This is a genomic window from Plantibacter sp. H53, from assembly GCF_001650455.1.
In the GTDB taxonomy this organism is placed as follows: domain Bacteria; phylum Actinomycetota; class Actinomycetes; order Actinomycetales; family Microbacteriaceae; genus Plantibacter; species Plantibacter flavus_A.
This window is the reverse complement of the sequence record NZ_LWCT01000024.1, coordinates 54,218-108,179: the sequence shown is the minus strand read 5'-3', so window position 1 is coordinate 108,179 and position 53,962 is coordinate 54,218. Positions and strand designations below refer to the sequence as shown.

Annotated in this window: 61 protein-coding genes (2 of these 61 cut by a window edge); 37 read left to right on the top strand and 24 right to left on the bottom strand. The window is 70.1% G+C overall.

What is annotated here, in order from left to right:
- On the bottom strand, nucleotides 1–101 hold the start of the coding sequence (locus A4X17_RS11930; protein ID WP_064295889.1) for a hypothetical protein. 226 nt of this gene lie to the left of the window's left edge; the window shows 101 of its 327 coding nt (coding positions 1–101); the start codon lies at nucleotides 99–101; the stop codon falls past the left edge of the window.
- A gap of 97 nt (nucleotides 102–198) precedes the next feature.
- Nucleotides 199–624, bottom strand: coding sequence for an Hsp20/alpha crystallin family protein (locus A4X17_RS11925; RefSeq protein ID WP_064295888.1), 426 nt, complete (start codon nucleotides 622–624; stop codon nucleotides 199–201).
- 160 nt (nucleotides 625–784) lie between these two features.
- Here A4X17_RS11925 and A4X17_RS11920 point away from each other — a divergent pair, with 160 nt between their 5' ends.
- The 3 genes from A4X17_RS11920 (at nucleotide 785) to A4X17_RS11910 (ending at nucleotide 3,651) form a co-directional block, all read left to right on the top strand.
- Complete coding sequence (locus A4X17_RS11920) at nucleotides 785–1,069, top strand: MerR family transcriptional regulator (protein WP_064295887.1); 285 nt, start codon at nucleotides 785–787, stop codon at nucleotides 1,067–1,069.
- A gap of 43 nt (nucleotides 1,070–1,112) precedes the next feature.
- On the top strand, nucleotides 1,113–2,585 hold the full coding sequence (locus A4X17_RS11915) for a serine hydrolase (protein ID WP_064295886.1): 1,473 nt from the start codon (nucleotides 1,113–1,115) through the stop codon (nucleotides 2,583–2,585).
- A gap of 61 nt (nucleotides 2,586–2,646) precedes the next feature.
- Nucleotides 2,647–3,651 (top strand): zinc-binding dehydrogenase, encoded by a 1,005-nt coding sequence (locus tag A4X17_RS11910; RefSeq protein ID WP_064295885.1) that lies wholly within the window; start codon nucleotides 2,647–2,649, stop codon nucleotides 3,649–3,651.
- Between the two features lie 6 nt (nucleotides 3,652–3,657).
- Here A4X17_RS11910 and A4X17_RS11905 read toward each other — a convergent pair whose 3' ends face one another.
- The gene (locus tag A4X17_RS11905) at nucleotides 3,658–3,900 is read right to left on the bottom strand and encodes a hypothetical protein (protein WP_064295884.1); all 243 of its coding nucleotides are present in this window, start codon (nucleotides 3,898–3,900) and stop codon (nucleotides 3,658–3,660) included.
- A gap of 123 nt (nucleotides 3,901–4,023) precedes the next feature.
- Between A4X17_RS11905 and A4X17_RS11900 the strand changes: the two genes are divergently transcribed.
- A complete protein-coding gene (locus tag A4X17_RS11900) occupies nucleotides 4,024–4,872 on the top strand; it encodes a DNA/RNA non-specific endonuclease (RefSeq protein ID WP_064295993.1) in 849 nt (282 codons plus the stop codon).
- A gap of 96 nt (nucleotides 4,873–4,968) precedes the next feature.
- Here the strand turns inward: A4X17_RS11900 and A4X17_RS11895 are convergent, their stop codons facing one another.
- Both A4X17_RS11895 and A4X17_RS11890 read right to left on the bottom strand, forming a co-directional pair.
- Nucleotides 4,969–5,469, bottom strand: coding sequence for a MarR family winged helix-turn-helix transcriptional regulator (locus A4X17_RS11895; protein WP_064295883.1), 501 nt, complete (start codon nucleotides 5,467–5,469; stop codon nucleotides 4,969–4,971).
- 107 nt (nucleotides 5,470–5,576) lie between these two features.
- Entirely contained in the window at nucleotides 5,577–6,188 is a 612-nt protein-coding gene (locus A4X17_RS11890; protein WP_064295992.1) for a TetR/AcrR family transcriptional regulator C-terminal domain-containing protein, read from the bottom strand.
- Nucleotides 6,189–6,282: 94 nt separating this feature from the next.
- Between A4X17_RS11890 and A4X17_RS11885 the strand changes: the two genes are divergently transcribed.
- From A4X17_RS11885 to A4X17_RS11860, 6 genes are read left to right on the top strand one after another with little or no spacing between them, the layout of a single operon-like run.
- A complete protein-coding gene (locus A4X17_RS11885) occupies nucleotides 6,283–6,888 on the top strand; it encodes a biotin transporter BioY (protein ID WP_064295882.1) in 606 nt (201 codons plus the stop codon).
- A complete protein-coding gene (locus A4X17_RS11880; RefSeq protein ID WP_064295881.1) occupies nucleotides 6,885–8,042 on the top strand; it encodes a class I adenylate-forming enzyme family protein in 1,158 nt (385 codons plus the stop codon). The genes A4X17_RS11885 and A4X17_RS11880 overlap by 4 nt, the downstream gene beginning before the upstream one ends.
- Nucleotides 8,035–9,201, top strand: a complete 1,167-nt coding sequence (locus tag A4X17_RS11875) for a thiolase family protein (RefSeq protein ID WP_064295880.1) — start codon at nucleotides 8,035–8,037, stop codon at nucleotides 9,199–9,201. Before A4X17_RS11880 ends, A4X17_RS11875 begins: the two co-directional genes overlap by 8 nt.
- A complete protein-coding gene (locus A4X17_RS11870; protein WP_064295879.1) occupies nucleotides 9,198–9,908 on the top strand; it encodes an energy-coupling factor ABC transporter ATP-binding protein in 711 nt (236 codons plus the stop codon). Before A4X17_RS11875 ends, A4X17_RS11870 begins: the two co-directional genes overlap by 4 nt.
- A 4-nt stretch (nucleotides 9,909–9,912) precedes the next feature.
- Nucleotides 9,913–10,509 carry an energy-coupling factor transporter transmembrane protein EcfT gene (locus tag A4X17_RS11865; protein WP_064295878.1) on the top strand — a complete coding sequence of 199 codons (597 nt, stop codon included), beginning with the start codon at nucleotides 9,913–9,915 and terminating at the stop codon, nucleotides 10,507–10,509.
- The gene (locus A4X17_RS11860; protein ID WP_064295877.1) at nucleotides 10,506–10,838 is read left to right on the top strand and encodes a CHY zinc finger protein; all 333 of its coding nucleotides are present in this window, start codon (nucleotides 10,506–10,508) and stop codon (nucleotides 10,836–10,838) included. Before A4X17_RS11865 ends, A4X17_RS11860 begins: the two co-directional genes overlap by 4 nt.
- Here A4X17_RS11860 and nhaA read toward each other — a convergent pair.
- Nucleotides 10,792–12,108, bottom strand: a complete 1,317-nt coding sequence (gene nhaA, locus A4X17_RS11855) for a Na+/H+ antiporter NhaA (RefSeq protein WP_064295876.1) — start codon at nucleotides 12,106–12,108, stop codon at nucleotides 10,792–10,794. The genes A4X17_RS11860 and nhaA overlap by 47 nt on opposite strands.
- 160 nt (nucleotides 12,109–12,268) lie before the next feature.
- On the opposite strand from nhaA, the gene A4X17_RS11850 reads away from it, so the two are divergent.
- The 3 genes from A4X17_RS11850 (at nucleotide 12,269) to A4X17_RS11840 (ending at nucleotide 14,821) form a co-directional block, all read left to right on the top strand.
- Complete coding sequence (locus A4X17_RS11850; protein WP_064295875.1) at nucleotides 12,269–12,997, top strand: VIT family protein; 729 nt, start codon at nucleotides 12,269–12,271, stop codon at nucleotides 12,995–12,997.
- A gap of 201 nt (nucleotides 12,998–13,198) precedes the next feature.
- Nucleotides 13,199–13,372: a CsbD family protein gene (locus tag A4X17_RS11845; RefSeq protein WP_064295874.1), complete on the top strand. Its 174-nt coding sequence runs from the start codon at nucleotides 13,199–13,201 to the stop codon at nucleotides 13,370–13,372.
- Between the two features lie 177 nt (nucleotides 13,373–13,549).
- Complete coding sequence (locus A4X17_RS11840) at nucleotides 13,550–14,821, top strand: HNH endonuclease signature motif containing protein (protein WP_064295873.1); 1,272 nt, start codon at nucleotides 13,550–13,552, stop codon at nucleotides 14,819–14,821.
- Between the two features lie 115 nt (nucleotides 14,822–14,936).
- Here A4X17_RS11840 and A4X17_RS11835 read toward each other — a convergent pair whose 3' ends face one another.
- Complete coding sequence (locus A4X17_RS11835) at nucleotides 14,937–15,590, bottom strand: hypothetical protein (RefSeq protein WP_064295872.1); 654 nt, start codon at nucleotides 15,588–15,590, stop codon at nucleotides 14,937–14,939.
- 207 nt (nucleotides 15,591–15,797) lie between these two features.
- On the opposite strand from A4X17_RS11835, the gene A4X17_RS11830 reads away from it, so the two are divergent.
- Together A4X17_RS11830 and A4X17_RS11825 are read left to right on the top strand one after the other, a co-directional pair.
- Complete coding sequence (locus A4X17_RS11830) at nucleotides 15,798–17,318, top strand: glycosyltransferase family 39 protein (RefSeq protein WP_064295871.1); 1,521 nt, start codon at nucleotides 15,798–15,800, stop codon at nucleotides 17,316–17,318.
- A 10-nt stretch (nucleotides 17,319–17,328) separates the two neighbouring features.
- Nucleotides 17,329–17,820 (top strand): GtrA family protein, encoded by a 492-nt coding sequence (locus tag A4X17_RS11825; RefSeq protein WP_064295870.1) that lies wholly within the window; start codon nucleotides 17,329–17,331, stop codon nucleotides 17,818–17,820.
- Nucleotides 17,821–17,830: 10 nt separating this feature from the next.
- Here A4X17_RS11825 and A4X17_RS19770 read toward each other — a convergent pair whose 3' ends face one another.
- Nucleotides 17,831–18,322, bottom strand: a complete 492-nt coding sequence (locus A4X17_RS19770; protein ID WP_064295869.1) for a MarR family winged helix-turn-helix transcriptional regulator — start codon at nucleotides 18,320–18,322, stop codon at nucleotides 17,831–17,833.
- Between the two features lie 122 nt (nucleotides 18,323–18,444).
- On the opposite strand from A4X17_RS19770, the gene A4X17_RS11815 reads away from it, so the two are divergent.
- From A4X17_RS11815 to A4X17_RS11765, 11 genes are all read left to right on the top strand, one after another.
- On the top strand, nucleotides 18,445–19,671 hold the full coding sequence (locus A4X17_RS11815; RefSeq protein ID WP_064295868.1) for a TerC family protein: 1,227 nt from the start codon (nucleotides 18,445–18,447) through the stop codon (nucleotides 19,669–19,671).
- 128 nt (nucleotides 19,672–19,799) lie between these two features.
- Nucleotides 19,800–20,393, top strand: coding sequence for a TerD family protein (locus A4X17_RS11810; RefSeq protein WP_064295867.1), 594 nt, complete (start codon nucleotides 19,800–19,802; stop codon nucleotides 20,391–20,393).
- Between the two features lie 58 nt (nucleotides 20,394–20,451).
- The gene (locus A4X17_RS11805; protein WP_064295866.1) at nucleotides 20,452–21,030 is read left to right on the top strand and encodes a TerD family protein; all 579 of its coding nucleotides are present in this window, start codon (nucleotides 20,452–20,454) and stop codon (nucleotides 21,028–21,030) included.
- A 52-nt stretch (nucleotides 21,031–21,082) separates the two neighbouring features.
- The gene (locus A4X17_RS11800; RefSeq protein ID WP_064295865.1) at nucleotides 21,083–22,294 is read left to right on the top strand and encodes a toxic anion resistance protein; all 1,212 of its coding nucleotides are present in this window, start codon (nucleotides 21,083–21,085) and stop codon (nucleotides 22,292–22,294) included.
- Between the two features lie 54 nt (nucleotides 22,295–22,348).
- Nucleotides 22,349–22,864, top strand: a complete 516-nt coding sequence (locus A4X17_RS11795; protein WP_064295864.1) for a hypothetical protein — start codon at nucleotides 22,349–22,351, stop codon at nucleotides 22,862–22,864.
- Entirely contained in the window at nucleotides 22,864–23,415 is a 552-nt protein-coding gene (locus A4X17_RS11790) for a TerD family protein (protein WP_064295863.1), read from the top strand. The genes A4X17_RS11795 and A4X17_RS11790 overlap by 1 nt, the downstream gene beginning before the upstream one ends.
- 3 nt (nucleotides 23,416–23,418) lie before the next feature.
- Nucleotides 23,419–24,255, top strand: a complete 837-nt coding sequence (locus A4X17_RS11785) for a hypothetical protein (RefSeq protein WP_064295862.1) — start codon at nucleotides 23,419–23,421, stop codon at nucleotides 24,253–24,255.
- 2 nt (nucleotides 24,256–24,257) lie between these two features.
- On the top strand, nucleotides 24,258–25,451 hold the full coding sequence (locus A4X17_RS11780) for an HpcH/HpaI aldolase/citrate lyase family protein (RefSeq protein ID WP_064295861.1): 1,194 nt from the start codon (nucleotides 24,258–24,260) through the stop codon (nucleotides 25,449–25,451).
- An 85-nt stretch (nucleotides 25,452–25,536) separates the two neighbouring features.
- Nucleotides 25,537–26,931 (top strand): phosphoribosyltransferase domain-containing protein, encoded by a 1,395-nt coding sequence (locus tag A4X17_RS19280; RefSeq protein WP_064295860.1) that lies wholly within the window; start codon nucleotides 25,537–25,539, stop codon nucleotides 26,929–26,931.
- Nucleotides 26,928–28,082 carry a cysteine protease StiP family protein gene (locus A4X17_RS19275; protein ID WP_231884371.1) on the top strand — a complete coding sequence of 385 codons (1,155 nt, stop codon included), beginning with the start codon at nucleotides 26,928–26,930 and terminating at the stop codon, nucleotides 28,080–28,082. The genes A4X17_RS19280 and A4X17_RS19275 overlap by 4 nt, the downstream gene beginning before the upstream one ends.
- Nucleotides 28,079–28,891 carry an HAD family hydrolase gene (locus A4X17_RS11765; protein ID WP_064295858.1) on the top strand — a complete coding sequence of 271 codons (813 nt, stop codon included), beginning with the start codon at nucleotides 28,079–28,081 and terminating at the stop codon, nucleotides 28,889–28,891. Before A4X17_RS19275 ends, A4X17_RS11765 begins: the two co-directional genes overlap by 4 nt.
- 12 nt (nucleotides 28,892–28,903) lie before the next feature.
- On the opposite strand, the gene A4X17_RS11760 is transcribed toward A4X17_RS11765, so the two are convergent.
- From A4X17_RS11760 to A4X17_RS11750, 3 genes are read right to left on the bottom strand one after another with little or no spacing between them, the layout of a single operon-like run.
- Nucleotides 28,904–30,142, bottom strand: a complete 1,239-nt coding sequence (locus tag A4X17_RS11760; RefSeq protein ID WP_064295857.1) for a molybdopterin molybdotransferase MoeA — start codon at nucleotides 30,140–30,142, stop codon at nucleotides 28,904–28,906.
- Complete coding sequence (locus tag A4X17_RS11755) at nucleotides 30,139–30,411, bottom strand: DUF6457 domain-containing protein (protein WP_064295856.1); 273 nt, start codon at nucleotides 30,409–30,411, stop codon at nucleotides 30,139–30,141. Before A4X17_RS11755 ends, A4X17_RS11760 begins: the two co-directional genes overlap by 4 nt.
- Complete coding sequence (locus A4X17_RS11750; protein ID WP_064295855.1) at nucleotides 30,408–31,088, bottom strand: molybdenum cofactor guanylyltransferase; 681 nt, start codon at nucleotides 31,086–31,088, stop codon at nucleotides 30,408–30,410. Before A4X17_RS11750 ends, A4X17_RS11755 begins: the two co-directional genes overlap by 4 nt.
- 93 nt (nucleotides 31,089–31,181) lie before the next feature.
- Between A4X17_RS11750 and fdhD the strand changes: the two genes are divergently transcribed.
- Both fdhD and A4X17_RS11740 read left to right on the top strand, forming a co-directional pair.
- Nucleotides 31,182–32,060, top strand: a complete 879-nt coding sequence (fdhD, locus tag A4X17_RS11745) for a formate dehydrogenase accessory sulfurtransferase FdhD (protein WP_064295854.1) — start codon at nucleotides 31,182–31,184, stop codon at nucleotides 32,058–32,060.
- The gene (locus tag A4X17_RS11740; RefSeq protein WP_064295853.1) at nucleotides 32,057–34,348 is read left to right on the top strand and encodes an FdhF/YdeP family oxidoreductase; all 2,292 of its coding nucleotides are present in this window, start codon (nucleotides 32,057–32,059) and stop codon (nucleotides 34,346–34,348) included. The genes fdhD and A4X17_RS11740 overlap by 4 nt, the downstream gene beginning before the upstream one ends.
- Nucleotides 34,349–34,388: 40 nt before the next feature.
- Here A4X17_RS11740 and A4X17_RS11735 read toward each other — a convergent pair whose 3' ends face one another.
- The 3 genes from A4X17_RS11735 to A4X17_RS11725 form a co-directional block, all read right to left on the bottom strand.
- Nucleotides 34,389–34,649, bottom strand: coding sequence for a hypothetical protein (locus A4X17_RS11735; protein WP_064295852.1), 261 nt, complete (start codon nucleotides 34,647–34,649; stop codon nucleotides 34,389–34,391).
- A 90-nt stretch (nucleotides 34,650–34,739) separates the two neighbouring features.
- Nucleotides 34,740–35,684 carry an alpha/beta fold hydrolase gene (locus tag A4X17_RS11730; protein ID WP_064295851.1) on the bottom strand — a complete coding sequence of 315 codons (945 nt, stop codon included), beginning with the start codon at nucleotides 35,682–35,684 and terminating at the stop codon, nucleotides 34,740–34,742.
- Between the two features lie 209 nt (nucleotides 35,685–35,893).
- A complete protein-coding gene (locus A4X17_RS11725; protein ID WP_064295850.1) occupies nucleotides 35,894–37,066 on the bottom strand; it encodes a hypothetical protein in 1,173 nt (390 codons plus the stop codon).
- Between the two features lie 219 nt (nucleotides 37,067–37,285).
- Between A4X17_RS11725 and A4X17_RS11720 the strand changes: the two genes are divergently transcribed.
- Complete coding sequence (locus A4X17_RS11720) at nucleotides 37,286–38,179, top strand: DUF808 domain-containing protein (protein ID WP_064295849.1); 894 nt, start codon at nucleotides 37,286–37,288, stop codon at nucleotides 38,177–38,179.
- 24 nt (nucleotides 38,180–38,203) lie between these two features.
- Here A4X17_RS11720 and A4X17_RS11715 read toward each other — a convergent pair whose 3' ends face one another.
- Nucleotides 38,204–38,698, bottom strand: a complete 495-nt coding sequence (locus tag A4X17_RS11715; protein ID WP_064295848.1) for a GNAT family N-acetyltransferase — start codon at nucleotides 38,696–38,698, stop codon at nucleotides 38,204–38,206.
- 160 nt (nucleotides 38,699–38,858) lie between these two features.
- Between A4X17_RS11715 and A4X17_RS11710 the strand changes: the two genes are divergently transcribed.
- Nucleotides 38,859–39,794: an alpha/beta hydrolase fold domain-containing protein gene (locus tag A4X17_RS11710; RefSeq protein ID WP_231884370.1), complete on the top strand. Its 936-nt coding sequence runs from the start codon at nucleotides 38,859–38,861 to the stop codon at nucleotides 39,792–39,794.
- Between the two features lie 73 nt (nucleotides 39,795–39,867).
- Here A4X17_RS11710 and A4X17_RS11705 read toward each other — a convergent pair whose 3' ends face one another.
- Nucleotides 39,868–40,179, bottom strand: coding sequence for a metalloregulator ArsR/SmtB family transcription factor (locus A4X17_RS11705; protein WP_064295846.1), 312 nt, complete (start codon nucleotides 40,177–40,179; stop codon nucleotides 39,868–39,870).
- A 65-nt stretch (nucleotides 40,180–40,244) separates the two neighbouring features.
- Here A4X17_RS11705 and A4X17_RS11700 point away from each other — a divergent pair, with 65 nt between their 5' ends.
- Complete coding sequence (locus tag A4X17_RS11700) at nucleotides 40,245–41,135, top strand: NAD-dependent epimerase/dehydratase family protein (protein ID WP_064295845.1); 891 nt, start codon at nucleotides 40,245–40,247, stop codon at nucleotides 41,133–41,135.
- On the opposite strand, the gene A4X17_RS11695 is transcribed toward A4X17_RS11700, so the two are convergent.
- The gene (locus A4X17_RS11695; RefSeq protein WP_197479069.1) at nucleotides 41,136–42,194 is read right to left on the bottom strand and encodes a LacI family DNA-binding transcriptional regulator; all 1,059 of its coding nucleotides are present in this window, start codon (nucleotides 42,192–42,194) and stop codon (nucleotides 41,136–41,138) included.
- A 167-nt stretch (nucleotides 42,195–42,361) separates the two neighbouring features.
- Here A4X17_RS11695 and A4X17_RS11690 point away from each other — a divergent pair, with 167 nt between their 5' ends.
- A complete protein-coding gene (locus A4X17_RS11690) occupies nucleotides 42,362–44,800 on the top strand; it encodes a glycoside hydrolase family 2 TIM barrel-domain containing protein (RefSeq protein WP_064295843.1) in 2,439 nt (812 codons plus the stop codon).
- A gap of 51 nt (nucleotides 44,801–44,851) precedes the next feature.
- Here the strand turns inward: A4X17_RS11690 and A4X17_RS11685 are convergent, their stop codons facing one another.
- The 3 genes from A4X17_RS11685 to A4X17_RS11675 form a co-directional block, all read right to left on the bottom strand.
- Nucleotides 44,852–45,838: a helix-turn-helix domain-containing protein gene (locus tag A4X17_RS11685; RefSeq protein ID WP_064295842.1), complete on the bottom strand. Its 987-nt coding sequence runs from the start codon at nucleotides 45,836–45,838 to the stop codon at nucleotides 44,852–44,854.
- Between the two features lie 64 nt (nucleotides 45,839–45,902).
- On the bottom strand, nucleotides 45,903–46,871 hold the full coding sequence (locus A4X17_RS11680) for an alpha/beta hydrolase (RefSeq protein WP_064295841.1): 969 nt from the start codon (nucleotides 46,869–46,871) through the stop codon (nucleotides 45,903–45,905).
- 189 nt (nucleotides 46,872–47,060) lie between these two features.
- Nucleotides 47,061–47,816, bottom strand: a complete 756-nt coding sequence (locus tag A4X17_RS11675) for an SDR family oxidoreductase (RefSeq protein WP_064295840.1) — start codon at nucleotides 47,814–47,816, stop codon at nucleotides 47,061–47,063.
- A 100-nt stretch (nucleotides 47,817–47,916) separates the two neighbouring features.
- Between A4X17_RS11675 and A4X17_RS11670 the strand changes: the two genes are divergently transcribed.
- The gene (locus A4X17_RS11670) at nucleotides 47,917–48,762 is read left to right on the top strand and encodes a helix-turn-helix transcriptional regulator (RefSeq protein ID WP_064295839.1); all 846 of its coding nucleotides are present in this window, start codon (nucleotides 47,917–47,919) and stop codon (nucleotides 48,760–48,762) included.
- A 21-nt stretch (nucleotides 48,763–48,783) separates the two neighbouring features.
- Here A4X17_RS11670 and A4X17_RS11665 read toward each other — a convergent pair whose 3' ends face one another.
- Nucleotides 48,784–49,200 carry a hypothetical protein gene (locus A4X17_RS11665; protein ID WP_064295838.1) on the bottom strand — a complete coding sequence of 139 codons (417 nt, stop codon included), beginning with the start codon at nucleotides 49,198–49,200 and terminating at the stop codon, nucleotides 48,784–48,786.
- A 105-nt stretch (nucleotides 49,201–49,305) separates the two neighbouring features.
- Between A4X17_RS11665 and A4X17_RS11660 the strand changes: the two genes are divergently transcribed.
- Nucleotides 49,306–49,875, top strand: a complete 570-nt coding sequence (locus A4X17_RS11660; RefSeq protein WP_064295837.1) for a hypothetical protein — start codon at nucleotides 49,306–49,308, stop codon at nucleotides 49,873–49,875.
- Nucleotides 49,876–49,937: 62 nt separating this feature from the next.
- Entirely contained in the window at nucleotides 49,938–50,750 is an 813-nt protein-coding gene (locus tag A4X17_RS11655; RefSeq protein ID WP_064295836.1) for an isocitrate lyase/phosphoenolpyruvate mutase family protein, read from the top strand.
- A gap of 13 nt (nucleotides 50,751–50,763) precedes the next feature.
- On the opposite strand, the gene A4X17_RS11650 is transcribed toward A4X17_RS11655, so the two are convergent.
- The 3 genes from A4X17_RS11650 to A4X17_RS11640 form a co-directional block, all read right to left on the bottom strand.
- The gene (locus tag A4X17_RS11650) at nucleotides 50,764–51,270 is read right to left on the bottom strand and encodes a hypothetical protein (protein WP_157583470.1); all 507 of its coding nucleotides are present in this window, start codon (nucleotides 51,268–51,270) and stop codon (nucleotides 50,764–50,766) included.
- A 32-nt stretch (nucleotides 51,271–51,302) separates the two neighbouring features.
- On the bottom strand, nucleotides 51,303–51,620 hold the full coding sequence (locus tag A4X17_RS11645) for an XRE family transcriptional regulator (protein ID WP_064295991.1): 318 nt from the start codon (nucleotides 51,618–51,620) through the stop codon (nucleotides 51,303–51,305).
- Between the two features lie 351 nt (nucleotides 51,621–51,971).
- Nucleotides 51,972–52,604 carry a Type 1 glutamine amidotransferase-like domain-containing protein gene (locus A4X17_RS11640; protein ID WP_157583468.1) on the bottom strand — a complete coding sequence of 211 codons (633 nt, stop codon included), beginning with the start codon at nucleotides 52,602–52,604 and terminating at the stop codon, nucleotides 51,972–51,974.
- A 108-nt stretch (nucleotides 52,605–52,712) separates the two neighbouring features.
- Between A4X17_RS11640 and A4X17_RS11635 the strand changes: the two genes are divergently transcribed.
- Together A4X17_RS11635 and A4X17_RS11630 are read left to right on the top strand one after the other, a co-directional pair.
- Complete coding sequence (locus A4X17_RS11635) at nucleotides 52,713–53,597, top strand: hypothetical protein (RefSeq protein WP_064295834.1); 885 nt, start codon at nucleotides 52,713–52,715, stop codon at nucleotides 53,595–53,597.
- Between the two features lie 172 nt (nucleotides 53,598–53,769).
- A protein-coding gene (locus A4X17_RS11630; RefSeq protein WP_064295833.1) for a pentapeptide repeat-containing protein crosses the window boundary here: on the top strand, nucleotides 53,770–53,962 show its 5' end (the start). The gene runs 731 nt beyond the window's last position; 193 of the gene's 924 nt are visible here — the first part of the coding sequence; the start codon lies at nucleotides 53,770–53,772; its stop codon lies beyond the right edge, outside the window.

Sequence of the window (53,962 nt, the reverse complement as noted above, 5' to 3'; positions counted from 1 at the left end):
TGGTACCAGGTCATCGTGGTCTGCGTCGCGACGACCACCAGGCTGAGCGCGGCGATCACGAGCAGGGCTGACGCTCCGAGGATGCGTTGGACGCGGGACATGCCCTCAGTATGCCGACCGCCGGTCGCACACGGGCGAACGCCCCGCCCACGGATCGTGGGCGGGGCGTTCGTGCTCCGGTCAGGCCTCGAGCTCCGGTCAGGCGTTGATCGACTGCGGGTGGTCGGTCGTGGAGTCGACGGTGATCTTCCGCGGCTTCGCGCGCTCGCTCACCGGGATGATCACGGAGAGCACACCGCTCTCGTAGGACGCGGTGATGCCGTCGAGGTCGACGCCCTCGCCGAGGGTGAACTGCCGCAGGAAGTGGCCGCCACCGCGCTCGCGTGCGAGCCAGCGGACACCCTCGCGGCTGTCGGCCGTGCGCTGCGCACGGATGGTGAGCTGACCACCGTCGACGTCGACGTCGATGGATCCGGGGTCGATGCCGGGGAGGTCGGCGACCATCATGTACCGGTCGCCGTCGCGGAAGAGGTCCACCGGCATGGGCCGGGGTGCGCGCACGGAGTCCAGGACGGAGGCCGCGAAGCGGTCGAGCTGGCTGATGGGATCGAGGGTCATTGCCATGGGTGTTCTCCTTCCCTGTCGCCCGATGACGGATCGGGCTCTTCGATTGTCAGTGCCCGGAAGTCTCAGATCCGGGGGTTCGGATCTGCACTTCTTGGTGTAGATTTTTTATACATCCGAGACCCGATCCGTTGCAACCCATTCAAAGGAAACCTCAAGCATGGCCGATCGTGACGGCACGACACCCGTGTACGGCATCGCCGTCGCGGCCCAGCTCGCCGGTGTCCCGGAGGCGTCGCTGCGGCTCTTCGAGAGCAAAGGCCTCCTCACCCCGTCCCGGACCGAGGGCGGCACCCGGCGCTACAGCGAGGACGACATCGAGCGACTCAAGCGCGTCACGGATCTCCGTGACGACGGCGTCAACCTCGCCGGCATCGCTCGCGTGCTCGACCTCGAGGACATCAACCAGGGCCTCCGCGACCAGCTCGACGCCGACCAGGACTGAGCGTCGGGTCGATCCCGCCGCCGGCAGATGGCAGCATGGAGGGATGAGCCTGCAGCGAAGCACTCCGTCCGCCCAGCACGTCGACGCCGCCGGGGTCGAGGCGTTCATCACCGCCCTCGAGCACACGCCGAACGTCGAACCACACAGCCTGATGCTCCTGCGCGGCGGGAACGTCGTCGCCGAGGGCTGGTGGGCGCCGTACTCGGCTGATCGGGTGCACCTGCTGTACTCGCTGAGCAAGAGCTTCACCTCGACCGCCGTCGGCCTCGCTGTCGAGGAGGGTCTGCTCGGACTCGACGACACGATCATCAGTCACTTTCCGGAGCTCGACGCCGAGATCACCGACCCCCGCAGCCGCGCCATGCGCGTGCGCCACGTGCTCGCGATGGCGAGCGGTCACCGCGAGGAGACGATCATGCGGGCCGCTGCGATCGACCCGACGAACCTCGTCCGCGGCTTCCTGCTCCTCCCTCCCGATGAGGACCCGGGAACCGTCTTCGCGTACAACCAACCCTGCACGTACACGGCCGCGGCGATCGTCCAGCGCGTCACGGGCGGGACGCTCACCGACTACCTGCGACCGCGGCTGCTCGAGCCGTTGGGTATCGGCGACTTCGACTGGCAGCGGGACGACGAGGGCTTCGAGCTCGGGTACAGCGGTCTGCACGCGACGACGGAGGCGATCGCCGCGCTCGGTCAGCTCTACCTGCAGGGCGGCGAGTGGGAGGGGCGGCAGCTCCTGCCGGCCGCCTGGGTCGCCGAGGCGACGCGATCGCACATCGCGAACGGCGACGACCCGGAGTCGGACTGGGCGCAGGGGTACGGGTTCCAGTTCTGGATGGCCCGGCACGGGTTCCGGGGCGACGGCGCCTACGGTCAGTACTGCGTCGTCCTGCCGGAGCACGACGTCGTCCTGGCGATCACGGGGCAGAGTCTCGACATGCAGGCCGTGCTGAACGCGGCGTGGGAGCACCTGCTGCCGGCGTTCGGGGCAGGCGAGGCCTCCGATGCGGAGCGCGGTGCGAGCGCAACCGCCGACCAGGCGTTGCTCGAGCGCCTGGCAGGGCTCGCCCTGCCGCCGCTCGACGCCTCGGACGAGACCGGCTCGGCTTCGTCACTGCGCGAGCTCGCCGGACGGACGTTCGCGGCGGCCTCCGATACCGGCCTGGCGCAGCTGACGGCGCTCGAGGTGACGGCGGGCGAGGGCGACGACATCGTGCTGGTCGTGCACGAGGGCGACGACCGGGTGGAGCTCGTCCCCGGCGTCGGCGCATGGCGGACGCACGGTCCGATCGTCGCCAGCGCCGCCTGGGGCACCAGTGGCGAGATCGGAGCGCGGGTCCTCCGCGTCGACGCGATCTTCATCGAGACCCCCCACCGCATGCACGTCGAGATCGACCCGGCTGCCGGCACCTTCGACGCCTGGTGGGAGACGACGCCGCTCCGCACCTCCCGCCTCACCGAAGTGCAGCGGCCGAGCGCGGTCGTCGCAGGCGGGGGCAAGTCGTCCTGGTGAGCTGAGACGGCGGCATACCCCCACGACGCTCTGACCAGCGCCGTCACGACGAGGAGACCGCATGAGAGCCGTACGCATCACCGCGCCGAACGAGGCCACTGTCCTCGACCGACCCGATCCACAGGCCGGGCCGGGTGAGGTCCTCATCCGCATCGAACGCGCCGGGCTCTGCGGCACCGATGTCGCGCTGCTGCGCGGCACCATGCCGTACCTCGCCGACGGCCGCACCACCCTGCCCCTCCAACCAGGCCACGAGTGGGCCGGCCGGGTGGCCTCCGTGGGCGAGGGTGTCACCGCGATCGCACCGGGCGACCTCGTCACCGGTGACACCTTCATCGGCTGCGGCGTCTGCACGCTCTGCGCCACGGGGCGACACCACCTCTGCCCCGACCACCTCGAACTCGGCGTCCTCGGACAACTGGAGGGCGCCCTCGCAGAACTCCTCGTCGTCCCCGAGCGCGCGGTCCATCGCCTCCCGTCCGGCGTCGACGCGGACCTCGGCGCGATGGTCGAGCCCGCCTCCTGCTCACTCCGTGGCGTCCGACTCACGGCGGTGGGGCCGGGCGACCGCGTGCTCGTCTGGGGCGCCGGCACCCTGGGCATGTTCGCCGCGCTCTTCGCCGCGGATTCCGGGGCATCCGTCACCGTCGTGGCGCGCCGCGAGTCCGATCGGCGGTTCGCCGCGGACTTCGGCCTGGCCACGCGCGATCCGGCCGACCTCGGAGACGAGCGCTTCGACGTGATCATCGAGGCGACGGGTTCGGCCGAGGTCACCCGTCGCCTGCTCGACAACGCGACCGCCGGCGTCCGCATCGCACTCCTCGGCGTGCCCGGCGGCGACGTGGGGCTGCCCTCAGGCAGACTCATCGCCCTCGACGCCACACTGCACGCCGTGCTCGGCGGATCCGACTGCATCGATGAGGCGGCGCGACGGTTCGCCTCCATGGGTGACACGGTCCGGCGATTGATCGGCACGGTCATCGGACTGGACGACGTGCCACGGGTGTTGACCGACGGCCTCCCCCGCGCGGCCGGCGCCGGACCGAAGACGCAGATCCGCTTCTGAGTCGGCTCAGGCGATCGACGCTCGGGCGAGGCGAGCGAGGACGACGACGACCACGAACTGCACCGCGAAGAGGACCGCGGTCAGGATCGTCGCCGTCGCCACGGTGACGCCGCCGTCCATCCCTGAGACGCCGGGGAGGAATCCGATTCCGAACACGATCAGGGCGTCGACGAGGAAGGTCGCCGACACGAGCGCCGCGAGGATGCGGGCGTCGCTGGCTCGGTGCGGGTTCTGATAGATCGTGGTCATGAGTAAAATATATCAAACTTCATACTGAAACAAAAGTATGAGCATTGCAGCGCTCGCGCCGGTGACAACAGCGCCACCGCTCCGCGCTTCCTTTCCACCCGAAATCATGATCGACTCATGTTCATGACTGGCTTCGATTCAGGCTTCCTCGACCTCTCCGAACCACTCACCATCCCCGCTCCAGCCGACCCCACGGCCAAGGCGCGACTCCGGACCCTCGACTACACGCACTTCTCCGTGCTGCTCGACCCCGACCGCCGCCTGGCAGCCGCGACCGGGGTCGACATCGACGGCGCCGCCCTCCTCGACCTCGGGCGCGGGGACGACTGGCACCTCGACGACCGCGTGCCGGTCGAGGAACAGGCCGGCCCGGAGCTGTACGCCCGCAACGACCTCGACCGCGGCCACCTCGTGCGCCGGAGGGACCCGGTCTGGGGGTCCGTCGAGATCGCCCGGCAGGCCAACGTCGACACCTTCTGCTACACGAACGCCGCACCGCAGGCTGCGGACTTCAACCAGTCTCTCGAGCTGTGGAACGGCCTGGAGGACCTCGTCCTCGAGTACGCCTCGGCCGGGCGCCGGCGGCTGTCGGTCTTCACCGGGCCGGTGTTCGCCGACACGGACCCGCTCTACCGAGGCGTACAGATCCCACGCCGATTCTGGAAGGTGGCGGCGTGGTCGAACGGCGGAGCGCTCGCGACGAGCGGCTACCTCCTCGACCAGTCGGCGCAGCTCGACGACATCGACCTCGGCCGGTCCAGCGCGATCGACGACACGCAGGACGCCACCGCCGTGCCCCCACTCGGCCCGTTCCGGACCTTCCAGCTGCCGATCCTCGACCTCGCGAGCCTCACCGGTCTCGATTTCGGGGCCCTCGCCTCCGCCGATGTCCTCGAGCCGGCTCCCGCGACGGTACGTCCCGACACCGACACCTGGATCGAGCTGAGCGACCCGTCCGACCTGCGGTTCTGAGGCGGGTCCGGTCCCTGAGCTTGTCGAAGGGCAACCCGACCACCTCACCGAACCATCTCCGGTCCCTGAGCTTGTCGAAGGGCGTCGAGCAGACCCCTACCGACGCTCGAGCGCCGCGCCGATGACCCGCAGGCTCTCGATGAGCACGGCCACCTGCTCATGGCTGAGCCCGGCGAGCATCGCGTTCTCGTCGTCCACCAGCCGACGCATCGCCTCGTCGACCCGCTGCTGACCGAGGGTCGTCAGCACGACGATCTTGCTCCGGCCGTCGGCCTCGTTCTTCTGACGGGCGACGAGTGAGCGTGCTGCCAGGCGGTCGAGCTGACTCGCGAGGTTGCCGCTCGTGATGCCCAACCGCGTTGCGAGCATGGACGGCGTCAGCCCGTCCGCTCCGTGCTGGCGGAGGATGGAGAGGAACTCGAACTCCCACGGCCGCAGGTTGCTCGCGGCGAACGACAGGCGTCGGACCTCCTGCAGGTGCGGCACGAGCCGGCGGAGGCGGGACACCACGTCGAGCGGTGCGAAGTCCACATCGGGCAGCGCGTTCGCCCAGGCGTCGATGACGATGTCGACGTCGTCGTCATCACCCTTCGCCATCACCGGCCTCCCTCACGTCCTGCCTGCTCCAACGCTACCGTGGGCCGCCGCCGATCCAGACGGTGGGCGGTTCCATCCACGCTGTGCTATCGGCGTACCGAGAGCCGTCAGCGGACGGAGAGCGCCGCCAGGCCGTCGACCAGCAGACCGACCCCGAAGGCGAACGCCTGGGCCTGGTCCTCCTGGCCGAGCGGATCCGTCGCACCGTCGGCCAGCACACCGACGCTGTCGTACTGCATCCGTTGCTGCTCGTGCGACACGTGCCCGAGGATGAAGTGGAGCAGCACCGTGCCCGCACGTCGACTCGTGGCCTCGTCGAAGCCGGCCACCGACACCGCATCCGTCAGCCGGGTGAGCGCCCGTCGGGAACCGAGCCCGAGCGCGTAGGTGCTCGACACCACCTCGGCGCCGTCGCGATAGGCGAGGAGGGCGTCACGCAGCGCCTCCGCCTCCACGCGCGTCCGCTCGCGCCAGTCGGAGCCGGCCTCGGACACGGCGTCGACCGGTGCCGGGTGGGCGTCGACGATCCGGTCGGCGAGCTCGGCGATGAGGGTCTGCTTGTTCTCGAAGTGCCAGTACAGCGCGCTCGGCTGGACGTCGAGCGACGCGGCGAGGCGGCGCATCGTGAGGTCGGCCAGGCCGTGATCGTCGAGGATCCGCAGCGCCACCTGAGCCACGTCGTCGCGCCGATGGCGACGCACTGTTTCGGGACCGGACATGAGCACCACTATAGTGAACGCTGTTCAGGTGAACACCGTTCAGGTGCGATCCACCCGCCCCAGGCGAACCGACCATCCCGACGAAGGACCCAGCATGAGCAGACTCCGGATCGACGCGACCGACATCGCACGCATCGCCGTGTTCGCCGCCATCGTGGCCGCTCTCGGCCTGCCCGGCGCGTTCTCGGTGCTCGGCGCGGTGCCCATCACGGCGCAGACCCTCGGCGTCATGCTCGCCGGCGCGATCCTCGGCCCGTGGCGAGGCATGCTCTCCATGCTCGTGCTGCTGGCGCTCGTCGCCATCGGCCTCCCGCTCCTGTCCGGCGGTCGCGGCGGGGTCGGCGTCTTCGTCGGACCGAGCGCCGGATACCTCCTCGGCTGGATCGTCGGCGTCTTCGTGATCGGGCTCATCGTGCACGCCGGTGGGCGTCGGCTGCGCTGGTGGCGCACCGCGCTCGGGGCGTTCGTCGGCGGCATCGGCGTCATCTACGCGTTCGGCGTCCCGGTGCAGTCGCTCGTCACCCGCCTGCCACTCGGCGAGACCGCCCTGCAGAGCCTCGTCTTCGTGCCCGGCGACCTCGTCAAGGTGGTGCTCGCGACGGTGATCACGATGACGCTCGCCCGCGCCTACCCACGCGCGTTCCGCAACGCGGCCGGCGCCGGCTCCACGCGTCCCGGCGAGCCCGCCCGGATCGGATGACCGTGCGTCCAGGGCACCTCGTCCCGCTGCGCGGCGGGGCGCCGACCGACCTCGTCCGTCGGGCGCTCGAGGTGCGCGCGTCCGGCGGCGTGCCGTTGCTCGGCGACGATCGATGGAGCGAGTCGTACTGGCGTTCCGTCCGCGACCGCAGCACCGCGGCCGGTCCACAACCGGACCAGGGCTGGGCGACGCTGACCTCCGGCACGACGGGCGAGCCGCGCATCGTGCTCCGGACCGCCGCGTCGTGGGCGGACTCCTTCCCGGCCGTCGGCGCGCTGCTCGACCTCGGGCCGGACGACGTCCTGGCACTGTCGTCGCCGCCCGCGTCGTCGCTGTCGCTGTTCTCGGTCGCCCACGCGGCCGCCGTCGGTTGCTCGCTCGCCCTCCCGACGTCTCACGCGCTCACCCCCGACGACGCCCGTGACGCGACCCGGTTCCACGGGACCCCGAACGGCCTCCGGGCGCTCCTCGACGGCGAGGTGCCGCCCCGCCTGCGGGTGGCGTTGATCGGAGGCGCCTCACTCGACCCCGGACTCCGCGCCACCGCGGAGGGCCTCGGCATCCGCGTCGTGTCCTACTACGGTGCCGCCGAGCTCTCCTTCGTGGCCGTCGACGACGGTGTCGATCCGGATCGACCCGGCCTCCGCGCGTTCCCCGGTGCCGAGCTCGAGGTCCGGGACGACGACGTCCTGTGGGTCCGATCGCCGTTCGTCGCGACCGGGTACCTCGAGGGCGATGGCCCGCTCCGACGCGACGGCGACTGGTCCACCGTCGGCGACCAGGCGCGGATCGACGACGGAATCGTCACGCTCCTCGGCCGAGCCGACGACGCGATCCTCACGGCCGCGGCGACCGTCATCCCCGCCGATGTCGAGGAGGCCCTGCGCCGACTCGACGAGGTGGACGACGCCGTCGTGCTCGGTCTGCCGAACGCCGGGGTCGGATCGCTCGTGACGGCCGTGTTGGAACTGCGCCCGGGCTCGCGGCCGAGCCGTGCGATGCTCCGCGACGCCCTCGAACCGCTGTTGCCGCCGACCCACCGGCCCCGACGCTGGTTCGTCGTCGACGAGCTCCCGCGGACCGTCACCGGCAAGGCCGCCCGCGCGGAGCTCGCCGACCGACTCGCGGCCGGGACGGTGGCGTCCCTTGACTGAGTCGCACACCCTCCCGCGCATCGTCGCTGCCCGACGGACGCCGATCGCGACGCGCGGGCGCGCCCTCGCCGCGCTCACGGTCGAGCAGCTGGCGGTCCCCGTCGTCCGGGCCGTGCACGACGACGCGACGCACATGCTGGGCCTGCCGCCGGTGGTGGCGGACGTCGTCCTCGGCAACTGCATGGGGCCTGGTGGCAACCCTGCCCGCGTCGCCGCACTCGGAGCGGGCCTCGGCTTCGCCGTGCCAGGGCTCACCGTCGACCGGCAGTGCGGCAGCGGCCTCGCGGCGATCATCGAGGCGTCCACGGCGATCAGCGCCGGCGACCATCGGCCACGGATCGCCGGCGGTGTCGAGAGCGCGTCGACAGCGCCGACCCGCTCCGTCGACGGCGTCGCCTACGCACGCGCACCGTTCGCGCCGGCGGGCTGGCACGACCCCGACATGACCAGGGCCGCCGAAGACCTCGCCGAGCACGACGGGATCTCCCGCGAACGCCAGGACGCCTACGCGGCGCGCAGCACGCACCGTGCGGCGAGCGCCGTCGCCGCCGGGCGGTTCACCGGCGAGCTCGTCCCGCTGGTCGGGGCGACCGAGCACGATGAGGCGCCGCGCAGCGGGATCGAGCGGCTCCTCCCCCGGTTCACCCCACTCTTCAGCGACGGCTCCCTCACCGCAGGCAATACCTGCCGGGTGAGCGACGGTGCCGCCGCGGTGCTCGTCGTGCCCGGCGGACCCGGCGGGCACGGCGGGCCCGCCCACGGGAGCGCGACGCCCGGTCTCGCCGTCCGGGCGCACGCCGTCGTCGGCTGCGACCCGGCACTCCCAGGGATCGGGGCCGCGCCGGCGATCCTCGACGCCCTCGAACGGGCCGACGTGGACCTCGCGCAGGTCGCCGCGTTCGAGATCGTGGAGGCGTTCGCGGCCCAGACGCTCGCCGTGCTCGACCGGCTCGGTGTCGCCGAGGACGACGAGCGACTCTGCGCCGACGGTGGAGCCCTCGCGCTCGGTCACCCGTGGGGCGCGAGCGGTGCGGTCGCCGTGGTCCGCCTGTTCTCGCGGCTCGTCCGCGGCGGGGCTCCAGCGGGCACGATCGGGGTGGCGGCAGCGTCGGTCGGCGGCGGTCTCGGCGTCGCCGCGGTGTTCGAGGTCGTGCGATGATCGGGGACATCGACCAGTCATCCGCCATCCGTCTCGACCGCGTCACCGCGCGTCTCGGCGACACCGTCGCACTCGACGACGTGACGCTCCACCTCGACGACGCGCGCATCGCGGTCATCGGCGCGAACGGCTCGGGCAAGTCCACCTTCGCCCGGCTCGTCGGCGGCCTCACCCGCGCGACCGCCGGCAGCGTGCAGGTCCACGGGGTCGACGCCGCGAAGGACACGGCGACCCTTCGACGACTCGTCAGCATCGTGTTCAGCAACCCGGACGCGCAGATCGTCATGCCGACGGTGGCGGAGGACGTCGCGTTCTCCCTCCGCGGCACGAAGGCGTCGAAGGCCGACATCGCCACGCAGGTCGCCGATGCGCTCGACGAGTTCGGCCTGACGGCGCTCGCCGACCGGTCCGCCTACGAACTCTCCGGTGGCCAGAAGCAGCTGTTGGCGCTCTGCGGGGCCGTGATCCGCCGGCCAGCGCTGCTCATCGCCGACGAACCCACCGCCTACCTCGACGCCCGCAACAGCGCCGCCGTCGCCGACCACCTCCTGCGTCCCGAGGCGGGCCATCAGCTCCTCCTCGTCACCCACGACCTGGAACTCGCCGCCCGCTGCGACACCGCGCTGCTCTTCGGCGGCGGGCGGGTCGTCGCGCACGGCGCACCGGACGACGTGATCGCGGCCTACCGCGCGAGTCTGCGGTCGTGACGGCGTGATCACCCTCTACCGCCCCGGCTCCGGCTGGCTCCATCGCGCGCCGGCCGGCCCGAAGGCGCTCGGCATCCTCGTCGTGGTGCTCGCGATCTCGCTCCTACCGACGAGCTGGTGGACCGCGGGCATCGCCACCACCGTGACCGTCATCGCCTACCTCGTCTCGGGTCTCGGCCTCGGCGAGCTCGGACGGCAGCTCCTGCTCATCCGCTGGATCATCACGATCACGGTGGCCGGCCAACTGCTGTTCCTCGACGTCGAGTCCGCCGTGTCGAACACGTCCCGCATCGTCGCCGCCATCCTGCTCGCGGCGCTCCTCGTGCTGAGCACGCGCGTCGCCGACCTGCTCGACGCCTTCGACCGCGTCCTCCAGCCCCTGGGTCGCTTCGGTGTCGACCCCTCGCGCATCGCCCTGATGCTCGCCGTCGCGATCAACACGGTGCCGGTCCTCGCCCGCCTGGCCACGAGCGTCCGGGAGGCGCAGCGTGCGCGCGGGGCGGGGTCGAACCTGGTGACCTTCGTCGTGCCGTTCCTCGTGGTGTCGCTGAAGCACGCCGACGAACTCGGTGAGGCCCTCACCGCCCGGGGCGTCCGATGAGCGGCGGCGGCGACACCGTGCACGTCCTCGGGAAGACGGTCGACGACGAGACGCGCTGCGTCCACTACGCGACCACGCTCGACGTCATCGCGATCCGCTTCGCCTGCTGCGGCGAGTACTACCCGTGCCACCTGTGCCACGCGGAGTGCGCCGACCACCCGGCCGAGCAGTGGCCGCGCGAGCAGCGCGACCGCGAGGCGATCCTGTGCGGCGTGTGCTCGGCGGAGTTGACGATCGAGCGCTACCTGGAGGTCGACGCCTGCCCGAACTGCGACGCCCGGTTCAATCCGGGCTGCCGCCTGCACTCGGCGTACTATTTCCAGCCGTGACCGCACGCCGGTAGACGCGGTTGCGGGCGGCGAGGATCGCGGCACCGATGGCGGCGGCGATGAGCGAGCCGGCGAGCACACCGACCTTGACGTGGTCGTCGGACTCGCTGCCGACACCGAAGGACAGTTCACCGACGAGCAGCGACACCGTGAATCCGATGCCCGCGACGAACGCCATGCCGACGAGGTCGACCCAACGGATCGACGGGTCGAGGCCGAGGCCGGGCAGTCGGGTGACGAAGAACGTCGTCACCAGGATGCCGATCGGCTTGCCGAGGACGAGTCCGGCGATGATCCCGAGTGCGATGGTGTCCTGGAAGGACTCGACGAGCCCGGAGATCCCGCCGATGACCACGCCCGCGGAGAAGAAGGCGAAGATCGGGACGGCGACCGCCGTGGACACGACGCTCCAACGATCGGCGAAGTGCGCGGCGAGCCCGTCGTAGACCGGGCGCCCCTCGGCGGTGGTCCCCACCTGGACGCGGGCGCGCTTCGTCGCGAAGACGGGCACCATGAAGCCGAGCAGCACGCCAGCGACGGTCGCGTGGATACCGGAGGCGTGGATGAGCGCCCAGGTGCACAGGCCGAGCGGGATGAGGACCCACCAGGCGCGGACGCCGCGCTGGACGAGTACGGCGAAGATGGCGAGCGGCACCGCGGCGAGCGCCAGCGGCAGGAACTCGATGTGGTCGGTGTAGAAGATCGCGATGATGCTGATGGCGATGAGGTCGTCCACCACGGCGAGCGTGAGCAGGAAGGTCCGCAGTGCCGGCGGTAGGAACTTGCCGACCACCGCGATCACGGCGACGGCGAACGCGATGTCCGTGGCGGCCGGGATCGCCCAGCCCTGCAGCGCGTCGGGCCCTGCGCTCAGGTTCACGAGGACGTAGATGACGGCGGGCACGACCACACCGCCGACGGCTGCGGCGATGGGGAGCGCCGCGGTCTTGGGGTTCCGGAGCTTTCCGGCGACGAACTCCTCCTTGAGTTCCAGGCCCACGACGAAGAAGAAGATCGCGAGGAGGCCGTCAGCCGCCCAGGCGCCGACGGAGAGGTTCAGATGGAGCGCCTCCGGACCGAAGGTGAAGTCGCGGACGCTCAGGTAGAAGTCGGAGGCACCGGTGTTGGCGAGCACGAGCGCGAGCGCGGTTGCGACGACGAGGAGGGCACCACCGACGGTGTCCTGTTGGAGCGTCTGGTGGATGCCACGCCAGATCGAGTGCGGGGCCTGGTCGGCCGGCAGGTCGTGTGAGCGGTGAGCGTCGGGCATACGGATCCTTCGGGGGAGGGTTCGGTCGAGCAGCAGAGCGATCCCGATCGATCGCCCGCCGACCAGACTTCCCGGCGCACCAGCCTCCAGTCTAGGCGACCGGGCACGCGATCGGGCGGGAACCGTGCGCGGGCGGCCCGCGGAGTGCTTGGATGCATCCATGAGCTCCTCACCACCGACCGGCGGCCACCCGGACGAACCGCACCGCGGTGACCTCGCTGGCCGCTTGAACTGGCTGCGTGCGGGTGTGCTCGGCGCGAACGACGGCATCGTCTCCGTCGCGTCCCTCGTCGTCGGTGTCGCCGGTGCCACGACCGACAGCGCCCCGCTCCTCGCCGCGGGTGTCGCCGGGCTCGTCGGTGGTGCGATCTCCATGGCGCTCGGCGAGTACGTGTCGGTGAGCAGCCAGCGGGACAGTCAGCGCGCCCTCATCGCGAAGGAGCGGCGGGAGCTCTCCGACGACCCCGAGGCGGAGCTCGCGGAACTCGCCGGGATCTACGAGGCGAAGGGGCTCCAGCCGACGACCGCGAGGCGGGTCGCCGAGGAGCTGACCGCACACGACCCGCTCACGGCGCACCTCGAGGCCGAACTCGGCATCACCGAGGACGCCGTCGTGAGCCCGTGGGCGGCCGCCGGCGCATCGGCGCTCGCCTTCACGATCGGGGCACTGCTCCCCCTGCTCGCGATCCTGCTGCCGCCGCCCGAAGTGCGCGTCCCGATCACCTTCATCGTCGTGCTCATCGCGCTGGCGCTCACCGGGTTCACGAGCGCGAGGATCGGCGGCAACCCCGCGCTCCGCCCGACCATCCGGGTCGTGATCGGTGGAGCGCTCGCCCTCGCCGTCACCTTCGCGATCGGCACCCTGCTCGGCACGAGCGGCGTGGTCTGATGGCCAGGGTCCTGGTCGTCGACGACGATCCGACGACGGGCGCACTGGCACAGCGCGGTCCGGGGAGTTCTCTGGGAGTCTGCTGGAGCCCCGCCCGAGCCTGGGGCTCCCGGGTGTAGAAGTGAAGGGCGTCCACCCGGTCGCCCTGTCGGATTCGATCAGTGCGGATCGACAGCCCGAAGAACATGTGAGGAGCACCATATGAGCGCAGGAGACAAGATCAAGAACGCCGCCGAAGACCTCGCGGGCAAGGCCAAAGAGGCCGTCGGCAAGGCGACAGACAACGACAAGCTCATCGCGGAGGGCAAGGCCGACCAGGCCAAGTCCGACGTGAAGCAGGCCGGTGAGAACGTGAAGGACGCGTTCAAGAACTGACCTCCCGATCACACGGACGCCGGTGACCCGCTCGGGTCACCGGCGTTCGTCTGTCCTCCCCCGGTCCCTGACTCCCCTCCCCGGTCCCTGAGCCCGTCGAAGGGCACACGAGGAGACTTCGCACAACCGGGACGACTCACCATCTGGAATTTCAATGGTCCGTGGTGGACTTGTTCCGTGACCGAGACCACCGCCTCCGCAGTTCGAGCTGGCGACGAGTACGCCGCGCAGCTCGCGGAGTTCTCGGATGAATACGCAGAGATCCAGCGACTGCGGGCGGCTCTCGATGCACGCGAGGCCCGCCTCCTAGCCCGCTCCGCCGCCTACGCCGACGCCTTCGCCGACTCGGTCGTTCCGGCCGTCTTCCCGGCGGCCGAGCGTCAGGCGCTCTCGCGCCGATCGACCTGCGCGGCCCTCGCCATGGCGACGCGCCGGCCGGAGCAGACGGTGCAGCGGGCGACGAACGACGCGGAGCGCCTCGTCAACGATGCGCCGTCCGTGCTTGCTTCCCTCGAGGCCGGTCGCATCTCGGCCAGGCACGCGCAGACGATCATCGACCAGCTCAGCGACGTCCCGACCACCGGGCGGACGGTGTTCCTCGCGGAGGTCCTGCCGGTCGCGGAAGAGTCCACCAACGCGAACCTCCGCAGGCGCGCCCGCGTGCTCCGCGAGCGCCTCCACCCAGAGTCCATCACCGCCCGAGCCCGGCGGTCCGAGGCCGACCGCCGCGTGGAGTTCGAGCCCGCCGCCGACGGGATGGCGTGGGTGCACCTCTTCACGACGGCGCCGATCGCGCAGGGCATCGTCGAGCGCGTCGAGGCGGCCGCGGCGGCGTCGCGCGCTGCGGGCGACACCCGCACCTGCGCACAACTGCAAGCGGACGCCCTCGCGGCGCTCGCGCTCACCGGCGTCACACCGGACGACGTCATGTCGAGCCCGGTGCTCCCGCACCCGATCGAAGTGCAGGAGCACATCACGCCCACGGTGCAGATCACGGTCCCGGCGCTCAGCATGGCCGGCGTTTCCGATGCCCCGGCTACCCTCGACGGCTACGGTCCCATCGACCCCGAGACCGCGGCGCGTATCGCGGTGAACGCGCCGAGCTTCACCCGGATCCTCGTCCAGCCCGAGACCGGCGCGGTCTTGTCGGTCGGGCGGAATCAGTACCGCGTTCCGGCCGACCTGCAACGCGCGGTGCGGCTTCGGGACGGCACCTGTCGGGCACCGGGCTGTGGGAGGCGCGCCAGAGCGTGCGATCTCGATCATTCGGTCGCGTGGGAAGACGGCGGCACCACAGACGTCGGGAATCTCGCCTGCCTGTGTCGACATCACCACCGCATGAAGCACCTGCCCGGGTGGAACCTCGACCACGGGCCAGGTGGTGTGCTCGACTGGACGACACCCGACGGGAAACACCACCGAACGGAACCGGACCCCGCGCCGTTCTGACCCCGCCGACGAAGGGGTTCTCGTGGGCACTTCGACAGGCTCAGTGACCGGGAGACGTGACCCCAGAACGACGCGGTCCCTGAGCCTGTCGCAGGCACTCAGGCCCGCAGGACAGCTAGTCCTTGATGAGCAGGATCGGGTCGCCGTCGAAGGAGTCGTAGGGGTTCGGGTCGGTGAAACCGCCGTCGTACATGAGGCCGGCCGGAGCCTTGCCACCGGCGGGAGCCGCCGCGACGTAGCACTGCGTGATCGGCTCGCCGCCATCGAACTCCTCGGTGAACGACTCGGATCCGCACTCGTCCCACCCGATGAGCGTGGCCTCCTGGACCTTCTCACCATCGGCGTCGACGGGTGCGAAGGAGGTCGCGTCGCTGTTGAACGCCACCGGGTCGCCCGACACCTTGGTCATCTCGAGGCGGATAAGTGTGATGTCGTAGCCGTCGAGTTCTCCGCCGTCGAACTGCGTCTTGAGGAACGCGACCTGGTCGGCGGTCGCGGGGGTGACCTCGGTCAGCTTCGCGCTGATGAGCGCGGTGACGCCGTCGGTGCCCTGCGACTCGTAGACGATCGGCTCATCGATCCCGACCTGCGCTCCAGGCTCGGTGACCTCACCATCGGCCGATCCGGTCGAGGTCGGCTTCGACGTCGCGGACGACGAAGCCTTCTCCGTCGGCTTCGCGTCGGGGGCCGACGGCGTGGAGCATCCCGCCAGCACGAGCATGGCTGCGACAGGGAGCGTGATCAGGGCGGTGACTCGGGAGAGCTGCATCGGGGTTCCTTTCGGCGGCGGACCCCTGCAGTCTGTCCCGCGCGCCGACGCCGCGCGATGGGGACAACTCCCCACCGGGACGGCCCGCCCCCGGCCGTCAATTTCCGGCAGGATCCCCCGCGCCCTCTCAGGAACCTCTCTGCTCGCGTTCATCCGAGCGGCGGACGATGAGACGACGCGCCAGGTTGTCGCGTCCGAGGGGAACCCATGACTGCGACGATCACCGTCCCGACCGCGCCCTCGCGCCGTCGGTGGGACGCCCTCCACACCCTCCTCGGCGGCCGCGCCATGCCCTGGGTCGTCGGCCTGTTCGCCACCCTCGTCTCGCTCATCGGCATCGGGACGCCGTCGTACTGGGGTGACGAGGCGGCGAGCGTCCTCGCCGCCGAACGTCCGCTCCCCGTCATGTTCGGGATGATCGGCCACATCGACGCCGTCCACGGCCTGTACTACGCGTTCCTGCACGTCTGGACCGGAGCCTTCGGTACCGCCGAGGCCGTCACGCGGTTCCCGAGTGCTGTCGGGGTCGGTCTGGCCGCGGCCGGCACGGTCGTGCTCGCGAGGACGCTCTTCACCCCGGCGATCGGCATCACGGCTGGCCTCGTGTTCGCCGTGATCCCCCAGGTCACGAGGATGGGCGCCGAAACACGTTCCTACGCGCTGGGCATGGCTGCGGTCGTGTGGCTGACGGTGTGGTTCGTGTCGCTCGTGCGTCGCCGGTCCACATCACGCCGCAGCTGGGCCCTCTTCGCCGTCGCGAGCGCCGCCTCGATGTACCTGTTCCTGTACCTCGCGATGCTCCTCCTCGTGCACGCCACCTGGATGGTGCTCCAGCGCCCCGGGCGGCGGGTGATGCGAGCCTGGGGCTGGTCCCTCGTCGGTGCACTGGTCCTCGGCGCTCCGATCGTGATCGCGGGCATCGCGCAGCGCGAGCAGATCGCGTTCCTGGGCAGACGGGACTACGCGACGCCGGAATCGGTGCTCGTCGGCCAGTGGTTCCAAACGCCGGCCTTCGCCGTGCTCGCGTGGCTGCTGATCGTGCTCGCTCCTATCGGAGTCCTCGTGGTCCGCCGATCCTCCCGACAGCGTCGCGCACTGGCGATGATCGCCGTCTGGGCCCTCGCACCGACGGCGCTGCTCATCATCGGCAACACCCTCGTGACGCCGATGTACAACCTGCGCTACGTCACCTTCTGCGTCCCGGCCGTCGCGATCATGATGGCGCTCGGACTCCGGACGATCGTCGACGTCCTGCCGAAGCGGGTCGACCGCACGGTGGCGACCGCGGCCGGTGTTGCGATCGTGCTGGCGCTCGCGACCCCGGTCCTCGTGGAACAGCGTGGCCCGTTCGCGAAGGACGACGGCAGCGACCTCCGGCAGACCGCGGAGGTCGTCCAGGCCCACGCCTCGCCGGGCGACGCGGTCGTCTTCGACCAGTCCGTGAAGCCCTCGCGCAAGTCGCGGCTCGCGATCGACCTCTACCCGCAGGCCTTCGCCGGCCTCGACGATGTGGCGCTCGAGACGAGCTACCGCGACCGCCCCGAGCTCTGGGACCTTGCCGCGCCGCTGGCAGACATCCACGACCGGCTCATCGGCCACGACACCGTCTGGGTCGTCGAAGGGTCGAGCACCTCCCCGGACGTAGCGGATCTGGAGGCCCTCGGCTACCGCGTCGAGCAGCGCATCCCCGTCAACCGCAGCATCGTCTTCGAGCTGGTCAGGTCGTGATGCAGTGGTGATGCGGCCCCTCCCGAACCCGCGCGCGCTGCTCCGGCGCCCGATCGTCCGCGAGGTCGCCGCCTTCGGCCTCGTCGGCGGCGTCGGCTTCCTCGTCGACGTCGGGGTCTTCAACCTCCTCGCGTACACCGTGTTCCTCCACACCGGCACCTCCGGGCTGCTCGTGGCGAAGGGTGTCTCCACGACGCTCGCCATCGTGGCCAACTGGGTGGGCAACCGGCTCCTCACCTTCCGCGCCCATCGGCGCTCGGACGTCGCCCGCGAAGCGCTCGAGTTCGGCATCGTGAGCCTCGCGGGAGGCGCGATCGCCCTGGGCTGCCTCTGGGTCTCCCACGACGCACTGCACCTGACGACACCGTTGGCGGACAACGTGTCGGCGAACATCGTCGGCCTGGCCCTCGGCTCCGCGTTCCGCTTCGTGCTGTATCGCTTCTGGGTGTACGGGCCACGGGCGGAGCGGACCGGGTCGATCCCGGTGCGCGTGGACCCGTGAGGTCGTCCGGTCAGCGACTCGCGTTGTGCCGGGAGACCGCGTCGCTGACCCAGGAGAACTCGTCGACGAACCGCGAGAGGAGTCGGGCGAGCTCCACGCGATCGTGTTCGCTCCACTTGCCGACGAGCGTGTTGTAGACCTGCTGGGCCGCCTGCCGGTGCCGCTCGAGAGCCGTGCGTCCCTCCTCCGTGGCGCTGACGAGCACCGCTCGGCGGTCGCTCGGATCCGTCTCCCGGACGACGAGACCACCCTCCTCGAGGCGACGGACCTCGGCCGTCGCGGTCGACTTGTCCACGTCCATCCAGCCCGCGACCGTCGACATGCGGATCGGGCCGGCGGTGATCACGTACTCGAGGAGCCACGCGTCCGTGCCGGTCAGGGCTGCGCCTTCGGCGTCGTGCAGGGAACGGCGGTTGTCGGCCCGGGTGGACCATCGGAGCACGGACGCGAGCGACGCCTGGATGACGGCGCCGGCGTCGGCTGGGTCGACCTCATCGCTCATAGCTGAATTCTTCCTGAATACCGGCGTTCGGGTGTTGGTTCGACCATACCAACTATATAGTGGGACGGCACCAACTAAACGTCACCCGTCCCCCACCTCGAGCGCTGCGGAGAATACAGCCCATGGAAATCCCCGGATACGTCTGGCTGCTGACGATCGTCGGCATCCTGGCCCTCCTCGCCTTCGACTTCATCTTCCACGTACGCAAGGCCCACGAGCCGACGCTGCCGGAAGCCGCGAAGTGGTCGGCCCTCTACGTCGGTTTCGCCCTCATCTTCGGTGTCGGCGTCCTCATCTTCGGCGGCGGGACGCTCGGGTCCGAGTACTTCGCCGGCTACATCACGGAGAAGGCCCTGTCGGTCGACAACCTCTTCGTCTTCCTCATCATCATGTCGAGCTTCCGCGTGCCGCGTGCCGACCAGCAGAAGGTGCTGCTCTTCGGCATCGTCTTCGCGCTCATCGCCCGCACCGGGTTCATCTTCCTCGGCGCCGCCGCGGTCAACGCGTGGTCCTGGCTGTTCTACATCTTCGGCGCGTTCCTCATCTTCACCGCCGTCAAGCTGCTCCGTCCGGAGGAGGAGAACGAGGACGAGGCGAACAACTTCGTCATCCGACTCGCCAAGCGCCTCTTCAAGACGACCGACCGCTACGACGGCGACAAGCTCGTCACCATCGAGAACGGCAAGAAGGTCCTCACCCCGATGCTGCTCGTCATGGTCGCCATCGGCGGCACCGACCTGCTCTTCGCGCTCGACTCGATCCCCGCGATCTTCGGCCTCACGCAGAACGCGTACATCGTCTTCACGGCGACCGCGTTCTCGCTCCTCGGCCTCCGTCAGCTCTACTTCCTCATCGACGGCCTGCTCGACCGCCTCATCTTCCTCAGCTACGGCCTGGCGGCGATCCTCGGTTTCATCGGTGTGAAGCTCGTCCTGCACGCGCTGCACGAGAACACCCTGCCGTTCATCAACGGCGGTGAGCACGTCCCGGTCTTCGAGATCGAGACGGGCCTCTCGCTCGCGGTCATCGTCGGCATCCTCCTCGTGACGGTCCTGCTGTCGCTCCTCAGCCCGGCGGGCCGTGCCCACACGATCATCAGCGACGCCCGCAGCCAGGCCAAGAAGATCGTGCTCCACGCGGACTCCCCCGAGGACATCCCGGTCGGCCACCACGTGGACGAGGTCGAGCTCGAGACGAGCTACACCCGCATGGTCGAGCGCCAGAAGTCCTTCGCCAACCTGAAGCCCAAGCACCAGGCGAAGGCGGCCGACGACGAGGAGCTCCAGCGGCTGCTCGCCCGAGCCCACGAGCTGCAGGCCAAGGGCTCCGACTCACGCGGCCTGCTCTGAACGGACCGGGAATCCGGGCGCTCGCCCGGCTGAACCGATAACGTGGACGTGCGCTCCCGGCTTCGGCCGGGGCGCACGTCCCACACCTCACCACCAGCTACACGATGAAGCATCAAGGAGACGGAACCATGGGTCTGAGTCTGGAAAAGGGCCAGTCGCTCTCACTGACGAAGCAGGACGGTGGCTCGCTCACGCGGATCCGTCTCGGCCTCGGCTGGGACGGCGTCGCACCGGTGAAGCGCGGCTTCTTCGGTCGTGCAGCCTCCGCGCCCGACATCGACCTGGACGCCTCGGCGATCTTCTTCGATGCCACCGGCAAGGTCCTCGACACCATCTGGTTCCAGCAGCTCGCGAGCAAGGACGGCTCGGCCACCCACACCGGCGACAACCTCACCGGTGCGGGCGACGGTGACGACGAGACCATCCTGGTCGACCTCTCGAAGGTGGCGCCGTCGGTCCAGCAGATCGTGTTCGTGATCAGCAGCTACAGCCGGCAGACCTTCGACACGGTGCAGAACGCCTTCAGTCGCATCATCGACGACTCGACCCCCGGCTCGCCCGAGGTCGCCCGCTACCAGCTCACCGACTCTGGCCCGCACACGGCGATGATCATGTCGAAGGTCTCGCGCGAGGGCAACGGTTGGACCTTCAAGGCGATCGGCGAGCGCGCCAACGGGCGCTCCGTCATGGATCTGCTCGGTCCGGCCGCCCAGGCTCTCTGAGCACCACCCGCAGTAGTCCCCCGCGCGTCAGCGCAGTTCCGAAGGAGAAGCGATCACCATGGCAGGACTCACCCTCGAAAAGGGCAACAACCTCTCGCTCACCAAGACCAGCCCCGGCCTGACGGTCGCGACGGTCGGCCTCGGGTGGGACCCGCGCACCACGAGCGGTGAGGCCTTCGACCTCGACGCCTCGGCGCTGCTGATCGGCGCGAACGGCAAGGTGCGCTCCTCCGCCGACTTCATCTTCTACAACCAGCCCGCCTCGGCGGACGGTTCGGTCAAGCACCTCGGTGACAACCGCACCGGCGACGGCGAGGGCGACGACGAGCAGATCTCGGTCGACCTGAACGCGGTCGGCGCCGACGTCGAGCGCGTGGTCATCGCCGTGTCGATCGACAAGGCCGACGAGCGTCGCCAGAACTTCGGCCAGGTCCGCGGCGCGTACTGCCGCATCGTCGACCAGGACGGCACCGAGATCGTCCGCTTCGACCTCAGCGAGGACGCCGCTCCCGAGACCGCCATGCTGTTCTCGGAGCTCTACCGCAACGGATCCGAGTGGAAGTTCAAGGCCGTCGGCCAGGGCTACACCACCGGTCTCGCCGGCATCGCCGGCGACTTCGGCGTCCCGCTCGGCTGAGCACCGACGCCTCCACCACGAGCAAGCCACACACGAGAGCAAGGTCGACCGCATGAGCACGCCACTCACTCCGCCAGACGCCAACGAACAGGCCGCAGCCTCCCTCGTGCTGCACGCTCCGGACGCACCGGACGTCGTGCAGGCCGAAGAGGCGCCGGGCATGGTCCCGGTCCCGGCGGAGCGCCAGACGGAGATCCAGCAGCAGGCACGCTCGTTCGTGTCCGAGGTCGCGACGCTCGACCCGCGCTCCCCCGAGTTCACGCAGAAGATCGAGGGCATCTCCCAGATCGGCGGCAAGGAGATGGTGCAGTCGAGCGGATACTCCTCGCGCATGCTCGACCGCTCGTCGACCTCGGTCGCCGGGGCGAAGCGTTCGGGTGACAGCGCGCAGATCAAGGTCGCGACCACACTCGGCGACCTCCGCAGCACCGTCGAGGACCTCACGCCCAACCAGGCGGACCTCGGCGTCGGCCGCAAGATCCTCGGGTTCATCCCAGGCGGCAACAAGCTCGCCAAGTACTTCCAGAAGTACGAGTCCGCGCAGACCCAGCTCGACAAGATCATCAAGTCGCTCATGGCCGGACAGGACGAACTCCTGAAGGACAACGCCTCGCTCGCGGGAGAGAAGGTCCAGCTCTGGGAGACCATGCAGGCGCTCAGTGAGTACGCCGTCTTCGCCAAGGCGCTCGACGCCGCGTGCGTCGCCAAGATCGACGAAGCCCGGTCCGCCGGACGCATCGAAGAGGCGCAGAAGCTCGAGGCCGACGTCCTCTTCCCCGTACGTCAGCGCCACCAGGACATCCTCACGCAGCTCGCCGTCTCGGTGCAGGGCTACCTGGCGATGGACCTCATCCGCAAGAACAACCTCGAGCTCATCAAGGGCGTCGACCGCGCTCGCACCACGACGATCGCCGCTCTTCGGACCGCCGTCGTCGTCGCGCAGGCCCTCGCGAACCAGAAGATGGTGCTCGACCAGATCGACGCGATCAACACCACGACGAACAACATGATCCTGCAGACCAGCGAGATGCTGAAGGACCAGACGACGCGCATCCACCAGCAGGCGTCCACCTCGGGCGTCAGCGTCGAGACCCTGCAGCGCGCGTTCGACAACGTCTTCCAGACCATGGACGCGATCGACACCTTCCGTGCCGAAGCCGCCAAGAACATGGAGGGCACCGTCAACGCGCTCGAGACGGGCCTCGAGAAGGCGAAGCCGTACCTCGAGCGCAGCCGTCAGGCCGAGCAGCGCGAACTGCGGTAGCCTCACGCTCGGGTGACCGGGCGCACGGGTCGCTGAGGACGAAGGGGACGAGGGATGGCATTCGGACGACTGCTGAACGCACTGCGGACCGGCGGGGCCGAGCCGCTCGGCGTCGTCGACGCCACGCCGGCGCCCGTCGGTGAGACGGAGGACGAGCAGACCGCTCGCCACCTCGACGAACTCCGCGACTCGGTGCGCTCCGTGGGGCGCGACCTCCCCACGCTGATCACCTCGCAGCTCCGACAGATCGACGACCAGTTGCGCCTCGTCGTCGCGACGATCGCCGACCAGGGTGCGTCGACTGAGCAGCGCGTGCTCCTCGCCGCGATGGTGACGGACTACCTCCCGAGCCCGCTGCGTTCCTTCCTCGCGCTGCCGGCCGCGGACCGCACCGACGACTCCCGCAGCACGATCGTCTTCGCCCGTCAGCTGGAGCTCATCGAGGAGACCATCCGCGACCTCCTCAACCAGATCCGCATCGGCGCGATCGCCGAACTCTCGACGCACGGCCGGTTCCTCTCCGACAAGTTCCAGGAGCCCGACGCCGGTCTCGTGCTGGGTGCGCACTGATGGCGTCACTGATCGCGGGCGCGAACGCCGCGCTCACCGCAGAGAACCCCGGTCTCGACGCGGTGCTCATCGGGTTCGGCTGGGACGTCATCGCGAGCCGTGGGCCGCAGAGCGAACCCGTGCCGCTGGCGATCATGTGCGGCGACGACGGCAAGGCGCTGTCCGACGACCACCTCGTGTTCTTCAACCAGGTCGAGAGCCAGGACGGCGCGGTCACCTTCTCGTCCGAGGCCGACGATGAGGAGATCGACGTCGAGCTGTCGCGCGTGCCGGACGCCGTGTCGAAGATCGCCTTCCTGCTCTACATCGACCCCGACGTCCGCGGCCCCGGCGACTTCTCGCCCGTGCGCTCGGCGTTCGTCCGCGTCGCCACACCCGACGGTCGGGAGCTCGTGCGCTTCGACGTGCCGATCGCCGAGGTCCGCAGCAGCCAGGCGCTGCTCCTGGCGGAGCTGTACCGGCACCGCTCGGACTGGAAGTTCCGCGCCCTCGGACAGGGGTACGCCGGCGGTCTCGCGGGCGTGGCACGCGACTTCAGAATCGACCTCTGAGCCGTGCCGCTCAACACCTCCCCGGTGCGACGGGACATCGACTACCTCCGTCGTCGGGTGAAGCCGAGGCCCGCGCCGGTCACGCAGGCGGAGCCCGTGGCGAGCACCACGGCGGCGCCTCCTCCTGCAGCGCCGGCCGCATCGGCAGCACCGTCGACCGGACTCACGCTCGGTGGGCCGTCGACGCCCGCCGCCGCGACTCCTGCAGCGACGGCATCGGCAGCGTCTGCACCGTCGACGGGACTCTCGCTCGGCGGATCCTCGTCGACCGCTCCCGCTGCGCCGTCGGCACGCCCGGCCACCACGCCCGCCGCAGCTCCGATGACCCCACAGCCCTTCTCCGCCCCGACGGCCGAGGAGGTCCGCGTCCTCGGTGACGAGACCCCGCTGGTCCGGCTCGACCCGCGTCAGTCCGCGATCGGCAGCCTCATCGTCGGCGGAGCGACGGCGATCGTGTGGGAGACCGTCGAGCTCGTCACGGGTGTCGCGACGGCCGACGGTGTCGACGGCACGCCCGTGACGACGCCCGGCAACCGGCCGCTGCTCGGCTTCGACGGCGGCGACGCGATCCTCGCGCTCAGGCACGTGCACCTCATCCGGCGTGCGTTGTTCGTCGGCACAGCCGGTCACCCACTGACGGTGCAGCTCTTCGACGGCGAAAGCTTCGCCGCCGCTGACGACACCGGCGCACCGCCGGTCGTCTCGCTGCTGCGCATCGGGTCGAGACTCGAACTCCGCCTCGAACCCCTTCCCGCCGAGATCCCCCTCCAGACGCTCTTGCAGCAGTTCGGCTTCGAGCCGACGCCGTACGTCGTCGCCCGCGAACCCCGGAGACGATGACCATGCGGCACTTCAGTTACGTCGACGACAAGCGCGCGTCGCGGTTGTTCCACAAGCTCCCGAGCCCCATCAGCATCGACTCCCCACCGGAACACGTGGCGGCGGCACTCGGCGCCACCCTCTACAGCCCGGGCACGCGCCCGACGCTCGCGAAGGACGTCGTGAAGCAGGCGAAGCACGGCTGCCTGAGCATGGTGCTGTGCCTCGAGGACTCGGTCCCCGACGACGCGGTCGAGTTCGCCGAGACGAACGTCGCGGAGGCCATGCAGCAGCTCGCCGCCAAGAGCTCAGGGTCCAAGCGCCCGGTGCTGCCGCTGCTCTTCATCCGCGTCCGCACGCCCGAGCAGCTCGAGCGGGTCGCCGGGCTCCTCGGTCCGGGACTCGACCTCCTGAGCGGCTTCGTCATCCCCAAGTACGAGAACAGCGACGGGGTGGCGGACCGCTTCTTCGAAGCACTCGGTCGCGTGCAGCGCAACTACGGGCAGGACGGGTCGAACGGCGCGCGTCGGCTCCGGGTCATGCCGATCCTCGAGTCGCCGCGGATGATCCACCGCGAGACCCGCGACGACACCCTCTCCGGGATCGTCGACGTCACCAAAGCACACCGCGAGGACGTCCTGGCGGTCCGGATCGGCGCCACCGACCTCTCGAGCGCCTTCTCGCTCCGGCGCTCCCGCGACCTCACCGTGTACGACGTGAAACTCGTCTCCTCGGTCATCGCCGACGTCGTCAACGTCTTCGGTCGACCGGGCGACGACTTCGTCATCACCGGCACGGTCTGGGAGCACTTCCACAACGCGGAGCGGCTCATGCGCCCGCAGCTGCGCATGACGCCGTTCCAGGACGCGAACGAGGCGCAGCTGCGTCAGAAGCTCCTCCTCAAAGGACTCGACGGCCTCATCCGCGAGATCGCGCTCGACCAGGCGAACGGTTTGCTCGGCAAGACGGTCATCCACCCGAGCCATGTGCCGGTCGTCCACGCGATGTCGGTCGTGAGTCACGAGGAGTACGTCGACGCCCTCTCGGTCGTCGGCGACGTGGGCGGCGGCGCCAACGCCTCCCCGTACCGGAACAAGATGAACGAGATGAAGCCGCATCAGGCGTGGGCGCGCAAGACCCTGCTCCGCGCGGAGGCCTTCGGGGTGGCCGCGGAGGAGACGACCTTCGTCGACCTCCTCGAGACGAGCATGCGGTGACGGTTCGGACGGGCCGCTACTGGGCCACGGCAGAGAACACGACCTTCGTCGACCTCCTCGAGACGAGCATGCGGTGACAGTATCGATGGGCGCATGGACAGGCGGTTTCGTGCGCGACGCCGTCGGCATCGGCCTGCGCTCGGACGCGTCCCGGAGCCTGATCCCGGTGGAGGACCTCGTCGGTCTGGCACTCCGCGACAACCCCAAACGCGCGCAGCTGCTCGTGTCGACGGTCCTCGCCAAACACGTGCCGACCGTGCCCGGCCTAGCGCTCGCCGCCGGCGAACTGCTCGGACTGCTGGTGCGCAGCGCGCTCGACGGCAGCGAACCCGAGACCGCTCCGTTCGACACGGTGGCGCACCTCCTGGCCCGTCGGGAACGGCCGGATGCCGACGGTCTCTCCGCCCTCACCGCCGTCTGTGAGCACCTCGCCCAGCTCCGCGATGCAGCCCCAGCGGCCGGCCCGGAGCTCGTCACCGTCGGCTACGCCGAGACGGCGACCGGGCTCGGCCACATCGTCGCCGACGCGCTCGGCTCGCCCTACCTCCACTCCACGAGGCACGAGGCGGACGTGCCCTTCACGCCGTTCGAGGAAGAACACTCGCACGCGAGCGACCATCGCCTGTATCCGAGCGACCCCGCGTGGGCCACGGCCGGCGGGACCACGGTGCTCGTCGACGACGAGTTGAGCACCGGCCGCACCGTCCGCAACACGATCACCGCGCTGCACGCCACCACGCCGCAGGCGCACTGGGTGGTCGCGGGACTCATCGACCTCCGTTCGGATGCGGACCGACAGCGCTTCGAGGAACTCGCCGACCGCCTGGGGACACGGATCACCGTCGTGGCGCTCGGCGTGGGTGCCGTCGACCTTCCGGAGGACGTCCTCGCCCGCGCGCGAGCGGTCATCGACGCCGCACCCGCCACGTCGGCCGCCGGATCGGCCGCAGCCGGCGACGTCGTCGTCGTGGACGCCTCCGACCTGCCGCCCGTGCGGAGCGCGCGCTTCGGTGCGCCTGGACGCCTGGACGACGCGGTGACCGCCGCGATCACCGACCGGGTCCTTCCGGAGCTGCCGGACGGCGAGGTCGTGGTGCTCGGCTCCGAGGAGTTCATCGCGGTACCGCTGGCCGTCGCCGCCCACCTCGACCGCACGCGCGGAGCGACGCGCTTCTCCACCACCACGCGGTCCCCCATCGCCGTCATCGACCGTGACGACTACGCCATCGCGAGCGCGGTGTCCTTCACCAGCCACGACCGCACGATCGACGGCTTCGGACCCCGCTTCGCCTACAACCTCTCCCGCGGTGGTTCACGGTTCGCGGCGGTGGTCCTGTTCCCGGAGCCGGGCGCCGACCGCGAGCTCCTGCTCCGGCCCGACGGCGTCGTCGAGGCATTGCGGACCGTCACCGACCACGTCATCGTCGTCCTCCTCTCCGAATCCGTCCCGACCCCAGCCGAATGGAACCCCGCACCGTGACCATCGACGCCGCCGCCCTCCCCGAGCCGCTCACCGGACCGGACTTCGGGTCCTACGACGCCTCGGAGGTGCGCTGGCTCCTGACCGACCTCGGCGACACCCGCCTCGAGGCCGACGCCTCCGAACGCGAGGCCGCGATCCAGAGCGGGCGCGCGCATTACGCCGAGTCGCTGCCCATCGAGTACCTGCCCTCCCCCGAGTACGAGGAGCTCTATCGCGACGCCCTCGCGCGGTCGAGCCGGCGCCTCGCGGTGGCCGTCGGCGTCGTCACCGACCTCGTCCTGGCCTCCCGTGCGGACCGCCCCGTGTTGGTCTCCCTCGCCCGCGCCGGAACGCCCATCGGGATCCTCATGCGTCGCTGGGCGATGGAGGTCCGTGGGATCGATGTGCCGCACTACACGATGAGCATCGTGCGCGGGGTCGGCGTCGACGGGACCGCGCTGCGCTACCTCGCGGCGCATCACGACCCGGAGCAGATCGCGTTCGTCGACGGCTGGACCGGCAAGGGCGCCATCGCGCGCGAGCTGACGGCGGCGCTGGAACTCTTCGCCGAGACCGACGGCATCCGCTTCTCCGACGAGCTGGCTGTCCTCGCCGACCCCGGCCACTGCGTGCCCGTGTACGGCACCCGCGACGACTACCTCATCCCCTCGGCGTGCCTCAACTCCACCGTCTCCGGCCTCGTGTCCCGCACGGTGTACAACCGCGAGCTGCTCTCCGACGACCAGTTCCACGGTGCCAAGTTCTACCGCGAGCTGAGCAGTCACGATGTCTCCGGCGCCTTCCTCGACGCGGTCTCGGGCCGCTTCGCCGAGGTGGTCGACGACGTCGCCGCGGGTGTGGAGGAGGCCTCGACGGCCGACCGTGAACCGAGCTGGATCGGCTGGGAGGCCGTCGAACGGATCCGGGAACAGTACGACATCCCGACCGTGAACCTCGTGAAGCCGGGTGTCGGCGAGACCACCCGCGTCCTGCTCCGCCGAGTTCCGTGGAAGGTGCTCGTGTCGCCGGACGCCCTCGACGACGTCGCGCACGTGCTCCTGCTCGCCGAGCAGCGCGGTGTGCCGGTCGAGGTCGTACCCGGGTTGCCCTACAGCTGTGTCGGCCTCATCAACCCGTTGAGCGACGCCGCGGCGGGAGACGCCCAGTGAGCGCCCTCGTCGCCTGCGACCTGGATCGCACCCTCATCTACTCGCCGAAGGCGTTCTGGCTCGAGACGCCGGACCCCGAGGCGCCGTCGATCATCGTCTCGGAGCTCTGGAACGGCGTGCCGATCTCGTTCATGACGCGCGACTCGGAGCGCCTGCTGATCGAGCTGCGCTCGCAGGCCGTGTTCATGCCGGTCACGACGCGGACGGTGGCGCAGTATCAGCGGGTGCAGCTGCCGGGCGGCGCGCCCGCCTACGCGATCACGAGCAACGGCGGCGAGATCCTCGTCGACGGCGTCCCGGACGCCGATTGGCGCGACCGGGTGCGAGCGCACCTCACCGACCACACCGCTCCGCTCGCCGAGGCGCTCGCGCGCTTCGAAGAGCTGGCTTCGCCGACCTGGATCCTCAAGACGAACGTCGCCGACGCGCTGTTCTTCTACTCGATCGTCGAGCGCGACGCGATCCCGGCGGGCTGGCTCGAGCAGGTCGAGCAGGAGTGCGAACGGCTCGGGTGGACCGTGTCCCTGCAGGGACGGAAGCTCTACTGCGTGCCGCGGACGCTCACGAAGCACGATGCGGTCAGTGAGGTCGCCCGCCGCCTCGACGGACCACTCGTCCTCGCGGCCGGTGACTCGCTCCTCGACCAGTCGATGCTGGAGACCGCCGACCTCGCGTTCCGGCCGGCGCACGGCGAGCTCGACGACGAGGGCTTCACGATCGACACGCTGACGGTCACCGAGCGGCGCGGCATCCTCGCCGGCGAGGAACTGCTGCAGCTGATGACGGCTGCGGCCGTCCGGGGCCGCTGACCCGAGGCCCGATCACCAGGGCAGGTCGAGACTCGGTACCAGGCCGCCCGCGGCCGCGCCGGAGCCCGGGCACACGAGCACGCCATCGGCGTCGGCGAGCCCGCGGAGCATGGCTGCTCCCTGCCATGGCGTCGGCTCCGCATGCGGCGTCGCCGAATCGGGATCGTGCACCGAGCGGTAGGGGCGCAGCACCGTCCCTGAGCGGGCCCCGTCGACGGGCGAGGCGAGCACCGCCGGTCGCAGGGCCGGGAGCTCGAGTCCCTGGAGGCCGGCGAGCACCGGGTGCACGAGCGTGAGGACGCTGAGCAGGGCGGCGAGCGGGTTGCCGGGCAGGCCGACGAACAGGCGACCGTCCGGCAGCCGCGCGAGCAGCGCAGGGCCACCCGGGCGGACGTCGACGCCGTCCACGAGGAACTCGGCACCCGCGTCGCGGAGCAACGCTCGGACGTGATCGGCTCGGGAGTCGCCGGTACCACCCGTGGTCACGACGAGGTCCCGCTGGTGGCGGGCGGAAGCGGTGACCGCACTCGTCAGCCCGAGGGCGTCGGCCGTGGTGGGCGCGTCATCGCCGACACGGACGCTGGATGTGACGACGCCTCCGAGCGAGGCGATTACTCCCGGGAGCGATGGGCCGAAACTGTCGCGGACGAACCCCGGGCCGGGAACACCGCTCGTGACGACCTCGTCACCCGTGAGGACCAGGCGGACCCGCGGTGTCGGCACGACGGGCACGCGGTCGAAGCCGGCGCCGGCGGCGACAGCGAGGTGGACGGGACCGAGACGTGTGCCGGCGTCGAGGACGGTCGACCCCGCGGGTGACTCGGTTCCGGCGGGTCGGATGTGCCGCCCCGGCCGCGGTTCCCCGCTCGGGGCGGACGGTGCGGGGTGGAGGCGCGCTGATCCCGAGCCATGCCCGATCACGCCGTGCTCCAGTTGGAGGACCGCATCGGCGCCCGACGGGATCAGCCCACCGGTCAGGACGTCGACCGCGACACCGTCGCTGAGTCCGACCGACCGCGCGCGCTCGGCGTCCTCACCGGTCAGCAGGGTCCACGGGCCGCTCCCGGCCACCACCCAGCCGTCCATCGCCGAGGAAGCATAGTGCGGGATCGCGATGGGCGAGACGAGCGGCGCCGCGAGCATGTGTCCGAGGGCCTCGGCGAGCGTCAGGGTGTCGACGACGTCGGACCGATGCGCCGCACCCGTCGCATGCGCGATGCTGCGAGCGTCCCACCAGGAGGCCCTCGTCATGCGGTCGTGTCCGAGGCGACCAGCCGTTCGACGGCCGCGGTCGCAGCCTCGGCGGCGGCGACCGGATCCGCACCGCTCGCGAGCGCCTTCCCGACCGCGATACCGACGAGGTAGGTGGTGAGCGGGGCGGCGGGACGCCGCACGGCGTGCGCGGCCGTGCCCGCGAGTCCGAGGACCGCGTCGATGTCGACCGCGACGTCGCCGAGCTCCAGCTCGGCGGACACTCGTTCGGTCCAGTCCGCGAGGACGGCATGCAGGTCATCGGTCATGGGAGACGCTCCTCAGGGTCGGCGGTCGGCGTGGTGGACATGTTCGGCGCCGGCGACTCGGCGGCGGCACCGACCCCGAGTTCGGCGGCGTCGGCCCAGGTGTCGACGTCGGCCGAGCCGCCGTCGGGAACGGACACCTGGCGGAGGACGAGTCCGGCGAGCAGCTGGCGGACGGAGACACCCGCGAGGTCACCGCCGGGTTGTGACGTCCGCAGTGCGGCGACCCGGCGTTCCAGGGCCTCCCGGTGGTAGACGGCGAGCAGCGACTGCTCACGACCGGAGTCGTCGACCGCGACCCAGCCGTCGGCATCGGTCCCGGCCGCGGCGGCTGTGGCTGCTTCGAGCACCACGGTGAGCGCCGGCGCGGCATCCGGCATGTCGCAGGCGAGGACGGCGACCTGTGTGGGATCCTCGGGCGCGACGCCATCACGCAGGGCGTCCAGGCCCGCGGCGATGGCCGCAGCGGGGCCGCCGAAGGCGGGGTGCTCGCGGACGAAGCGGACCGGAGCGGTCGTCTCGAGCTCGGGGCCGACCACGACGACGCGGCCGCCGGCCGCCCGCGAAGCATCGATCGCGAGCTGGAGGAGCGTCCGCCCGTCGCGGAGCAGCGACGCCTTCGCGACGCCGCCGAGGCGGGAGGACCGCCCTCCCGCGAGGATGATCGCGTCGACGGACATGGCACCAGCCTAAGCCGCGATCCAGCCCCCGAGGCGGCTGCGGATCCGGTGAGGCACCTTGCCCTCGCCCGATGGTGGTGATAGCCATGAGCCATGACTCGCATCACGGCGCGCAGACGCGTCACCCGCATCACGGTGGGACAGCCCGCACGCACCCGCGAGGACGTCCTCGCCGTCGAGGAGCCGCTCGAGATCCGCGTCGGTGGTCGTTCGCTCGCCATCACGATGCGGACGCCCGGCCACGACGTCGACCTCGCGATCGGCTTCCTCGTCTCTGAGGGCGTCATCGGTCGGGGTGACGACGTCCGGACCGCGCGGTACTGCGCCGGCGCGACGGACGAAGGCGTCAACACGTACAACGTGCTCGACGTCGCCCTCTCGCCCGGCGTTCCCGCCCCGGATCCGAGCCTGGAACGGAACTTCTTCACCACCAGCTCCTGCGGCCTCTGCGGCAAAGCGAGCATCGACGCCGTCCGGACGAGTTCGCGGTATTCGGTCGCGGACGACGACTTCCGCCTCGACCCGGCGCTCCTCGTGACCTTCCCCGACCGCCTCCGGGCACAGCAGGCGGTCTTCGAGCGCACCGGCGGTCTGCACGCGGCCGGCCTGTTCGACGCCCGGACCGGCGAGATGCTCGTCCTGCGCGAGGACGTCGGCCGACACAACGCCGTCGACAAGGTCGTCGGATGGGCGGCGAAGGAGGGGTTGCTCCCGCTCCGCTCCATGGTCCTGATGGTGTCGGGGCGCGCGAGTTTCGAGCTCACGCAGAAGGCATCGATGGCCGGCATCCCGATGCTCGCCGCCGTCTCCGCGCCGTCGTCGCTCGCCGCCGAACTGGCCACCGAACTCGGGATGACGCTCGTCGGCTTCCTCCGCGGCGACTCGATGGTCGTCTACAGCGGAGCGCACCGCCTCGCCGCCCCGGACGCAGGCTCGGCACCAGCAGCACTTCAGACCGGAGCGAACGCATGAGCGCCGAACCGCCCGTCGAGGACGTCACGGACGCCGACATCGAGGTCAGCCAACCGAAGCACGTCGCCGTCGGCCTGCCCGGCATCCTGCACTCGATGGAGCCCGCCCTCCGGCAACTCGGGCCGAAGCGGACCGCGGAGCTGTTCACCTCGATCAACCAGCGCGGCGGCTTCGACTGCATGAGCTGCGCCTGGCCCGACCCGGACGACCGCAAGAAGCTCGAGTTCTGCGAGAACGGCGCGAAGGCCGTCATCTGGGAGGCGACGCCGGTCGTCATCCCGAGCGCCTTCTGGGCCGAACACTCGCTCACCGATCTCGCCGACAAATCGGAGTACTGGCTCGGCATGCAGGGGCGACTGTCGGAGCCCGTCTACAAGCCGGCCGGTTCGGACCACTACCGGCCGGTGAGTTGGGACGAGGCGTTCGCCATCGTCGGCGAGCAGCTGCGCGGTCAGGAGTCCCCCGACGAAGCCGTGTTCTACACGAGCGGCCGAGCGTCGAACGAGGCGGCGTTCGTCTACCAGCTCTTCGTTCGCGCCTTCGGGACCAACAACCTCCCCGACTGTTCGAACATGTGCCACGAGTCCACCGGCACGGCGCTCGGCGAGGTCATCGGCGTCGGGAAGTCGACCATCCGGTACGACGACTTCGAGCAGGCCGACCTCATCATCGTCATGGGCCAGAACCCGGGCACGAACCATCCCCGCATGCTCACGGCGCTCGAGGACGCGAAGCAGGCGGGCGCGACGATCGTCTCGGTGAACCCGCTGCCAGAGGCGGCGCTCGAGCGGTACAAGAACCCGCAGACGGTCCGCGGCATGGTCGGGCGCGGCACGGTCATCTCCGACCAGTTCCTGCAGATCCGGCTCGGCGGCGACATGGCGCTGCTGCAGGCGGTCTCGAAGCGGGTCCTGGAGGCCGAGGCGGCGGCCCCGGGGACGATCCTCGACCACGCGTTCCTCGCCGAGCACTGCCTCGGACTCGAGGAGCTGACGGCCCACCTGGCCGACCTCGACGAGGCTGCGGTGCTCGAGGCGACCGGCCTCACGAGCGAGCAGATCGACGAACTCGCCGAGCGCTACATCGCGTCGAACGCGACGATCGTCACCTGGGCGATGGGTCTGACCCAGCACAAGGCGGCGGTCAACGGGATCAAGGAGATCATCAACCTGCTCCTCCTCCGCGGGAACATCGGCAAGCCCGGCGCCGGTGCCTCGCCGATCCGCGGGCACAGCAACGTGCAGGGAGACCGGACGATGGGTATCTGGGAGCAGATGCCCGAGTCCTTCCTCGCCGCCATGGAGCGTGAGTTCGCGGTCCCGATGCCGCGCGAGCACGGGGTCGACGCGGTGAACGCGATCCGAGCGATGCAGCGGGGCGAGGTCCGCACCTGGATCTCGCTCGGCGGCAACTTCGTCGCGGCGATCTCCGACACCGCCGCCGCCGAGGCCGCGATCCGTGGAACGCAGCTGTCCGTGCAGATCTCCACGAAGCTCAACCGCTCGCACGCGGTCACGGGCGAGGCGGCGATCATCCTGCCGACCCTCGGGCGCACCGAGATCGACCTGCAGGCGAGCGGGCCGCAGATGGTCAGCGTGGAGGACTCGGTGTGCGCTGTCCATGCCTCGCACGGCCGCATCCCGCCGGCAGCGCCCGGTCTGCTCTCCGAGGTCGCGATCATCACGCGCCTCGCGCGAGCGACGCTCGGCGAGGACTCGGGCATCGCCTGGCAGGCGTTCGAGGACGACTACGACACGATCCGCGATCACATCGGACGGGTCGTGCCGGGCTGCGAGGGGTACAACGAGCAGATCCGCCGCGAGGACGGCTTCGTCCTGCCGAACGGACCGCGGGACTCCCGCACGTTCACGAACCCCGAGGGTCGCGCCCTGCTGACGGTCAACGAGCTCGAACCGATCCACTGCCCGCCCGGTCGGCTGCTCCTGCAGACCCTGCGCTCACACGACCAGTTCAACACGACGATCTACAGCCTGAACGATCGGTACCGCGGCATCAAGAAGGGCCGGAACGTCGTCTTCGTCAACCCGGACGACCTCCGCGACCTCGGCTTGGAGGACGGGCAGACGGTGGACGTCTTCAGTGAGTGGGCCGGGCAGCCGGATCGGGAGCTCCGCGGCTTCCGCGTCGTCTCCTACCCGACCGCTCGTGGATGCGCCGCGGCGTACTTCCCCGAGGCGAACGTCCTCGTCCCGCTCGACTCGACGGCCGACCGCAGCAACACCCCGGTCTCGAAGGCGATCGTGGTGCGGTTGCAGCCGGCCGCCTGACAACCGGAGCGACGTCGGCCCGGGCGACGGTCTGAGCCGTTCATTCGTACGCTCGGAGGAGCTGCCAGCGTCCGCGCGCGGCATCGAGTCGGATGTCGAAGACGAAGGACCGACCGTCTGCGGCGGTCGCCTGGAACCGCCAGGCGGGGGTCGCCGCGGGCGGATGGGTGACGAACGAGACGTTCGGCTCGAGCGGGGTCGGGGTGTCGGTGACGAGGTACCGGGCTCCATCCCAGAACAGTCGCTCCGGCACGCCTGCCGGCGTCGTCCAGACCGCGATCTCGGTGCTCGTGATCAACATGCGTGGCCTCCCGTCGTTCGAACATACGTTCGATAGAGAGTGAGCCTAACCCGACATCCGACGACACGCCAGCCCGGATCTGCCGGGGATTCAGTCTCCCGGCGTGTCGGCGAGGAACCGCTCGATGTCCTCGCCCATCACCGTCGCCTCGGTGTGGTGCAGGTAGTGACCGCCGTCGAGTCGGACGAGCTCACCCCGCTCGACTCCGGCGAGCTGCTCCTCGTGGAGGGGCACCCAGTCGGCGAGTTCCGGGTCGTCGCCGACGACGAACATGAGGATCGGCAGGTCGGCCGGGAACGCTTGGGATCGGGCCGCCTGGAAGTTGCCGGGCGTGTGGGCGATCTCGTCGAGCAGCGTCGGCGACATCGCATTGCGGTTCGTCAGGATCGCGAGTTGGCGCTTCGTGGCGGCGTCGTACGGGAGGCCCTCGTACGGGTCGGGCGCGATGGCGGTGAGCAGGCGGAGGATGCCGAGTGCCTGCAGCGTCTCGACCCCGTCCGTCGGCGTCGGCTCGTCGCTTCCGGGCTGGGTCGGGATACTCGTGTCGATCCCGATGAACGCCGTCACCTCGGCGCGGAACCGCTCCAGATACTCGAGGGCGTAGACACCGGCGATCGAGTGTCCGGCGAGGACGTACCGGTCGATGCCGAGGGCTTGCAGAGCGGCGTGCACCTCGCCGGCGATGTTGGCCGAGGTCCGGGGCACGTCCGTCTGATCGCTGAGGCCGTAGCCGAACGGCTCGACGACCACCATCCGGTACTGGTCGCGGAGCTGGTCGACGAGCGGCTCGAAGTCGAGGCCGGGTGCCGCGGTGCCCTGCCCGGGCAGCAGGACGATCGTCTCGGCGCCGGATCCACTGATGACGACGTTCATGTCCTTGCCGTCGACGTCGACCGTCTGCCCATAGGGCTGCAGTTCGCCCGCTTCCGACGAACTCGCGACGGCGTTCACGATGCTCGTCGTCGCGAGGCCCGCCGCGACGAGACCGGCGATCGTGGCGATCGAGATCAGTGGAACCTTCAGGAGCTTGCGCATCGTCACCCATCGTGTGGAGTCTGCGGCGGGCGGTCGCACCGCGCCGATTCCATACTCACGGGGCGAGCGCATCACCACATCCGCCGCTGGGCGAAGACGTGCCAGGTGTGGCTACGCAGTTGTACGCAAGCAGAACCCGACTCCGAATGCGACCGACGACGGAGCCGGCTGGAAGCGGTCGGCTTCCAGCCGGCTCGGGGTCGGTTCGCCTACTCGGCGGGCGGCGGGCTCTTCGGCTGCGCCGGCTGCTGTGGCTCCGTCGGCTGCTTCGGCTCCTGCGGAGGGCGGGACTCCTGCGGACGCTCCTGGTCCTGCTGCGGAGGCGCAGGCGGAACCGGCGACGACGGAACCTGCGGCTGCGGAGGGCCCCACTGTTGCGGCGCGGGCTGTGCCGGACCAGGCTGGCCGGGCGCGGAGCCCTGCCAGGGCGGCGTGGGCCACTGCTGGCCCGGCTGCGGCGGGGTGGGCTGCTGCGGTGCGGGCTGCCCCTGGTACGGCTGCCCCTGGTAGCCCTGCCCGGGGTGCCCCTGCCCGTACTGGCCGGGGTTCGGCTGGCCGCCGTACGGCTGCTGCTGCCCCTGGCGCGGCGGCTGCGGGTACGGCTGGGCCTGATACGACTGCTGCGGCTGCTGTCCCGGGTAGAACTGCTGGCCCTGGTATCCCTGCTGCCCCGGATAGCTCTGAACGGGGTAGCCGGGTGCGGCCTGCTGGTAGACCTCCGGACGGTACGGCTGCTGCCCGTAGGTCACCCGCTCGCCCTCCGGCTTCGGCGAGAACGCCCGGACGATGACGGGGATCACGGCGGAGATCGCCGCAGCGAGCGTCGTGGCCGCGGCGATGCGCCACCACCAGTCCGCCCAAGTGCCCTCGGGGAACGCCATGGGCAGCACGAGCACGAGGACCGTGGCGATGATCAGCGCGATCGTCACGATGCCGGTGGCTCTGACCACGGTGGACGTGGCGCGGGTGACGAAGTGGAGGAAGTACACCTGGATGATGATGAGCGCGAGACGCACGATGATGAGGATGCCGAGGAACAGCATGATCTGCGTGGACCAGACGAACCCGTCGGAGGTGTTCGGCGGCTGGAGCCACCCGTTCCACAGCTTCAGGAGGCCGACGGTGACGAGGAAGATGTTCACCAACGTCGACACCGCGAGGTACCACTTGTTGGGTCCGTGGCCGGCTGCGGCGTCGAGCGACACGGCACCGACGAAGGCCGCGAGGAGCAGCAGCGTGAGCCAGACCCGCCCGGCGATGTCGGCCTGATCGCCGACGATGATGAAGTATCCGCCGATGATCGCCGCTGCGACGAGCGTTCCGATCGTCAAGGTCAGTGCGAGCACTGCCGACCGTGAGCGGCGCGGTGTGGTCTCGACCATTCGAAATCCCCAATCTGTCGTGAGTGCCAACAGTACCGGGGCACGATCCGAGCGGAAGGGAGCGGTCCCTACCCTGTGGAGTGCGCCGGTCTGGGAACGCCTGTGATGCACGCTCCAGCAGAGGTTGCCACCCCACCCCCACCCTCTCGATCCGCACTACTGTGGACTCCGTCCCTGCCGAGCCCGCGGCGGCGTGACCCCCGAGCTAAGGAGAAGCACATGTCGGTCGGCCTGCTCGCCGTTGTCGATGACATCCTCAGCGCAGCCCTCAAGGCGAGTGCGAAGACCGCCGGCGTCGTCATCGATGATGCGGCCGTCACCCCGCAGTACGTGCAGGGCCTCACCCCCGCCCGGGAGCTGCCGGTCGTGTGGCGGATCGCCCGCGGCAGCCTCATCAACAAATTCGTCATCATCATCCCGATCGCCCTGCTGCTCACGGCGTTCGCCCCGTGGGTCCTGCCGTTCCTCCTCATCATCGGAGGCACGTACCTCTGCTTCGAGGGTGCGGAGAAGGTCATGGAGTGGTTCGGCATGCACCACGCGGAAGCGGAGGAGGACGTCCGCGACGAGAAGAAGCTCGTCTCCGGCGCCGTCCGCACCGATCTCATCCTCAGCACGGAGATCATGCTCATCTCCCTCGCCAGCCTCGACTCGGGGCTCGGCATCTGGATGACGCTGGGGGCCCTCCTGGTCATCGGCCTCGTCATGACGGCGGTCGTCTACGGCGCGGTCGCCCTGCTCGTGAAGATCGACGACATCGGACTCCGGCTCATGAAGAACCCGTCACGCGGCGTCCGCCGCACCGGTGCGCGGATCGTCGCGTCGATGCCCGCGGTCTTCCGCGTCATCAGCATCGTCGGCACGGTCGCGATGCTCTGGGTCGGCGGCCACCTCGTGATCGCGAACCTCGCCGAGACCCTCTGGCACGGCCCGTACGACCTCCTGCACGTCGTCACCCACGCGATCGAGGCCGCAGGACCGGTCGTCGTCTGGATCGCCGACACCGCGATGTCCGCCGTGTTCGGACTCGTCCTCGGCCTGATCGTCGTCGCGATCGTGACCGGGATCTCACGCCTGCGCTCACGGAACCAGCCCGCGAAAGCTGCTCACTAGCGACGACAGCCGCGCTGCCGACCGTCAGCGGAGCGGGCGGGCGTAGCAGAGCGACATCGGGATGACCTCGTACGGCGAGTAGATCGGGATGGGTTCGTACCCGAGCCACTCATAGAGCCGCACGGCTTCGGGCTGGCGGTCGCCGGTCTGCAGGATGAGGCGGGAGGCCCCCTCGGCACGGGCGGTGTCCTCGACGGCTGCGATCAGGCGCTTCGAGACGCCCCGGCCGCGGTGGTTCGGGAGGGTGACGACGCGCTTGAGCTCCCATTCGCCGTGCAGACGGCGCAGGGCGGCGTGGCCGACCGGCTCGCCGTCGATGAGGGCCAGGAAGGTGGCGCTGATGTCGGCAGGATCGACGGTGAACGCGGTCTGGGCGCGCTCTGCGGCCTCGGGGTCCCAGTCCTCCCAGGCCGATGCGTACCGCGCACCCATCTCCTCGTCCATCGCGGCGCGGAGCCGCACGGCCCGCTCGTCGTCCCAGGCGACTCGCTCGATGACGACGGGGTTCAGCTCGGGCATGCGGTTCCTTCGGGACGGGCTGCTGCGGCGCGATCGGCACGTCGACGCCGTCTGCCAGTGTCCCACGCGAAATCCGCACCGGCCCCGCCAAGGGCGATCCGACCCCGCAGCCACCGAGCAGAGCGGCGATGGGGACTCCTGCCCAGCCTGCGCTGTTAGCGTGGCGATCCCCAGAGAACCCGTCAACCGCGGAGGCACCGTGCTCACCATCCCAGGCGTCGTCGTCGGCCCCGCCCTCCGACTCATCCGGGCGAACCGGGCCTTCGTCAGCGAGGCCGGAGCGCGCCGCCGGATCCGGGAGCGCACCCTCAGGCCGGCGTCATACGGTCCACCCGGCACCCTCCGAAGCGATGTCCGGGTCGACGTCGAACGTGTCGGAGACTGGCCGGTGTACACCGTGTCCCCCACGCGGCGACCGACGATCGGCGGGGTCGTGTACGCGCACGGCGGCGGCTGGGTCGGCGAGATCGCACCGCAGCACTGGACGCTGGCCGCCACCATCGCCGCGGAGACCGGCGCCGTGGTCACACTCCCGATCTACCCGCTCGTGCCCTACGGCACCGCGGCCGAGGCACAGACCGGCGTCGTCGAGCTGGTCCGGCGCAGCATCGAGCGGCACGGGCCGACCGTCCTCGCGGGCGATTCGGCCGGCGGTCAGATCGCACTGTCGGCTGCGCTCCGGCTCCGGGACGAGGGCGTCGTCCTGCCGACGACCGTCCTGTTGTCACCGGCGCTCGACCTCACCTGGAGCAACCCGCGGATCCCCCTCGTGCAGCCGAGTGACCCCTGGCTGGCGACGCCCGGCGGACGCGTGTTCGCGGAGCACTGGCGCGGCGATCTGGACATCACCGATCCGACCGTGAGTCCGCTCTTCGGCGACCTCGCCGGGCTCGGGCCGCTCACGGTCTTGAGCGGGACCCGCGACGTCCTCAACCCCGATGCCGAGGTGCTCGTCGAACGAGCCGAAGCGGCCGGCGTCACGGTCGACTACCACGAGGGCACCGGACAGTTCCACGTCTGGGCGCTGCTCCCGACCCGTGCCGGACAGGCCGCCACGCAGACGATCGTCCACAGCGTCACGCGCGGGCTGCGCTGAGTCGCCCGAAACCGCTCGAGATCGCGGCGGAATCGAACACCTTCGGGCGACTCAGGGCCGGATCGAGACCAGGCTACGCGGTGCGCCGTTTGCGGACCTCACGCAGGACCATCTGCTCCGGGCACACGGTGGACAAGAAGTCGCCCACCGAGAGAGCGAGGCGCTCACCGACGAGTGAATAGAGGATGCGGTTCGCGTCGCGGCGCTCCGAGACGAGGCCGGCCTGGCGCAGGACGCTCAGGTGCCTGGAGATGGTCGGACCGGTGGCGTCGAAGCGTGCGGCGATCTCCCCCGCGGCGAGCTCACCGTCTTTGAGGTCCTGCAGGATCTGCCGTCGCGTCGGGTGAGCGAGCGCGGCGAAGATGTCCGACGCTGTATCTGCCATGTTTGCAATCTAGCACAATTGCGATATACAGTTTCGCTACATTGCTAACAAGCGAAGGAGACAGCATGCGAGTGGCCATCACCGGTGGGACCGGGTTCGTCGGACGGCACCTCGCCGAGCGGCTGCGGCACGACGGACACGAGATCGTCGTCGTCTCCCGACGCACCGGCGTGGAGATCGACGACGTCGAGGCGTTGACCGCCGCGTTCGCCGACTGCGACGCGGTCGCGCACTGCGCCGGGATCAACCGCGAGCTCGGCGATCAGACCTTCCAGCGCGTGCACGTCGACGGCACCCGGGCGGTCGTGGACGCGGCCCGTCGCGCCGGCGTCGGTCGCATCGTGCTGGTGAGCTTCCTCCGCGCGCGCCCCGACTGCGGCTCCGGGTACCACGAGACGAAGTGGGCGGCCGAGGAGATCGTGCGGGGCTCGGGCATCGCGCACACCGTCCTCAAGTTCGGCATGATCTACGGCGCAGGCGACCACATGGTCGATCACGTCACCAAGGCCGTCCGCACCTTCCCGGTGTTCGCGACCGTCGGCTACCGCGAGCGCCGCGTGCGTCCGGTGCCGGTCGCGGACGCCGTCGACGTCCTCGTCGCAGCGCTCGAGGGCCGGGTGCCGGGGCCGACCGTCGCGGTCATGGGCGCCGAGGAACTCGAGCTGGGTGCGGCCGTGCGCCGGATCGCGCACGTGGCCGGACGCCGCCCGCTGTACGTCCCGGTCCCCGTCTGGACGATCCGCTTGCTCGCACGCGCGACGGAACGCCTCATGAAGACGCCGCTCGTGGCGAAGGCGCAGGCGCAGATGCTGGCCGAGGGAGTGAGCGAGGCGGCTCCACCGGCGCCGGAACTCCCTGCGGACCTCCGTCCCTCACGCCGCTTCGACGAGTCCCGGATCCGTGCAGCGCTCCCCGCGGGCCGGTTCACCCTGGCCGACCTGCGGAGGTTCCCCTGATCAGGCGCCGGCTGTCGGGCGCGGCCCCGTCGACTCGCGCTCGATGAGCGTGGTCGCGAGCTCGAGGTGGTGGGAGAACGGCTTCTCCCCGGCATGCAGGCGGAGCAGGGTGTCGACCGCTGCACGTCCGATGTCGTGCATGGACGTGTGGACCGTGGTGAGGAGCGGGACGGTCAGCATGGCCGAGTAGGTGTCGTCGTAACCGACCACACTCACGTCCTCCGGCACCCGAAGTCCGGCCCGCAAGACGGTGCGCACGACCGCGAAGGCGTCGGCGTCGTTGGACGCGAACACGGCGGTCGGCGGATCCGAGCGTGCCAGCATGCGCGCGACGGCGTCCCCGGCGGTACCCATCCCCTCCTCGGAGACGAGGCCGGGATCGAGCGGGATGCCGGCCCCGTGAAGTGCTTCGCGGTACCCGACGGCGCGCGCCCGCAGGCCTGGATTCGCCGGGTTCCCTCCGACGAAGGCGATCCGCCGGTGGCCGAGATCGAGCAGGTGCTCGACCGCCTGCTGCCCGCCGGCGGCGTGGCTCGAGCCGATACTCGCGACCGAGCGGTCGAGCGGATCAGGCGAGTCGACCGCGACGAGCGCGATGCCCGCGTCGAGGCACGCGTCGACGACGTCGGCGGCGATGGGGGTCGTGACGACGATCATGCCGATCGCACCTCGCGCCGCGACGCCGTCGATGAAGCCGCGGTCGAGCGCCACCTCGTCTCCGGTCGCATCCGTGGAACCGAATCCGGAACCGGGCGACAGCACCCGCGTCACGAGGTCGATGTCCGACCGCTGTGCCGCGGCGACCATGCCGTCGAGGACACGGAGGGAGTAGACGCTGTGCAGGGTGTCGAACACGACGTGGATGCTTCGTGGAGCACCGGGGATCGACCGGGGTGTCGGGCGGTACCCGAGCTCGCGCACGGCCACCTCGACCCGGGCACGGGTCGCCTCGGACATGCCCGACCGACCGTTGATCACCTTCGAGACGGTCGCGATCGAGACTCCGGCGCGCTCCGCGATCGATGCCAGCGTCGGACCCGTCATCGGCGTTCGTGCCATGGAGTCCCCTCCCTCGTCCCGCAGCGGGCAGCCGTCGGTCGCGCCCAGCCTAGCGAAACTGTTTCGAGTCGACGCGTTGACGATGTCACTCGGCCTCACTTACCGTCGAAATCACGGCGCGCGACGCCGAAAGACTTTCGTCACCCCGATCTGCACTGGAGCACGTCATGACCACCATCCCGTTCACCGCCGACTGGATCGTCCGCGCACCCCGAGGCCCGTTCGCCGCCGTCCAGGGCGGTGCGGACGACTCGCGAGCCGTGACCCTCCCGCACGACGCCCTGCGCGACGCCGAGCGCTCGCCGGACGTACCCGCCAAGGGAGGGGCCGCCTACTTCCCCGCCGGCGCCTTCAGCCAGGTCAAGACCTTCGAGGTCCCCGCCGAGTGGTCCGGTCGCATCGTCCGGCTCGAGGTCCAGGGCGCGTTCCGACACGCGATGGTGTATCTCAACGACGAGTTCGCCGGCAATCGTGCCGACGGCTTCGCGCGCTTCTTCGTCGAGCTCACCCCATTTCTCCGCTTCGGCGAGACGAACACGCTGCGCATCGAGACCCGCGCAGGACAGGACTCCCGCTGGTACGCGGGCGCTGGCCTCCACCGCCCGGTCCTCCTCCATGTCGACGAACCCACGCACGTCGAGCCCGACGGCGTCCGCATCACGACGGTCCGGATCGAGGACGACCAGGCGGTGCTCGAGGTGGCGACGACCGTCGTCAACCGGGGTCTCACCAGGAGTGCGCGCGTCCTCGCGACGGAACTCGCCGGCCCCGACGGGAGCGTGGTCGACGGCGAGCGCACGCCGGTCACCGTCGCGCCAGGCGGTAGCGCGCTCATCCGCCAGCGGCTGTACGTGCCGGACCCGGCCCTGTGGAGCGTCGACTCACCGGCGCTGTACTCGGCGCGGACGTCGCTCGAGGTCGACGACCGGCCCGCCGACGAGGCGGCCGTCGTCCACACGGTCCACGGCATCCGCACGGTCACGGTCGACCCGCGGAAAGGTCTCCGCATCAACGGCGAGCCGGTGCTCCTCCGCGGCGCCTGTATCCACAGCGACAACGGTCCGCTCGGTGCAGCATCGATCGCGCGCGCCGAGGAACGGCGTGTCCAGCTCCTCAAGGACGCCGGATTCAACGCGATCCGCGCGGCCCACAATCCGGCGTCGCCCGCCATGCTCGACGCCTGCGACCGAATCGGCATGCTCGTCATGGACGAGGCCTTCGACATGTGGGGTCGGGGCAAGACGGACAACGACTACTCCCTCGACTTCGCGCAGTGGTGGCGGGCCGATCTGGAGTCGATGGTGACGAAGGACATGAACCATCCGAGCGTGATCATGTACTCGATCGGCAACGAGATCGTCGAGGTCGGCACCCCGCACGGCGCGATCCAGGCGCGGGAACTCGCCGAGCACGTGCGCTCGTTGGATCCGACACGACTCGTGACGAACGGCGTGAACGCGACCCTGGCCGTGCTCGACGATCTGGACGGCATCATGGCGTCGGACCAGGGGTTGAACGAGCTGATGGGCGAAGCGGGCGCGAACATGATGAGCCTCATCGGTTCCTCCGACGCCGTCACGACGCGCACCGAGGAGTCCAGTGCAGCCCTCGACATCCTCGGCCTCAACTACGCGGACGGCCGCTACGCGAGCGATGCCGAGCGGTTCCCGCACCGCGTGATCGTCGGCTCGGAGACCTTCCCGACCCAGATCGGCGACCTCTGGCCACTCGTCGAGGCGAACCCGAACGTGATCGGCGACTTCACCTGGACCGGCTGGGACTACCTCGGCGAGGTCGGCATCGGTGCGACCTCCTACGCCGAGGACCCCGAGGCGAACGGCGCACTCGAGCGCGAGTTCCCCTACCTCACCGCGTGGTGCGGCGACTTCGACATCACCGGCTGGCGGCGGCCGGTGTCGTACTACCGGGAGATCGTCTTCGGTCTGCGGTCCGAGCCGGCCATCGCGGTGCTCCGACCGGAACGGCACGGGCAGACGATCACGATGCAGTCCCCATGGGCGTGGAGCGACTCGGTCGACTCGTGGACGTGGCCCGGTTTCGAGGGCGCGCCGGTGACGGTCGAGGTCGCCGCCGACGCCGACGAGGTGGCCCTGCTGCTCGACGGTGTCGAGGTGGCGCGGGGCCCGGTGGGTGGACGCCGGCCGAAGCTCGCCGAGCTCGAGACCGTCTACCGGCCGGGCATGCTCGAGGCAGTCGCGTTCCGCTCGGGCGCGGAGGTCGGCCGCACTGCGCTCGTCTCCGCCACCGGCCCGACCAGACTCGTGGCGACCGCAGACCGGACGACACTCCGCGCCGACGACACCGATCTCGCCTTCATCGCGATCGAGCTGCGTGACGCGGCCGGCGTCCTGGTGACCGGCGCCGACCGCGAGATCTCGGTCAGCGTCACGGGCGCGGGTCGGCTCGCGGGCTTCGGAACCGGTGCCCCGAAGACGACCGAGCGCTTCGACGCGACCACGCGCACCACGTTCGACGGACGGGCGCTGGCGATCGTCCGGCCGAGCCGGGCCGGCGCCATCACCGTGACGGTGAGCGGTGCCGGCCTCGACGACGTCGTCCTGGATCTGGAGGCAGCGGCTTACTGAGTCGCCCGATTCTGCACGGATGTCGCCGGATTCCGTGCAGAACCGGGCGACTCAACGCCCCATGGATCTGAGCAACAGCGAGGCGAGTTCGTAGCGCGCCCGTCCGACTGGCTCGCGAGGGTCGTATCCCAGGATCCGGGCGAAGTGCTCGTGCTTGCCCTGCAACGTCGAGTGGTGGATGCCGAGTTCCTGCGCAGCGGACCGCACGCTGTCGCCTCGCACCAGCGCGTCGAGTACCCGTGCGGCACGGTTGTCGAGTGCGGCGAGCGCCGAGACGTCCGGAGACCGAGCGGCGGTGGCGGCCAACTCCCGGACGGCGTCGGCGAGAACGCCGAGGTCGGCGATGTCGACGACCCGGTGGGCGGCGTCCGTCAGGGTGATCGCCTGCTGCGCCTCCGCCCATGATCGCACCAGCTGGGTCGCGACGCCCGCGCGTCCGATCCCGGCGACGCCGTCGACATCCGACAGACCTGCCGCCCCGTCCTGCCCACTGACGATCGTCGCCCGCAGCATCCCACCAGCGCCGACCACGAGGGCCGACGGACCACCCGGTGGGTGCACCGACGGCGCCGTCGCGACCGCCCGCAGGGCGGAGCCGGAGAGGGACAGTCGTTCGGCGGCCTGCGATCGTTCCGATTCGGAACGGTCGGCATCGAGCAGGATCTGCACCGACGAGTCCGCCTGCGGGTGACGCCGCGACCGCAGCAGGGCCACGGCGAGCGCGAACCGCTCGAGCACGATCGCGTCGTTGGCGTGGGCGGCTCCGACGCGTTCCAACCAGACGGACCCGTCACCGGCGACCGTGCGCGTCGGCCAGTCCGAGGGGCCGACGGGCAGGCGGTGGCCGGCAGGATCGACGCGGACGGCGGCCTCCGGGCTACGCACTCCTGCGGGTACCCCGGTCAGAACGGCTGCGCCGCGGGCAAGCGCTTCGGTGTTCACCCCGCCCGCGACGAGCGCGTCGAAATAGGCGATGACCTTCAGGCCTTCACTCGCCTCGGGATCCAAAGCGGTGAGGCGGCCGACGAGTTCCTGCATGGCGTCACTCCGATGTGCCTGTGACGACCCAGCATAGGGAACCGGGCCGTCACAGGCGATGACCTCAGGGCGCGAGCAGGCGAGCGACCCAGGCGTTCCGAGCCGCGGTCATGGCCCGAGCGAGTTCGGCGTGCGGCGCGAGCATGTCGAACCCGTGGAACCCACCCGGCCACACGTGGAGCTCGGCTTGGACACCGGCCTGCCAGAGCGACGTCGCATAGGTGACGTCCTCGTCACGGAAGACCTCTGCACTGCCGCAGTCGATGAAGGCGGGTGGCAGGCCGGTCAGATCGGTTGCGCGTGCCGGGGCGGCATAGATGGAGACGTCCTCGCCACCGACACGGTCGCCGAGCAGTGCGGTCCAGCCGGTGATGTTGCTGCCCCGGTCCCAGACGCCGACTCCGTCGATCTGGGCGGTCGAGACGGTGGCGTCGCGGTCGTCGAGCATCGGGTAGATGAGGACCTGGCCGGCGAGCTCCGGGCCGCTCCGGTCGCGGGCCAGAAGCGCGACACCAGCGGCGAGCCCTCCACCGGCACTTGCTCCGGCGATGATGAACCGAGCTGGATCGATGCCGAGTTCCTGCGCATGCTCCGCCGTCCAGACGAGTGCGGCGTAGCAGTCCTCGACGGGATACGGATCGGGGAACTCGGGCGCGAGTCGGTACTCGACGGTCACGACGGTGGCGTCGAGTTCGACGATCCACGGCAGGAACTGGCCGAGTCCCACGAAACGGTCGCCCATGACCATCCCGCCACCGTGGGTGTGGAACACGCCTGGCCCGGTGCCGGTCTTGCCCGCTCGCGCGAGCACGGACACGGAGATCTCGGCACCCTCGTACCCGGCGATGGTCACATCGCGGCGCACGACCCCGGCGTCGGCGAGCATCTCGTCTACGGGGAGTGAGACCGGCGACGCCTGGCGCAGCATCGGGATCATGTCGGCGGTGAGGGTCGAGGGCATCAGATCACCGACGGCAGCGAGGACCGCGGCGAGCTCGGGATCGAAGGGTGGGTGGTTGACGGTCGCGGTCATGATGAACTCCTCTGTCCACAGCGGATGACGGTGTCCCCAGTCTGCTGCTCGCGGCGATCCACCTCACCCGCCGAATGTGCCCGAATTCCGCACATCACACCGCCATCTGGCGGGCTCCGGGCGCGCCGAGTCGCCCGGATCTGCACGGATTCAGGCGGAGATCGTGCAGATCCGGGCGGCTGAGTCCGCCTAGTGCGGGTCGAGGCGGTTGAGCATCGCGACCGTCTGGTCGTACTCGCCGCGCACCTCGGCGTAGCGGAGGAACTTGACGTTCTCGACCTGGATCTCGGTGGCGTCGGGCTGCGACTCGATGAGGCCCATGACCTCGTCGGCGAACGCGTCGAGGGGCATCGCGAAGTCACTCTCCTCCTGGCCGGGCATGAGCGAGGTGCGGACGGCCGGCGGGACGAGCTCGACGACGCTGACGCCCGTGTCCGCCAGCTGAAGGCGGATGGACTCGCTCAGCATGTGGATGGCCGCCTTGCTCGCGTTGTAGGTCGGCGTCACCCGCAACGGGGTGAAGGCGAGCCCTGACGAGACGGTCATGATCGTCGCGTCCGGTCGACTGCGGAGCTGCTCGATGAACGCACCGATGAGCCGGATGGGCCCGAGGACGTTCGTCGTGATGATCTCCTCAGCGGTCGCGACGAAGTCGGAACCGGTCCAGTCCTCCCCGCGCATGACGCCGGCCATCGTGATGAGCACATTCAGCTCCGGGTGCTCCGCGATGACCTGCCTCGCCGCGGCTTCGATGCTCGCGGGGTCGGCCGTGTCGATCCGCACGGTGTGGAGGCCGGGCTCGTCGGCTGCGATCGACTCGAGGAGTTCGGTGCGTCGCCCGCCGATGATGACGGTGTTGCCGGCTGCGTGGAGGCGTCGTGCGAGAGCGAGGCCGATGCCGCTCGTCGCGCCGGGGATGAAGACGGTGTTTCCGGTGATCTGCATGCATCGAGTCTCCGTCGGTGACGTCGGCCGCACCAGGGTCCGGCCATCCATGGATCCGCGATCCCTGGATCGCCTGGCCGCGGAGGCGGATACTGGCGGGATGGACCGCCAAGCGCTCGCCGACTTCCTCCTCCGACACCGGTCGACGTTGCAGCCCGCGGACGTCGGCCTGAGCAGCGGACCTCGGCGACGGACGGCGGGCCTCCGACGCGAGGAGGTCGCGCAGCTCGCAGCGATGTCGACCGACTACTACGCGCGGCTCGAGCAGCAGCGGGGGCCACAGCCGAGCACGCAGATGCTGGGTTCACTCGCCCGCGCCCTCCGGCTGAGTGCCGAGGAACGCGACTACCTGTACCGGATCGCCGGACACAACGCACCGACCCGTCTCGCAGCGACCGACTACGTCGCGCCGGCACTCCTGCGCGTCCTCGACCGACTCACCAACGCACCAGCGCTCATCCTGTCGGCGCTCGGCGAGACACTCGTGCAGAACGATCCTGCCCGGGCGCTGTTCGGTGATGCGAGCCGCTACCGGGGTCTGGAACGCAGCGCGATCTACCGCTGGTTCCTGCACCACGAGGAGCGCGAGCGATACCCCGCCGAGGACCGGGACCGGCAGAGCCGAGCGCAGGTCGCGTCGCTGCGTGCGGCCTACGGCTCGCTGGGGGCGCAGTCACCGGCGGGCGAGATCGTCGAGGCACTCACCGGGCACAGCGAGGAGTTCCGGCGGCTGTGGGCGACGCACGAGGTCGGGCGGCGCTTCGAGGACCACAAGGTGCTCATCCACCCAGAGATCGGCCCCATCGAGCTGGACTGTCAGGCCCTGTTCACCGAGGACCAGTCGCAGGCGCTGCTCGTCCTCACGGCCGCGCCGCACACCGAGGCCGCAGGCAAGCTCAAGCTCCTCGCCGTCCTCGGCACCCAGACCTTCGAGGGTGCGCGGTAGCGGAGGCGCCGGCCGAGCGGTTCAGGCCGTCGGTGCTGTCCGCAGCTTCCGACGCCGGACAGCCCCGCCGATCGCGACGCCGACGACCCCGACGATCACCGGGACGACGAGCCCGAGGACGACGACCGCGAGGAGCGCCAGGACGAAGCTCGGCATCAGGCCGCCTCCGATCAGGTCGACCACGAGCAGCGGGACGAACGCCAGCAGGACGAGCCAGGCGAGCCCCGGCTGACGCGACACCGCGAGGATGCCGACCGCAAGCCAGACACCCGCACCCCACAGCAGGAGGCCGAGGACGAAGCGCCACGAGTCGTACGCCTGGTACGGCAGGAGTTGCGGACCGGGAGCGGCCAGATCCGGGTTGCCGATCACGACCAGCGAGGCGACCACGAGGCCGACGGCGGCGAGCACGAGGGCAAAGACTCCGAAGACACGCACGGCTACCTCCTAGGGTGACGCATTCAATCAGGTGTGGCCCAGCCAACCACACCGAGGGGAGATGTCCCCATTCCCCAGCCGTCGCCCACCGCGTACGTTCGAGGGATGAACGACGACGGACGCACCGAGACCGGCGAGCAACCACACGCACCGGAGCAGGACAAGCTGCTGATCGAGTGGCTGGAGATCATGCACCCGCGCCTCGCACGATTCGAGGACTTCCTCACACCGCGCGAGGTCGTCACCGATTACTCGCGGGACTCGCTCGTCTCCCTCGAGCAACTCATCCTCCACCGTTGGCCGGACCGCCACGCCTTCGCGCAGGAGCAGGACACCGATTTCAACGACGGTGCCACGCGATACATCGGCGAGACCTACCTGCGGATCGCCGGGGGCGGGTGGTTCGTGAACCACGATCCGAAGTTTTTGTACTCGGGTCGGCTCTGCATCCTGCTCGACGTCGAGATGCCCGTCCCGATCTCGCCGCTCAACCTGATCATCACGATGTTGAGCCGGCGCACCGGCAATGTCCTCACAAGGATCTGGGACGGGCAGACGACGAACGTCACCGAGCGTCGTCTCGCCGAACCGGGCTGGGAGCCGAAGCGCGAGCCGTTCCCCGGCGCGATCCCGATGTCCCGCTTGAGCTCAGCCCTCACGCCTTCCGTCCGCTGACCCCTTGGGTCTCAGCCACCCACGCGGTCGAACGGCCAGGCGAGATGTGCTGGACTTGCCTGATGACCACACCGCTCGAACGCGCGCTGGCCCTGCAGGCGATGCACGTCCCCGGAGACCCGCTGATCCTGCCGAACGCCTGGGACGTCGCCTCCGCCCGCGCCGTCCTGGCCTCCGGCGCCCGCGCCATCGCGACGACGAGTGCCGGGGTCGCCTGGTCACTCGGGCACCGCGACGGGAACGAGCTGACCCGCGACGACGCACTCGATACCGTGCGACGGATCGCATCGTCGGTGTCCGTCCCGGTCACCGCGGACATCGAGGGCGGCTACGGGGAGACACCGGACGAGGTCGCCAGCACGATCGCCTCCTGCATCGACGCGGGCGTCTCCGGGGTGAACCTCGAGGACTCGCTGCGCCCGATCGAGGAACAGGAACGACGGATCGCGGCAGCGCGGTCCGCCGCTGACGACGCGGGGGTCCCGCTGTTCATCAACGCCCGCATCGACACGCATCGACTCGGCGACATCGGAAGCGACCGCTGGTTCGACGAGACGGTCACGCGAGCCGCCGCGTATGCACGGGCCGGCGTGAGCGGGATCTTCGTGCTCGGCGCCCTCCGAGCCGACACGATCGAGCGGCTTGCCGATGCGACGACCCTGCCGCTCAACGTCGCCTTCGGCCCGGGCACACTGTCGATCAGCGAGCTCGCGAGAGCCGGAGCGAGTCGTATCAGCGCGGGTTCGTCGATCGCGGAAGCCGCCTACAGCCTCGCGCAGCAGTGGGCGACGGGGATGCTCGAGACGCCCGATGCGGCTCCCGCATCACCGCCCACGCTCGGCTGGGCCGCACTGAACCAGCTCATCCGGGACTGAACCCCCGGCGGGATCAGCGGGACACCGACCACACGCCGCGGATCGCCTTGAGCTGTCGGTCGATCGTGAAGCCGGAGACGTCCAGGACGACGTCGACCTCCGGCGGCGACGCGAGCAGGTCGTGCAGCAGATCGAACTCGGCGTCAGTTAGATACGCGGGGCGCGTCGCGGCACGTGCTCGCGCCTCCTCCACCGGGAGTGCGAGCTGGACCACGAGGCAGTCGGGGAGTTCGGAACGGTAGGCCGCGAGCGCGTCGGCCGGCACGACATCCGCGATGACCACGTCGAAGCCGGCGTCACCGAGATTGCGAGCGAGCGCCGCGGCGTTCCGGACCGCGAGCAGGTGCTGTGCTCGCCCCTCAGGACCGCTCCAGAGCGTCGCGTCACCGGCGACGATCAGCTGTCGAACGTCGTCGGCATCGATGAACGCCGCTCGTTCACGCTCGTCGGCCAGGCGCCTGCCGCAGGTCGACTTCCCGACCGCAGGACCGCCCGAGAGCACCAATGGACGCTTACTCATCTGCTCGATGCGATCACAGGCCTGCGAGAAGGTCAACTCGCAAGGGTGACGCTGCGATCCCCGAAGTCGGCGACAACCCGGACCTGACCGCCCAACGCGGCGACGTACTTCCTGATGGTGTCGAGTTCGAACGACTCAAGCTGCCCGTGTTCGATGGCCGACACGCGACGCTGCGATACGCCCATCGTCTTACTGAGCTCCGTCTGCGTCAGATCAGCTTCCTTCCGCAGCGTGACCAGTTGATAAGCGAGCACTTCTGCCTCGGCGGCGTGGCGAGCGGCTGCGACGCGCTCCGGATCTCGGCCCAACTTCGCGCGCGCGCTCCCCCAACTCACTGGCTTCTCACTCATCGTCATCACCCTTCTGCCATTCACGAAATCGCTGTTCTGCGGTCTTGATCGCCGGCGGATACCAGCCTCTCCAGTCGCCGCGCTTGAAGCTCCTCCATCTTGTGGATCGTGCTGCCTGTGATCCGATCCACGATGGGACGTCCCAGCGACGGGCCATATTCGGACAGCATGTCGATACGGGCGGTGATCTGGTCGCAGAGATCAGGATCGAGCTCGGCTCAAGCAAGGATCTGCTTCTCGACATCGGGCCAGAGTCGAATGTCCCAGGTGTACTCCACCACGTCATTTTAGAATGCTTGAGTTCTCAAGACAACCCGATCGAGCATCCCGATCCGACGCCGCGCGATACCCTCACGGACTCGACGGGATCACCGTCGCCGTCGCGCCGTCGATCAGCAAGGCCTGATCGTCGTGGAGCGGGACCAGCGGATAGTCGTCGGCATACTGCTCCAGCGTCCGGCTGATGAGCTCCGGCGGGTACGGCGGCAACTGGCCGTCGGCGTGCGGGATCACCGTTCGGTCGACCAGCGCGAGCCCGGCGAAGCCGGTGAGTGTCGGGCCGTCGGCAGGGTCGTCCAGGAGCGAGGCTGGGGTGGCGTCCGGTCCGGCGATGATCGATCCGGCGCTGGAACCGATGTACGGCAGGCCCGCCCGCACGTGCCTCGTGATAACCGTGTCGTTCCCGGAGCCCCGCAACGCCTCGAGCAGGGCGAAGGTGCTTCCACTCGCGACGTAGACCGCGTCCAGGTCCGCCAGCGTGCGGTCGAGGTCGGCAGGCGCGGTCTCGCGGACGGTGACCCGGACGACCTCGTGGCCGAGGGCCTCCACCGACTCGCGCTCGGCGCGGACGAAGGGAGCCTCGGCGAACGCCACCTGCGCGTCGTCGACGTACCCGAGTCGCAGCCGACGACCCGCCGCATCGGTCGACTCGGCGAGGAACGGCGCCATGGCGCCCGGTTGGCGGGACAGCAGGAGGATCTTCACGGAGACACGCTAGAAGATACCGCCGACACGGCCGCTCCGGGCCTGTACCACCATCACCGCGAATGCGCGGGATTGGACCGGCTCCCGTGGCTGTGCTGGAGTGGACGTATGACATCACCGCAGGTCCTGGACCGGGAACAGGTCCGTGCCGCCGTGGACGTCGAGCAGCTCACCGAGGAACTCGGTGCAGCACTCCGCTCGTACACGGGTGAGGGTGCGCCGCAACGCATCCGCGTCCCGATCAACGACGACCTCACGGCCATGGTCCTCGTGCCCGGTCGCCACGAGGGCATCCCGGCCTACACGGTGAAGGTCCATGCGAAGAACCCGACCGCACGCGAGGCCGTGCACGGGACCATCCTGCTCCACCGCCTGCCCGACGGCGCCCTGTTGTCGATCATGGACAGCGGCTGGCTCACGGCACAACGAACCGCGCTCAGTGCCGCGTACGTCCACGACCACCTGACCGCAGCCGCGACACCGGGACCGGTGGCGATCATCGGAGCCGGCGTCCAAGGGGCGACCTTCGCGCGAGCCCTGCAGCGTCGACGCCCCTCGGTCGGATTCCGGATCCACGACCCGGATGCCGCCCGAGCCGAGTCACTGCGGGCCGAGCTGGGCGAGGGCTCGACGGTCGCGGCGACGGTCGAGCAGGCGTTGACGACGGCGACCTCGGCGATGACCGCGACCTGGGGACGCCGGCCGGTCGCCGAAGCCGCGGCGCTCGCGGCCTGCGAGCACATCACGGTGCTCGGCATGGACGAACCCGGCAAACGCGAGCTTCCCGAGGAGACCCTGGCGGGTGCGACCCGCTACGCCGACGACCCAGCACTCGTCGAGCCGATCCTGCAGCGACCGACCACGCCGATCAGCCTGGTGCTCCGGGGTGAGCGGATCGCCCGGTCCGCGCACGATCGCACCGTCTACCTCGCCGTCGGCCTGCCGATGCAGGACTGCGTCGCAGCCTGGCACGTGCACAACCGGGCGGGGTAGCCTGAGAGCAGTGAACCGTTCTTCCGCTCTGTGACCCAGAGGCCTTTCAGCGACACCCGTTCGCTCCTCCCACGAGGGGCGGTGATTTCGTGCGCCCGGAACGGGAGCTCCCTGCGGAGTTCCCCTGCACCCCGGCCTCCACTCGAAACCACTCCGGAAAGAACACCCACGCATGACGTCCAGCGACGCTTCCTCCACCCCCTCCGACGGCCGCTCGGCGCTTCGCGCGAACTGCGCTGACTGCTTCGCGCTCTGCTGCACCGCCTTCGGGTTCCAACGATCGACCGACTTCCCGATCGACAAACCAGTGGGAACGCCCTGCCACAATCTGGCGGACGACTTCTCCTGCACCATCCACGAATCCC

Coding starts and splice junctions, on each gene's coding strand:
- A4X17_RS11900 (WP_064295993.1), top strand. CDS start 4,024: ATGACTGGCTTCGATTCAGGCTTCCTCGACCTCTCCGAACCACTCACC.
- A4X17_RS11760 (WP_064295857.1), bottom strand. CDS start 30,142: ATGACGAGGGCCTCCTGGTGGGACGCTCGCAGCATCGCGCATGCGACG.
- fdhD (WP_064295854.1), top strand. CDS start 31,182: ATGACTCGCATCACGGCGCGCAGACGCGTCACCCGCATCACGGTGGGA.
- A4X17_RS11810 (WP_064295867.1), top strand. CDS start 19,800: ATGGGTCTGAGTCTGGAAAAGGGCCAGTCGCTCTCACTGACGAAGCAG.
- A4X17_RS11690 (WP_064295843.1), top strand. CDS start 42,362: ATGACCACCATCCCGTTCACCGCCGACTGGATCGTCCGCGCACCCCGA.
- A4X17_RS11870 (WP_064295879.1), top strand. CDS start 9,198: ATGATCGGGGACATCGACCAGTCATCCGCCATCCGTCTCGACCGCGTC.
- A4X17_RS11895 (WP_064295883.1), bottom strand. CDS start 5,469: ATGGCGAAGGGTGATGACGACGACGTCGACATCGTCATCGACGCCTGG.
- A4X17_RS11695 (WP_197479069.1), bottom strand. CDS start 42,194: ATGGCACGAACGCCGATGACGGGTCCGACGCTGGCATCGATCGCGGAG.
- A4X17_RS11805 (WP_064295866.1), top strand. CDS start 20,452: ATGGCAGGACTCACCCTCGAAAAGGGCAACAACCTCTCGCTCACCAAG.
- A4X17_RS11715 (WP_064295848.1), bottom strand. CDS start 38,698: ATGCCCGAGCTGAACCCCGTCGTCATCGAGCGAGTCGCCTGGGACGAC.
- A4X17_RS11735 (WP_064295852.1), bottom strand. CDS start 34,649: ATGTTGATCACGAGCACCGAGATCGCGGTCTGGACGACGCCGGCAGGC.
- A4X17_RS11905 (WP_064295884.1), bottom strand. CDS start 3,900: ATGACCACGATCTATCAGAACCCGCACCGAGCCAGCGACGCCCGCATC.
- A4X17_RS11635 (WP_064295834.1), top strand. CDS start 52,713: ATGACATCACCGCAGGTCCTGGACCGGGAACAGGTCCGTGCCGCCGTG.
- A4X17_RS11740 (WP_064295853.1), top strand. CDS start 32,057: ATGAGCGCCGAACCGCCCGTCGAGGACGTCACGGACGCCGACATCGAG.
- A4X17_RS11795 (WP_064295864.1), top strand. CDS start 22,349: ATGGCATTCGGACGACTGCTGAACGCACTGCGGACCGGCGGGGCCGAG.
- A4X17_RS11910 (WP_064295885.1), top strand. CDS start 2,647: ATGAGAGCCGTACGCATCACCGCGCCGAACGAGGCCACTGTCCTCGAC.
- A4X17_RS11790 (WP_064295863.1), top strand. CDS start 22,864: ATGGCGTCACTGATCGCGGGCGCGAACGCCGCGCTCACCGCAGAGAAC.
- A4X17_RS11675 (WP_064295840.1), bottom strand. CDS start 47,816: ATGCAGATCACCGGAAACACCGTCTTCATCCCCGGCGCGACGAGCGGC.
- A4X17_RS11670 (WP_064295839.1), top strand. CDS start 47,917: ATGGACCGCCAAGCGCTCGCCGACTTCCTCCTCCGACACCGGTCGACG.
- A4X17_RS11655 (WP_064295836.1), top strand. CDS start 49,938: ATGACCACACCGCTCGAACGCGCGCTGGCCCTGCAGGCGATGCACGTC.
- A4X17_RS11925 (WP_064295888.1), bottom strand. CDS start 624: ATGGCAATGACCCTCGATCCCATCAGCCAGCTCGACCGCTTCGCGGCC.
- A4X17_RS11850 (WP_064295875.1), top strand. CDS start 12,269: ATGAGCTCCTCACCACCGACCGGCGGCCACCCGGACGAACCGCACCGC.
- A4X17_RS19280 (WP_064295860.1), top strand. CDS start 25,537: ATGGGCGCATGGACAGGCGGTTTCGTGCGCGACGCCGTCGGCATCGGC.
- A4X17_RS11685 (WP_064295842.1), bottom strand. CDS start 45,838: ATGCAGGAACTCGTCGGCCGCCTCACCGCTTTGGATCCCGAGGCGAGT.
- A4X17_RS11650 (WP_157583470.1), bottom strand. CDS start 51,270: ATGAGTAAGCGTCCATTGGTGCTCTCGGGCGGTCCTGCGGTCGGGAAG.
- A4X17_RS11880 (WP_064295881.1), top strand. CDS start 6,885: ATGACCGTGCGTCCAGGGCACCTCGTCCCGCTGCGCGGCGGGGCGCCG.
- A4X17_RS11720 (WP_064295849.1), top strand. CDS start 37,286: ATGTCGGTCGGCCTGCTCGCCGTTGTCGATGACATCCTCAGCGCAGCC.
- A4X17_RS11815 (WP_064295868.1), top strand. CDS start 18,445: ATGGAAATCCCCGGATACGTCTGGCTGCTGACGATCGTCGGCATCCTG.
- A4X17_RS11835 (WP_064295872.1), bottom strand. CDS start 15,590: ATGCAGCTCTCCCGAGTCACCGCCCTGATCACGCTCCCTGTCGCAGCC.
- A4X17_RS11700 (WP_064295845.1), top strand. CDS start 40,245: ATGCGAGTGGCCATCACCGGTGGGACCGGGTTCGTCGGACGGCACCTC.
- A4X17_RS11645 (WP_064295991.1), bottom strand. CDS start 51,620: ATGAGTGAGAAGCCAGTGAGTTGGGGGAGCGCGCGCGCGAAGTTGGGC.
- A4X17_RS11845 (WP_064295874.1), top strand. CDS start 13,199: ATGAGCGCAGGAGACAAGATCAAGAACGCCGCCGAAGACCTCGCGGGC.
- A4X17_RS11860 (WP_064295877.1), top strand. CDS start 10,506: ATGAGCGGCGGCGGCGACACCGTGCACGTCCTCGGGAAGACGGTCGAC.
- A4X17_RS11830 (WP_064295871.1), top strand. CDS start 15,798: ATGACTGCGACGATCACCGTCCCGACCGCGCCCTCGCGCCGTCGGTGG.
- A4X17_RS11800 (WP_064295865.1), top strand. CDS start 21,083: ATGAGCACGCCACTCACTCCGCCAGACGCCAACGAACAGGCCGCAGCC.
- A4X17_RS11890 (WP_064295992.1), bottom strand. CDS start 6,188: ATGTCCGGTCCCGAAACAGTGCGTCGCCATCGGCGCGACGACGTGGCT.
- A4X17_RS11705 (WP_064295846.1), bottom strand. CDS start 40,179: ATGGCAGATACAGCGTCGGACATCTTCGCCGCGCTCGCTCACCCGACG.
- nhaA (WP_064295876.1), bottom strand. CDS start 12,108: ATGCCCGACGCTCACCGCTCACACGACCTGCCGGCCGACCAGGCCCCG.
- A4X17_RS11730 (WP_064295851.1), bottom strand. CDS start 35,684: ATGCGCAAGCTCCTGAAGGTTCCACTGATCTCGATCGCCACGATCGCC.
- A4X17_RS19770 (WP_064295869.1), bottom strand. CDS start 18,322: ATGAGCGATGAGGTCGACCCAGCCGACGCCGGCGCCGTCATCCAGGCG.
- A4X17_RS11660 (WP_064295837.1), top strand. CDS start 49,306: ATGAACGACGACGGACGCACCGAGACCGGCGAGCAACCACACGCACCG.
- A4X17_RS11755 (WP_064295856.1), bottom strand. CDS start 30,411: ATGACCGATGACCTGCATGCCGTCCTCGCGGACTGGACCGAACGAGTG.
- A4X17_RS11915 (WP_064295886.1), top strand. CDS start 1,113: ATGAGCCTGCAGCGAAGCACTCCGTCCGCCCAGCACGTCGACGCCGCC.
- A4X17_RS11780 (WP_064295861.1), top strand. CDS start 24,258: ATGCGGCACTTCAGTTACGTCGACGACAAGCGCGCGTCGCGGTTGTTC.
- A4X17_RS11725 (WP_064295850.1), bottom strand. CDS start 37,066: ATGGTCGAGACCACACCGCGCCGCTCACGGTCGGCAGTGCTCGCACTG.
- A4X17_RS11825 (WP_064295870.1), top strand. CDS start 17,329: ATGCGGCCCCTCCCGAACCCGCGCGCGCTGCTCCGGCGCCCGATCGTC.
- A4X17_RS11750 (WP_064295855.1), bottom strand. CDS start 31,088: ATGTCCGTCGACGCGATCATCCTCGCGGGAGGGCGGTCCTCCCGCCTC.
- A4X17_RS11680 (WP_064295841.1), bottom strand. CDS start 46,871: ATGACCGCGACCGTCAACCACCCACCCTTCGATCCCGAGCTCGCCGCG.
- A4X17_RS11920 (WP_064295887.1), top strand. CDS start 785: ATGGCCGATCGTGACGGCACGACACCCGTGTACGGCATCGCCGTCGCG.
- A4X17_RS11885 (WP_064295882.1), top strand. CDS start 6,283: ATGAGCAGACTCCGGATCGACGCGACCGACATCGCACGCATCGCCGTG.